Source organism: Gimesia maris (genome assembly GCF_008298035.1).
Lineage (GTDB): Bacteria > Planctomycetota > Planctomycetia > Planctomycetales > Planctomycetaceae > Gimesia > Gimesia maris.
The window spans coordinates 6,048,983-6,106,653 of sequence record NZ_CP042910.1 but is presented as its reverse complement, the minus strand read 5'-3'; the positions used below and the strand labels follow the sequence as shown (position 1 = coordinate 6,106,653).

Below are 57,671 nucleotides of genomic sequence, written 5' to 3'. Positions count from 1 at the left end.
CCGTCAAAGGCAAAAAGAAACAGGCGCTGATCTTAAACAATCCCCATTTGCGCTGGCAGTCTGCCAGCACGAAGCGGAACGGAAAGTCCAACGGCGACAGTTCGCAGATTACGATTCGCGGCGCAGGCCAGCATAACCTGCAGAACGTGGATCTGCAGATCACCCGCGACCAGATGAATGTCTTCTGTGGCCCGAGCGGCAGTGGCAAATCGTCGCTGGCCATGGATACGCTCTACGCCGAAGGACAGCGTCGTTATGTCGAATCTCTGTCTGCATATGCACGGCAGTTCCTGGGACAGATGCCCAAACCCAAATTCGAGCATATTCACGGCCTTTCGCCGGCGATTGCCATCGAACAGAAAACCACAGGCCATTCTCCCCGTTCCACCGTGGGTACGGTCACGGAGATCTATGATTACCTGCGTGTGCTCTATGCGCGACTGGGAACCATGTACTGCCCCGACTGCGATGTTCCCGTGGAAACACAGACCACCGACGAAGTGATCGAACGCATTCTCGCAATGGAAGCAGGCACCAGACTGTTGATTCTGGCACCCGTTGATATCAACGTGGGTCAGGCTTACGAAACGCTCTGGGAAAAATTACGATCGCAGGGCTTCCTGCGCGTTCGCATCGATGGCGTGACCTGTCGCCTGGAAGAGGTTCCCGATATCGACCGCCGTCGTCGACATGAAGTCGAAGTGGTCATCGACCGCATCACCGTCGCTGCTAAAAACCGTTCGCGGATTGCTGATTCCGTAGAATCCGCGCTAGCGCTTGGCGCAGGTCTGATGTATGCCTGCTACTGCGACGATGAAGTTCCTGAACAGGAATGGGATTTCGAAACCTTCAGCCTGTTCTACTTCTGCGATCAGTGTGGCCAGAGCTTTGAAGAACTGACACCTCACAATTACTCCTTTAACAGTCCGCTGGGCTGGTGTGAATATTGTGAAGGGCTGGGAACCGAACTGGGTACGAACCTGTCCGAGCTGATTCCCGATCCCAACCGCAGTCTGCAGGACGCGGCCGTCGCCGCCTGGCCTGATCCCCGGACCAACGCCAAATTCAAAATAACTCTGGACGCGATCGCAAAGCAGTTTCGGATTCCCCTGGATGTCCCCTTCAATCAGTTGAGTGTGAAACAGCAGCGATTTGTGTTGTACGGCGATGAAGATCGCTGGATTCCCCTCGACGAAGCAGGCACAGTTCAGTTTCAGTACAAAGGTCTCTACCCGGCCATTGAAGAAGCCTCGCGCCTTTCGTTTGGCTTTCGCAGTCGACTGCAGGAGATGACAGGCGAAGTTCCCTGCTCGGTCTGTAACGGGAGTCGCCTGCGAACGGATGCCGCCGCGGTCCGCTTTCAGGGGAAGACCGTCGGCCAGTTCTGTGATCTCCCTCTGAAAGCGGCGCTTGCGTTTATCAAGACCGCAAAACTCGACAAACGGCAAAAGCAGATCGCGGGAGACCTGATCAAAGAAGCCACGAGCCGCCTGCAGTTCCTCGTCGATGTGGGACTCGAATATCTGACGCTGAGTCGTCCGCTGCCCACACTCTCCGGCGGAGAGAGCCAGCGAATTCGTCTGGCGGGGCAGGTAGGACGTTCGCTGACAGGCGTGTTGTATGTGCTGGATGAGCCCACGATCGGCCTGCATCCCCGCGATAATACGCGGTTGATCAACACACTGAAAAAACTCCGCGATATCGGCAATACGATTGTAATGGTCGAGCATGATCGCGAAGTCCTGGAAGCCTCGGACTGTCTGTACGATTTTGGACCCGGCGCAGGCCGCTTTGGGGGGACCATTGTCGGCAAAGGTTCACCCAAACAGCTCAAACGCAAAAAGAAATCACTCACCGGCCAGTATCTTGCGGATCAACTGACGATCCCGCTGCCTCAGGAACGGCGTGTGATCTATGAAAAACAGGGCAAGACAGAGACGCCGCTTTCCCCCACCGGTCACTGGCTGGAATTAAAGGGCGCCCGGCAGCACAATCTGAAGTCCGTCGATCTGAAAATTCCCCTGGGGTCATTCACATGCATTACGGGCGTATCGGGATCGGGCAAAAGTTCGCTGGTGGAAGAAACACTGGCCCGGGCAGTGACCAAAAAACTGCATCGTTCCAAAGAAGCACCCGGACCGCATGACGATCTGCTGGGGCTCGACCAGATCAATAAAGCGATTATCGTCGATCAGAAACCGCTGGGAAACACGCCCGCTTCCAATCCGGCGACTTATACCGGCGTCTTCGATCAGATCCGCGAACTATTCTCGCGGCTGCCGGATGCCAAAGTGCGCGGCTATCAACCGGGCCGCTTCAGCTTCAATCGTTCCGGCGGTCGCTGTGAAGACTGTGATGGGAATGGCCAGCGTTGCATCGAAATGCACTTTCTGCCCGATGTCTGGGTGACCTGTGAAACATGTAACGGCAAACGTTATAACCAGGAGACTCTCTCGGTCAAATATAAAGGAAAATCCATCGCGGATGTGCTGGAAATGTCAATCGGCGAAGTGGCCGAGTTATTCAATAACATTCCCGCCATCCGCCGCACGATGGAAACGCTGTGTGCGATCGGTCTGGACTATCTGACATTGGGGCAATCCGCGCCAACGCTGTCCGGCGGAGAATCGCAGCGGGTGAAACTGGCAGCCGAACTGGCGCGACCCAGTACCGGCAAGACGCTCTATCTGCTCGACGAACCGACTACGGGTCTGCATTTCGACGACATTGCCAAACTGCTGAAGGTGTTGAACAGCCTGGTGGAATTGGGTAACACCGTCATTGTCATCGAACATAATCTGGATGTGATCAAAACAGCAGACTGGCTGGTCGACGTCGGGCCGGAAGCCGGCAGTGAGGGCGGACAGATCATTGCTGCGGGAACGCCTGAGAAACTGGTCGAACATGCAGAGCGTTTTCAGAAACAGGGCAAAGCCACCAAATCACGCAAAACGAGTCAGGAACCGTTACTCAGATCTTATACCGGTGAGATCCTGCAGCCGATCATCTCAACGGGGAAACGCGTGGAACGCGAAATCTTTGACGCGCAGAGCCTGGGAGAAAAGCAGGAGGGCGATCTCGATCTCAAACAGATCGGTCGCGACGCCCAGATGCCGTGGCAGAAAGAGGGACGCCGCTGGCATACCCAGGATCATGTTTCCCTGTCAGGAGCCGCCTGTCAGTGGGAAGGTGCGGCTCTGGAAACTGTGATTGACTTTATCGAAAACAAAGAGGGCTTCGGCGAGATTAACTGGAATCATCGCAGCATCGTCGAAGTCAATGGCCCGGTGAAAAAGCAGGGCTGGTTCCTGCATGCCAATACCGGCGATGAATGGCTGTTGCGGCTCAGCTTCCGCGTGAAACGCAATACGTTCAAACAGGATGAACTGCGCGATCAGTTGTCTTTAAAGTCGCTGGACGATCTGGATGAACTGCCGATCTACGGTCGCTCAAATCGGGTCCGCGTCAAAAACCTGAAAGGCCCCTGGCAGGAAGTCAGCCTGACGATCCACTGGCAGGAAGAAATCGCGACGCCCGGCTTCCAGGAGTTTCTGGAGACCTCTTGCGAATCGTACCTCGGTCTGATTCACCGTGAGGAAATTAAGCCCGAGGAGATCATGCCCTGGAAAGTCTTGAAAAAGAAATGGCATCTTTCCCGGAAAGGCTTCCCGAACAATAAACGGGTCCGCTGGGATGCGGAACTGCTGGAGTCCTTATTTGATCTGCTGGAGCAGACTTACCCGCATGCAGCATACCAGTGGGACAGTAAGTCGCTGGTCAATCTGTCGCACGCCGGGAAAAAGAAACCGTTTCTTACCGTGCATACCAAACGTCGTGAAGGCGTCGATCTGACGCTGCAGGGAACGGCGGGCAAGATTACTCTGGGTAAAATTGCTGACTTGGGGGATGAGCGGGAGATAAAAACGGATGCGCGAGGCAAGGAACAGGCCCGCATTCGCTTCACTCAGAAAAAACAGGTCGAGTCAAAATCGTTCAAAGCGTTACTGGCATCAATTACTTAAGTGTCGCACGCTCTCAGAAATGCTTGTGGAATTCCCTTGTTTTATAGAGTGGATCACATTTAATCATAGCGACTCTCAATCTAATATACTCGGTCCGAATAGACCTGGAATCGCTACGGTAAAACTGGAAACAGTGCTGAGGGAAATCACCTCTCTCGGGAAAAGATGTTGACGTTTTTTCAAGGAACAGATAGGATACCTCTTGTGGTAATGGTCTTAATATTACCTCGTCGTATACAAGTCGAATCTTAATCAGGTCAAGCTGCTCTTTTCTCTCACAACTCAAAAGGTGGGGACCTGTTCAATAAACGAGGATCGCCTCGTTATTAAAGTAGGAATTTTGGAATTGTGACGGATGCTATTCGCTTACTCCAATCCTGGCACCCTGACAGTTCACGCTCCTGCTAAGTTAAATTTGTACTTAAGCATCGATGATAAACGATCCGATGGCTTTCACGAAATTACTTCGTTGATGCTCTCGGTAGGAATATACGACACTTTAGTTTTCACGGAGGAACCTTCAGCAGAAGTCGAGTTGCGTGTTACCGAAGCCAATTCACTTCTCACTCCACTCAAGAAAAACCGGCAGCGTATCCCCGCGGGTGAAGAGAATCTGGTTGTGAGAGCAATCCGGTTACTTCAGGAACAGACGGGGCAACATCAGGGAATTCGCATTGAGTTGATCAAGCGGATTCCAGCTGAAGCCGGGCTGGGCGGAGGATCGAGTGATGCAGCTGCAGCCTTATTTGCTGCCAATAAACTCTGGCGTCTGGGATTGTCGATTTCAGAACTGTGTGAAATCGCGGCGAAACTGGGCAGTGATATTCCTTTCTTTCTGACAGCCAGCCACAGTGCCATCTGTCGCGGGAGAGGCGAAATCATTGAACCTGTTTCTGTTCCCCAATGTCTGCATTTTGTGGTTGTGCGACCTCAGTCGGGTTTATCAACGGCGGAAGTTTATCGGCACTGTCGAGTGGGAAGTCACTCGGAAAATCAGGTGGAACAACTTGTCAGCAACCTGGCTTCTGGTCAATTTCATGCATTATCCAGCCTGATGTTGAATGATCTGCAGGCACCCGCCGAAAAACTGAATTCCGATATATTAATATTAAAAGATTACTTCTCAAAACAGTCCGTTTTGGGGCATATGATGAGTGGAAGTGGGACTGCCTACTTTGGAGTCTGCCAAAACAGAGCACAGGCATCTCAAATTGCTGCGCGATTACGATCCACAGTGAAAGGGCATGTATTTGTCGTCCAGAACCGCCTATAGATGAGCATTTTAAAATTTGGCACAAATGGAGTGAGGCCATGGAGATCAGTGAAGTACGCATCAAGTTGATGAATGATCCACACGAAAGATTACTGGCGTTTTGCTCAATTACTTTCGATGTTTCGTTTGTTATCCGAGATCTGAAAATCATCCAGGGGGCAAAAGGTGCCTTCGTGGCAATGCCCAGCCGCAAGCTGATGGACCGGTGTCCCAAATGTCACACCAAAAACCATTTGCGCGCTTCCTTCTGCAATCAGTGTGGTATCAGACTCGATGAAAATCGAGCCGACAAAGATGACGCCGGCCGTGCCAGGCTATACGCGGATATCGCCCATCCCATCAATTCCGAGTGCCGTGAACTGATCCAGGAAGAGGTCCTGAAAGCCTACCGGGAAGAAAAAGTTTCAGCCCAGCAGGATGGCTACATCTGTCGCTACGACGATTTCGGCGAAGAGGACTTTGCCCGCCTGGGACCCTACGAAGAAGACTACGAAGAGGCACCCGTCTCACAGTCTCCCGCTGCGGAATCAACGCATATTCGTAAGGGGAGTCAGGTTTTTCGTATCGATTCTGGCGAGTCAGGTTCGGACCGCAGCCGACCCCATCACACGGCAGATGATCAACCCGCCCCCAAGAAAGTCACATCCAATGATAATGAGGCAGGGGGTAAGGGGGATACGTTCGGATCTGGTATCGTTTGAACTCAGACGGGTTTCCGATTCTGCTATGCAGCAGAGGACTGCAGTCATAGCAGAATCACTTACAGGTCCACGTCCTCAGGTTACCTGGTCGGCATGACTGTTACATCATGAACAGACCGACCACCATGATGGTAATGCCGGTTGCTTTGGATGTCAGCATACTCTGCAGACGATCCAGTACATTTTCGCTCGGATGGAAAGCGACAATTTCTTTCTTTTCGACCTCTTTTCGCAGTTCCGCATTCAGCCATTCCAGCACGGAAATACTCAGAATTTGTCGCTGATCTGCTGCTGCCTCCTCAATTCGCTGAGTGAGAGTCGCAGACTCTGGTTGGATTGTCTTCAATTCTTCTCCTGGCGGAGAAGTCACTAATTGTTGCATGATAGCCCATTTCTATCCCGGTAAGTTACCGAAATCGTGCTTGGAAGACACCGGTCGCCGGGGTCAGTTGGTTTGGTTCTGGTGTGAAACAGTTTCCCTGTCAGGCGATTCAGTCAAAGGAGAGTTTGTATTATGTATCGGTAATTTCTGCGGCTTCTCCCGCATTTCTTCGTTCTTTTCTTCAGTAAATCTACTGAGTTGAAGGAAGCTGTATCGATTATAGCTGTCTTGAGAGGCAGGTGGGGTGACTGGCGTTCGTCTGTTTTCAGATTGGATTCATATCTCCAGAATCAGATATCAAAAGTGTTGAAATCGTCTTCATGATTTCGTACGTCTTCACTTATGTGTTGCCGGTATTGTACGTTAGAATGTGAATACAAGATGAAGTTACGCTTCAGATCAGAATTATTATTTGACTTTTCGGAAAGAGACGTTTTATGAAATCCCTGAATCGACTTTTGCCTCTGCTTTCACTGGCCTGTCTGCTGGCGGCCTGCTCTGATTCCGGCCCGACGGAAGCACAAAAAAAAGAAGCCGCCGACGAAGTTTCTGCCATCGATCTTCCTGAAAAAACGTTAGAAACATTATTCGATGTGGAAGAAGGTTTCACCCTGCTCAGTCTCAAAGACTTTGAAGTTTTCAATGCGAAATCCAAAGAACCCGTCGAGGGGAAAAACTGGAGCGAAACAGACGGTGTACTATCCTGTAAAGGCACGCCCCGCGGTTACCTGTATTCTCACGAGTCGTTCGGCAATTGTACGATCCGCCTGGAATATCGTTTCCCCGAATCCGCCGAAAAAAATGAAAATCCGAATACCGGGTTCCTGTTTTTTATCACCGGCGAAAACCGGATCTGGCCGAAATGCCTGGAAGTGCAAGGCAAATTCGCAGAGATGGCTCATATCAAATCGAACAGTAAAGAGATCCAGCTGGAAGTGACAGACAATGAAGCAGCCCGCGAAAAAGCCCGCCGACCGATTGGGGAATGGAATACCATTGAAGTCGTCTGCAAAGACGGGGCGCTGACGTCTGTCCTGAACGGCACACAGATCGCCACCTCGAAGCCCAGCGAACTGAAGTCCGGCTTTTTCGGTATTCAATCCGAAGGCGACGCCGTCGAATTTCGCAACATCCGCGTGCAGAAACTGACCGATTGAGTCTTTTGCTTTGCAATCATTCAGATGTTCTCCTTAAAATGGTTGTCTGAATTCACATAACTTATACATACTCAACTGTGGAGCGATCACCATGAGTTTTCGATTATTGGCAGCCTGCTGTCTGCTGGTGTGTTCTGTCCTGGCATTCTCTTCTGATGCTGATGCCGCCGAGGGGAAAACCAGGGTGCTGATGCTCACACAGAGCAAAGGTTACACGCACGGTTCCGTCAAACGACAGGAAGAGAAACTGGCTCCCGCGGAAATCGCCATGATTCAGTTAGGCAAGCAGTCCGGACTGTTTACCGTGGATTGTACCCAGGACGCCGCCGCAGATTTCACGAAAGAGAATCTGCAGAACTACGATCTCGTGATGTTCTACACGACAGGTATGTTGCCCATCAAAGAAGAGGATATGCAGTATTTTCTGAACGACTGGCTCAAGCAGAAAGGGCACGGGTTTATCGGCTTTCACTCGGCCACTGACACTTATAAATCTTATGAACCTTACTGGGACATGGTGGGCGGTTCGTTTAATGGGCATCCCTGGACAGCCGGGAATACGGTCACGATTACCGTACACAATCCTGATTTTCCGGCGATGAAACCGTTCGGGAAAGAATTCCAGTTTAAAGATGAAATCTACCAGTACAAAAACTGGCAGCCGGAAAAAGTACATGTCCTGATGAGTCTGAACATGGAAAAGTGTAATCCAAAGAAACCCTATCAGGTGCCAGTCGCCTGGGCCAAGGAATGGGGCGCGGGAAAAGTCTTCGTCAACAACCTGGGCCACAATCCCGAAACCTGGGCCAATCCCATGTTCCAGGAATCCGTGATCGGAGCCATCAAATGGATTCGAGGCGACGCACCGGCCGACGTGCCCCCCAATCCGGAGCTTTCCAAACAAGAAGAAGAAAAAGCGGCAGCCGCTGCGAAAACAGAATCGAAATAAGCTGACGAACAGCAGAATCAGGGAAAGCCAGCATGTCGAAAGCCAGCATGTCGAAAGTGATTGTCATCACCGGCGTGACCCAGGGGTTGGGACGCGCCATGACACAAGCGTTGATTGCAGCAGGGCACACCGTCGCTGGTTGCGGACGCTCTGCCGATAAAATTAGCGAGCTCACAGAGCAGTTCGGTACCACGCATCATTTTTCTGCCGTCGATGTAGCCGATGACCGCGCGGTCGAGAACTGGGCGACGACGATAATCGATCAACTGGGACCGCCCGATCTGTTGTTGAACAACGCCGCCGTGATCAATGAGAACGCGCCGCTCTGGGAAATCTCCGCTGACGAGATCGATCAGATCATTGACGTCAATATCAAAGGGACCATCAATACGATTCGTCACTTTGTACCCGCGATGGTCGCGCGTCAGTCTGGTGTGATTGTCAATTTCAGTTCCGGCTGGGGGCGTTCGGCTTCTGCAGAAGTCGCCTCCTATTGTGCGACCAAGTGGGCCATCGAAGGGTTAACGCAGTCTCTGGCGCAGGAATTACCGCGGGGCATGGCGGCGATTCCCCTGAATCCGGGTATTATTAACACAGCCCTACTGCAAAGCTGTTTCGGTGAGCACGCCGATCATTATGCGACGGCTGAGCAATGGGCCGAGTCAGCAGTTCCCTTTCTGCTGAAGCTCTCCGCCCGCGATAACGGGAAATCGTTAACGGCTCCTGCCTGACGTTTTTCACTCTCTCCGGCAGCAGATCTCGATTCCGGGTGGTGAATGGCATTTCACTTTCGGTTTGAGTAAACTCGTTGCAGTAATAAAATGAACGTCCGTGATCTCAAACTGCATTCAAGAAGTCTTCCAGCATGGCCAAATACTTTAAATATAAAACTCCTGCCGACGTGGTCGCAGACTCCGAACGTCTGGGCTGTCCGATTCAGGTTTCCGATAACTTTGATGTGCTCTATCAACCGATTCAGATTGGTCATCTGCAGGCGAAAAGTCGACTCGGCATTCAGCCAATGGAAGGCTGTGACGGTACAACAGACGGCTTCCCTGATGAATTGACGTATCGACGTTATCAGCGATTCGGAGCCGGGGGGGCTTCACTTATCTGGGGGGAAGCGACTGCGATCGGCCCGGAAGCGCGGATGAATCCCCGCCAGTTGATGATCAATGAAAAAACGGCATCTTCGCTGGAAAAGATGCTGGCCGGCTGCCGCGAAGCACATACGGAAGTCTTCGGTTCAGCTGATGGCCTGGTGATCGGTCTGCAGTTAACGCATTCCGGGCGGTTCAGTTTTGAAAAACCTCTGCTGGCCACCCATGACCAGGTCCTTGATCCTCGCACTGTAGAGAAATCAACCGGGCGCATCGTCGATGACAGTTATCCGCTGCTCTCAGACGATGATCTGAAACGCATTGAAGACCAGTATGTCACGGCTGCGAAACTGGCGGAATCGATTGGAGTCGGCTTTGTTGATATCAAGCAGTGTCACCGCTATCTGCTTTCCGAATTACTGGCTGCGAAAAATCGTCCCGGCGAATATGGTGGTTCGCTAGAGAACCGCACGCGTCTGGTGCGCAACGTCGTCAAACGCATTCGTGAAGAGTGTCCGACCCTGGTGATCGGCACCCGCATGAATGGTTACGACGGGATTCCCTACCAGGGGGCCGGTGATGACTTTATCGGCGAACCCTGCCCACATGAGCTGCCGCTGCAAACCGCGTTCGGTACCAATCCCGACGATCATCTGCAGGAAGATCTGACGGAACCGATCCAGGTGGCTAAACTCCTGAAAGAGTGGGGCGTCAGCATGATCAATATCTCCAACGGAAATCCTTATGCGAACCCGCATATCGTGAGACCCGCCGAGTTTCCGCCCACCGATGGCTACCATGCTCCCGAACATCCGCTGATCGGCGTGGCCCGTCATTTCCGGATTGCCGGTCAGATCCAGGCAGCGGTCCCGGATATTCCCGTGGTCGGCAGTGGCTACAGCTGGCTGCAGGACTTTGCCATGCATGCCGCTGCGGCGAATGTGGAATCAGGAAACATTTCCATCGTAGGTATGGGACGCGCCACACTCTCGCAGCCTGAGTTTGCGAAACAGTTGCAGGAAGAAGGAAAGCTCAATCGTAAAACCGTCTGTCGGACGTTTTCGTATTGCACGAACCTCATGCGCACGAAGGACCATCCCCTGGGACAGTATCCCACCGGATGTCCTCCGTTTGACAAAGAGGTTTACGATCCGCTCTGGAAAGAAGCGAAAGCGAAACTGGAAGCGAAGCAGAAGCCAGCCGAGTGATCAGGCTGCCTGTTGAATCGGTGACTCTTCCACCTGTTCGTCGGCAATGATTTCGGTGACCAGTCCGCCGTAATCTTTGGCACCGGGACAGGAACTGGAATAATCAAAGACAGACTGCCCATAGCTGGGCGCTTCGGCCAGTTTAATGTTCCGCCGAATCCGGCTCTGGAATACTTTCGCAGACGACCACGGTGCTTCCGGATCGCTGTTATTCAGGAACGCACTCAGGTCGTCGGTCACGTCTGCCGCCAGTCGGGTGCCGGTTTCGTACAGACAGAGTACCACTCCCGAAACGCGCAGTTCGCGATTCAAACGTCGACGGACCAGCGCCGTCGTTTCGAGCAGTTTAGAGAGCCCCTGTAACGCAAAGAAGTGTGGCTGCAGGGGAATAATGACTTCGCTGGCCGCTGTCAGCGCGTTGATGGTCAGCACACCCAGGGAAGGGGGGCAGTCCATTATGATGTAGTCGAACGGTTCGGTCTCCGCCATTTTGCGGATCGCCTGACGCAGAACAATTTCGCGGTTGTCCGCGTCGACCAGTTCCAGCTCTGTGGCTGCCAGATCCAGCGTCGCAGGCACGACCCATAAATTTTTGGCAACCAGTTGCCGTGTTTCGGCGAGTGTTTTAAATCCAGAAAAGACATCGTAAGCGGTCGGGACATTTCCGAACGGCTCGATGCCCAGATGTAAAGAGGCATGTCCCTGTGGGTCAAGGTCGATCAGGCAGACTTTCTTGCCCTGCATCGCCAGACCGGCAGCCATGTTCACGCTCGACGTCGTTTTGCCGACGCCCCCTTTTTGATTCATGATTGCTATGATACGCATCGGGAGTCCTTTCCCTCTTTCTCTTTGATAAAATCGGGTCGCTTGCTTGTTTCAAACTCTTGTGTATTCATGTCTTAGGTCGCGGTCGTCTTGTCGCAAACCAGGATGACAGTCCAGCATTTCCATACTGAAGGTGGGGCAGTATATCGGGAGATTCGAATTTTGGAAACAGGAATCGGGCAGCGGAAAAGCGAATTATTTCGACGGAATTTCGAGCTGCGCCAGGATGTGTTGAATGGAACAGCGTCGACCGGCGTTTACCTAGGGATCGGCGCTGAGTGTCCGGTCGAGGTCTGTTCGGAGACTCGAGTTTCCCCCGGTGTTTCCTGCCGCTGCAGAACATACAGTACATGTTGTGCCCGCAGGTTGGCCAGCCAGGCTTTTTCAATCGCCCGGTGATTGATAATCGGAATCTCCTGCAGGATTTCGATCCCCAGCAGCCGCATCAGGTCCTGAAAATCATGCATGGACATCAGATGCAGGTTGGGGGTGTTATACCATTCGTAAGGCAGAACTTCGGTGACCGGCGCGCGGCCCTGTTTGAGTACCTGCAGGCGGATGCGCCAGTTCCCGAAATTGGGGACGACAACCAGTGCTTTTTTGGCGACACGCACCATCTCTTCCAGCAACTGCTTGGGATGCAGCACCTGCTGCAGCGTCTGGCTCAGAACCACATAATCAAAGGCGCCATCCGGAATATCCAGCAGCCCTTCGTCCAGGTCGGCCTGGATCACGGGCACTCCGCGTGCGATGGCGGCATGATGCTGAGTGATATCGATTTCGATTCCCAGGACTGAAGCATCCCGTTCTTCACGCAACCGTGCCAGCAGACGACCATCACCACAACCCAGGTCAAGTACGCGGCTGCCTGGGTGGATCTGTTCCAGCAGTAACCGGTCGGTCATCTCCAGGGAAGGGTCCTGCATACAATATCGATGTTGAGCACGCATGGTTGAGATCCGCTTGACTAAGTCCTGTTGCTTTCCGCGAGGCGTGAGGAGTAAGCCTGTTCCAGAAAAGGGGTAATCATCTTATTCAACTGTTCAATTTCAATCAGAAAGGAATCATGTCCAAACGGGCTTTTGAGCTCAATAAAGGAGACATGTTTTCCACACTCGATCAAAGCCCTGACGATCTCCTTGCTCTGGCTGGTCGTAAAGAGCCAGTCAGAATCATAAGAGGCGATCAGGAACCGGGCATCTGTTTTTCCTAATGCTTTGACCAGTGATCCATGCTGCGAGACCAGATCAAAATAGTCCATCGCGCGGGTCAGGTAGAGATAACTGTTGGCATCAAAGCGTTCTACAAACCGCTTGCCCTGGTAATGCAGGTAACTTTCGACCTGAAACTCCACTTCCGGCAGCATTTCATAGGTGAAGGTATCGTGATCCTGCAGGCGTCTGCCGAATTTCATTTCGATGGATTGATCAGACAGGTAGGTGATGTGGGCGATCATGCGGGCCAGGGCCAGGCCGTAGCGAGGACCGGCTCCCACTTCATATTCCCCGTCCTTGAATTCCGGATCGGTTTTGATGGCGCGTCTGCCTACCGCGTTGAATGCAATTCCCTGGGCCGAGAGTTGAGCCGCAGAAGCCAGGCAGATGGCACCACGCAGCTGATCGGGAAAGCGGGTCGCCCATTCCAGAACCTGCATGCCTCCCAGGCTGCCGCCAATGACAGCGAGCAACTGATCGATACCCAGGTGTTTGATGAGGGCAGAATGCACTTCGACGATATCGCCAACCGTGATGAAAGGAAATCCGAGTCGGTAAGACTGATTGGTTTCCGGGTTAATGCTGCCGGGGCCCGTTGTTCCCTGACAGCCTCCCAGTACATTCGCACAGATAACATAGTATTTATTCGTGTCGAGCGTGCGACCCGGTCCGATCAAGTCATCCCACCAGCCCGGCTTGGCTTTCTCGTCATCGTCTTCATAGTAACCGGCGGCGTGGGCGTCTCCTGTCAGTGCATGACAGATAAAAATCGCGTTATCTTTCGCCGGGGTCAATTCGCCATAAGTTTCATAGGCGACTTGGATCGGCCCCAGTTCACCGCCGCCTGCCAGCTTGAGCCAGTTCGGAGGCGCAAACAGGGTTGCCAGTCTGGTTTGGACAATTCCAACCCCTGAATCCTGCCGGGTTTCTGATAGTTCCTGTTGTGTTGCCATAGAATAAATGCTTTTCAGTATTCCAGCAAAATCATCAGCTGTCTGTCATTCAGTTCATTATTAGTTTCAACAGATCTACCGCGATTCGTTCTCAGCAGACCGATAGCCGGTCTCGCGGGAGCGGTTTTCCGTCGTTCAGACAGTATACCCAAGCTTGTTAAGAATTTCGACACGCTACGGATCGAAAGACCTCAGATCCTGAGGCATTCTCAATCGGATCACCGGATTGATCAGCGGCGGAAACAGGAGGACCCTGTCAAACAGGGCTTTTTTCGAAAAAGACACTGGTTTTAAGCACAATACCCTGCCAGAGATCAGTCTGCCAGTTCCAGGAAGCGATCCACGCGGCGGTCGATAATATCAATACTTTTGTTCCAGAAATCCGCTTCACCCAGATGGTAGCCGAATGTATTGGATACGGCGTCTTCTGTTACCTGACAGCCGGTGGCAATCAGGAGTTCACGGTATTTGTCCGCAAACTCTGACTGATCCGTAAATGTATCCGCCAGGGCATAAACTCCCAGGGAGAGTAAATATCCAAAGGTGTAAGGAAAATTATAGAAGGGTAATTCGCTGATATAGAAATGGAGTTTGGAAATCCAGAAGGAAGGGTTCCAGCCGGAATCGTCCAGGGCTCCCGCGTAGGCTTCTTTTTGAGCCTCCAGCATCAATTCTGAAAAACGTTCGGGAGTTAATTCTCCATTTGCCCGTTCCCGATGCAGGCGGTCTTCGAACAGGAATCGTGCGTGGATATTCATCAGGAATGCTACGGAGTCTCCCAGCATGCCATCCAGAATCTGTAATTCTTCATCACGGGATCGGGCTGCTTTCAGACGTTGCTCACCCAGTACGGCTTCAGCAAAAGTGGAAGCCGTTTCTGCCAGGTTCATCGGGTAATCGCTTAATACAAAAGGAGCATCTTTTAAGACGTACGAATGATAGGCGTGCCCCAGCTCATGAGCGAGGGTCGACATGCTGTCGGCCGAGTCGGTATAGGTCATAAATATCCGGGACTGTTTTTGAACCGGGAATGTAGTGCAAAAGCCGCCCTGACGCTTGCCCGGTCGATTTTCCGCTTCGATCCACTGTTCACGGAGTGCCGTCTCTGCAAACTGACTCAGATCGGGACTGAACTTTTCAAATGAATTCACGACCAGTTCACAGGCGCGATTGTAACTGAGTTCAGGAGATTCACCACCTGAAAGCGGCAGCGGTGCATTCAGGTCGTACCAGCAGAGTTTTTCGAGACCCAGCAGTTCTGCTTTCTTATCGAGAAACTGAACCAGCTTCTGTTTCCGCTGGGAGATCACCGACCACATCGTATTCAGGGTGGTCCGCTGCATGCGGTTGTAAACTAATGGTGCATCGAGATGGTCTGTCACGGACAGGTGGCTGTAGAGCGTAAGCCTGGTTCCTGCCAGGTGATTCAAGGCGTCGGCACACGAATCGGCAATCGTGTCCCACGCTTTGTTGGCTGCATAGAAATTATTCTGACGCACGAAACGCTGGGGGGAATCGAACTGGACCTGTCCGGGCGAACGTTCTACCAGTTCCCCTTTTTCCATCAGTTGGATTTTCAGATCACCTGACAGCCGATCATAAAGTCGTCCCCAGGCATGCAGTCCATCGACGGCCAGTTGCGATGCCAGGATTTCCTGTTCCTTAGGGAGTCTTAATGTCGCGTTCCGTTTCGAGTCTTCCAGGAAAAACTGAATCTGCTTCAGGCGGGAATCCTGTTCCAGAAACTGCTGCAACACTTCCGCAGGGATTTCACGGATGGTCAGCTGCAACTGGGTTTCGATATTCTCCCTCAGTGGTCGAATACTGGCCAGCCGTGCCATCAATGTTTGAAAGCGTTTGTTATGTGCATCATCAGCACAATAACATTCCAGAAACGCAAATAATCCCGCCAGCTCCGCGACAGCAGACTGATAGTCGGTCAGAAAATCTCCCCAGAGAGAAGCATGCTGCTGTGGATCGACCGCCTGTGACAGGCCCGCAACACGTGCCACCAGGTCTTCCAGGGACACTTTTATCTGCTGGAGACAGTCCTCGAACTCCGGTTGTTCGGGATGAGGGTACAGCGAGGCCAGTTCCCAGGTCAGCGGATAAGCGGTAGACTCAGTCATAGCGGTAAATCCAATTCAGAAAAAGAGAGGTGATTCATCTCTACTGACTGTATTGGATCAGTGGTCATTCCGTCAATTATAGAGCCACTGATATAGAGCCACTGATTTGAAATCTGGAAGTGGAGGAAAGAAAACTTCCCACGCTTCGAATCTGTCTGTGGTATAATATTGATAAGAGTATTCCCGGCGCCTGAGATTTTCTTCATGTTGAGACTGAGAAAGACAGTACATTGATCTATGAGACCCCGGCAATTCTGATGTGTCCTCCTGATTTCTATGGGATTGAATACGAAATTAATCCCTGGATGAGCCGCAGTAAGCAGAGTGATCCGGCTTTAGCAAGGCAGCAATGGGAAGCGCTGTATCAACTGTTGCAGAAACAGGAGGCCCGAATCGAACTCATGACGCCGGTCAAAGGGCTTCCCGATCTGGTCTTCACTGCCAATGCGGGTTTGATCTGGAAGGATCGCGTGTTTCTCTCGCTGTTTCGCCACGCAGCGCGTCAGGGAGAAACACCCCTGGATCGCGACTGGTTTCAAGCAGCCGGATTTGAAACCATTGATATGCCCGAAGGTTTTTATTTTGAAGGTGCCGGCGATGCGTTATTCTGTGGCGATACGCTCTTTGCCGGCTATCTGATTCGCAGTGACGTCCGGGCCCTGCAGTGGGTTGCCGGTGAGATGAACTGCCGGGTGATTCCTCTGCAACTGGTCGACGAATTTTATTATCACCTTGATACCTGTTTCTGTCCTCTAAGTGAAACGGAAGCTATTTATTACCCGCCCGCCTTTGACGAATATGGGCAACACGCTTTAAAGGAGCACATCCCGCATCTGATTCCTGTGGTTAAAGCAGAAGCGCAGCGATTTGCCTGCAATGCGGTCGTGCTGGGCGAAACCGTCGTCATGAATACGGGGTGTCCGCAACTGGAAGCCGATCTGCAGCAGCGGGGTTATCAGACTTTAAGTACGCCTCTGGATGAATTCATTAAAGCCGGGGGATCCGCCAAGTGTCTGACCTTACGGCTGGACGGTGAACGGGCGGCTGTCTGGCCTTGAAGGGCCATTATGATTGAGCCGACTTGTTCGCGAGATCCCGGCCGAGGTTGTTTCTCCCGGAAAAAACCGGGTTCCGGTCGTCGCCAGCGAAGCATCTCGATTGAGGGAGATATGCTTCAGGGGAACAGCGGGAGTCGAGGCGGCAAAGGTTCCCTTGCCGGGTGAGAGCAGGCTGACCTGAACTTCTCCCAACGCATAAATATTCAGGTTATGCTCGGGGATTTGAGGAAAGAGTTTGACAATCCAGGTCTGATCCGATGCCTGACCGGTGCCAAACTGATTTCCTGCACGGGGCGCTCTCGCCAGAGGTGTAGTAGCACAATTGCGGGTCCACTGTCCCAGCGTAATCGTATTCTGGGGGACAGCGGCAAAACGCTGATCCCAGACCGGTAACAGCATTTGCCGCTGACCGAATAACTGGATTTTTACATTTCCCGTTAACGCAGCAGGATTCCCCAGTTGGTCAAATCCCTGCAGGCGGACCGACAGCGCGTTCCAGTCTGCTTTTCCCTGTGTGTTGATCGGGGTTGCCTGAACGCTGATTTGAGTTAATTTCCCCAGCAGCGGTTCAGGAGCCGGTATAGGAGGGATCAGGCCGGGAACAGGCCCGTATCCCAGTGCCTGTTGTGCGACAGTTGCACGCATCAGACCCAGTGCATAGCCGCGTTCCAGCGTGGGTACGTCATTCGGGTAGTATTGTTTTAAAAGAGGCTGGTAGGCGCTTAACGGGTCTGCATGGACTCCCAGGATGACTCCCCGGCTGCAATGGGTTTCGCAGGCAGTGGAGAGCGGTTCTACAGGGGCATACGTCGGGCGCTGATAAACGGGAACAGGCATAGGGTAATATTTTTTATGCTTATGAAACGCAAACTGAACGGGCTGGCTCTGATAGTATTGGTCTGCTGCCAGTTGGATGGTTTCCCGGTCATAGTCTGAATTCTCGATCTTCAGACGTTCTATTCTTTCCAGAGAAATGGATCTGGATTGTTGCCCCGCGGTTTCGAGAACCAGGGTGGAGTCGGTTCCCCATTGAATGCAGTCCGCATGAATCGTGTTACCGGAGTCCAGGGTGATTTCCACATCGGCCAGGGAAATTGCAGGGGTACTCAGAAAAAGAGCCAATAAGAGCGTAAAGAAAGTAAGGTCGCGTTGCATGACAATCCCCGATTGAACAGACAGATCCCAATCACGGTTTTGTGACGAGATAAAGTTGGTCATAGAGACTGAAAAGGCAAACATCGCGCCCGAAGTGGTGCGTGTGATGGTGGCATGAGGTGGCGGAGAGGTTTCAACGAACGGGAGCCCTGTTAGCAGGGTTATGACAGTTGCAGATGTAATGGCGGATTCGTTCCGCGCGGATTTGAAAGGCGTCGCGGACAAAAGGAAATCATCGCAGGTGGAGATGGCCCGTCTGGGCCGGTGCCCTGTTTCATTTGATTAACACAATATCCAGGTGGATGTCTGAATGTCTTAACAAAATCCCGTTTGAAGAGGGACGGTCAGGAAAAGTGTTGAACTGCGGTGAATGTCGGTTTTCGCTTCAGAAACGGGGGTTTTGACATTCTGAGCCTGCGAGATTACACAAAGTCTGCTGAATATGGCACTTAGACCCTTAGAATCCCGCAAACAATCTGGTGAATATGCTTGACAGCAAGGATAGAAAGCGTGATGATCATGCAATAGCGGGGACTTGTGGTCCTCATTCAAATTGATGTTAGTCTATCGGGAATATCTGTTTAGATAATTTCTTTTTTAGTCTTAACACGTATAATTTGATACTTGATTCAATTCGTTTTATGATCGATTCCGATCGGGCCAGGCAGTCGTTGTTAGATCTTCGATAATGGATTCACCGGGAATTCATGTGCCTACGTCGGATTTTATCTTTTTAGAAGAGGGTGGGCTGGAATTATGGCAGCTGGTCACCGTCGTGTTGACATCGAGGAAGTTTCAGATGTCACCATTGCAAAATTTATTGACAAGAAGATTCTTGATGAAGGGAATATCCAGATCATCGGGACTCAATTATTTGGTCTTGTTGATGAAGATGGACGCAAGAAGATCATTCTTGACTTTTCCAACGTCGAATACCTTTCCAGTGCTGCACTGGGAAAGTTGATTACGCTGGATAAAAAGGTGAAAAAGGCAAAAGGTAAATTGAAGCTGTGCTCAATTCGTCCTGATATTTATGAGGTTTTTGCCATTACGAGGCTGAATCAGCTGTTTGACATCGCCGAAACACAGGAGGCGGCTCTTGAAGGGTTTTAACTTTGGCTTGATAATTGCAGATTCATTCCCTGCCTGCGACACTATCCCTCAGTAAAAAGTCTTTGAGAACAATGATTGTGAGAGGTTCAAATTGAGAAGTAAGTTGTGAAAGCAGCCTTCTCAGCGTGAGTTTGAATGCTCTTTGAATTAGTTACTGGATAAACACCAGAAATCGTGTGCTGGCCAAATTCATGTCATCGGACGAACACTTTGAAGTAACGATCCCCAGTGATACCTCGGAAGGTCAGGCTGTCCAGGCCAGAATCGTCGAGGCTCTTGAGGTACGTGAATACCCGGAAAAAGATGTCTTCTCGGTGCGCCTGGCGCTCGAAGAAGCATTGGTCAATGCGATTAAACATGGTAATCGCATGTCTCCTGATAAAAGTGTCGAGATCAACTGCTGGATCAGCGATGAGCGGGTTCGCGTTGAAATTCAGGATGAAGGTGAAGGATTTGACCGCAGTCATGTTCCCGATCCGACACTGCTCGAAAACCTGGAGCGGCCCTGTGGCAGGGGAATTATGCTGATGGGAGCTTTCATGAATCTCATCGAGTATAACGAACAGGGTAATAAAGTGATTCTCGAAAAGATCAAAGGAGTCTCCCCCAAACCACCAGACTCCGAAGCTGAGTGACTCAAAACAGTTACGATGCTTACAAGCAGGCAAATTTCTCAAATATTTTGCCAGAACCCAAGCGGTTCCTGTTTAACATCGGTTGACTTCATACATTTCTCACAATATGTTATACGCACAATGTGGTTGGGAGCAGTCCTGAATCGCATCACTAATCCTCGATAGCTCAATCGGTAGAGCGAGCGGCTGTTAACCGCTAGGTTCAAGGTTCGAGTCCTTGTCGAGGAGCTTTTAAAAATTGGATCACAATCCGAACCAACAACCCTCAGTCACAACTTGTTTTGTGGCTGGGGGTTTTGTTTTGTCGATCAATGAATCGGGGATTTGGTTGAGGCTCAACTCAGCTCTGGAAGTGACCGCTCTTCCGAACCGCAACGGATTCATCTGGGGAACCTCACAAACAGCTAAAGAATGTGGGATGCTCGTGCAGCTGACAGTGGGATTCTAGAGTGCGTCACATTTAACTATAGCGTGTTTCGATCTGATATTCTCGGTCCAAGTGGTCCTGGAGGCGCTATAGTATGACTGGACACAGTCTAAGGACAGCGGATCGCCTCTCCGAAGCGTCGTGATTCAGGGCTGACCTGAACTTCAGGTCCGCGGCGAGTTCGACACGCGGACTTTGGAGCCTGGCTGCTATTTTGGCTCTCAAGGGCAATCGACACACCTGCTTTCATCGGAGTCGGAATCCGGGTCATTTCAGAATCGTTGCCAGGTGTTGCAGGATTATTTTCAAGACTTTCGTATTTGGGTGTTCACGGTCTGCCATATAGCTGTAGTATACAGGTAATGTTTCGCTTACATCGCGTGCTTGCCTCTCAGGTGAAAAACCGTGTCAATTCAATTCATACGGACCAATTGAAATGCTACCATTAAAACAACGCAGTGTTCGGTATCCGCGTCTCGCTCTGGTGGTGCGGCTACTCTTCGCATTCTTTCTGTTTGGCACAGGGATCATGACAATGGGGTTTGCCATCAATGGCTATCCGGTCAGTGATTCGCCCGATGACGTCGGTCAGTTCATGCTCGCGCTTCAGAAGACGGGCTATTTGATTTTTTGGGTTGGCTTGTTCAAGACGGTCGCCGGCGGACTGATGTTTTTCCCGCGGACCGCGCCTCTCGCAGTTCTGATGTCGCTGCCCTATGCTTTCAATATCCTGTTGTATGTGACGTTTTTTGCTCACAAATACCTCGTCATCGGGTTTCCCGACTTTGCCGCCTGCGCATTCCTTCTCTACTGCTACTTTGACTGGTATCGCCCGATCTTCGCCAGGCCGACCAGCACCGTGACTACCGAATTGGCCGGAGGTGAATATGCACTTTGACTCCGAATCCTCGCCCGGGTTTGCCATCGGTCGTGTCGCGTACCTGATTCGTTCCGGCATGGCCACCGTCCTGAAAAATGCCGGCTGGCCGTTTTCACCGGAGGAAACGCAGACTCTGATCACTCTGTCCGATGCCGGCGAGCCGTTGAGTATGAACGATCTGGCGTTACTGATGATTCGTGATCCGACCACGGTCAAACGGCAGTTGGATCGACTTGTCGAACAGCAATTTGTCGAGCGGAAGGCATCGACTGACGACGCGCGCATCGTGATGATCGGTTTGACTCGTCGTGGCGAACAGAGACTGCAGAATGTTCTTCCACTACTGGATGACCTGCGGAAAACGGCGTTAACGGGTATCAAAAAATCGGAACTGGAAGCAACGCTCCACGTTCTGCGAACGATGCAGAAGAACTTAATGGAACACCGATAACTTTCCACGTAAACGACGGGCCAGGCTGTCCGTGAACCAAAGGAGCTGACAATGTCAAAACCTGCTAAGTTTCTCACCATCTTTCTGGCAACTTTGATTGTCTGTACGAGTCAAGCGATCGCGCAGGAGAACTCTGCGACGGAGAAGCTGACGAAACAGAGCGAGCAGTTCAAGGAACAGATACTCCAGGTGGCTGACAACGTCTACGTCGCCGTTGGTTACAGCGTTTCCAACGTTTCGATGATTGTCGGTGACGATGGCATCATCATCGTTGATACAGGGATGATGGGTGAGGCAGCAAGTAAGATCGCAAAGAAGTTTCGCGAGATCACCGATAAGCCGGTCAAGGCGATTATCTATACGCACTCGCATGGGGACCATACCGGCGGAGCACCCGTGTTTCTCGGTTCTGAGCGTCCGCAAATCTGGGCACACATCAACTTTGGCAGTGAAGCCCGGCCCTGGAAGGCAGGCGGACTGACGTATCAAAATGTGCGCGGTGCAAGGCAGGCGGGCTTCAAGTTGCCGCCGGAGCAACTAATCAATAACGGCGTCGCGCCAGTTCGCTATCCCAAACGAGGCGGGGAAGTATTCTCTTCCAACGAAGGAACCGCGCCGACTCATTTTCTCGAGGGGGATCGAAAGGTCATCAAAGTCGCCGGCGTGGAACTCGTACTCACATCTTCGCCCGGTGAAACCAACGACGGAATTTCCGTCTGGTATCCAGCTGGTAAAGTCCTGTTCGCCGGCGACAGCTTCTATCGATCGTTCCCAAATCTGTATGCCATTCGCGGTACTCCCAATCGCAGCGTCCGACTGTGGGCGGAAAGTCTTGGCAGAATGGCTGACAACGACGCAGTTGCCTTGGTAGGCGGTCACACGAATCCGATTCTCGGAGCAGAGGAAGTTAAACAGGTTCTGACCGATTACCGCGACGCCGTGCAATTCATTCACGACAAGACGGTCGAGGGTATTAACAAAGGTCTGACACCCGACGAGTTGGTCGAGTACGTTCAGCTTCCCGAACGTCTGGCAAGCAGTGAATACTTGCAGCCATTCTACGGACATCCCGACTGGGGCGTCCGCCAGACCTTCAGTAACTATCTTGGCTGGTTCGACGGCAATGCATCCAATTTGTTCCCCTTACCACCCAAGGCGGAAGCCGAACGAGTTGCGAAACTGGCCGGAGGAAAAGACAGGCTTTTAGAATCGGCCAAAGATGCACTCGCCGAGAATGATAATCAATGGGCCGCACAGCTTGCCGACCATCTGCTGGCAATCAACAAAAACAATACCGAAGCCAGGCAGATTAAAGCCGAAGCTCTGACAAATCTGGCCCACAACATGGTCAATGCCACCGCAAGAAACTACTACCTCACTGTCGCCCGTGAACTTCGTAAACAGGTGTCAGAAGCAGGCGCGGAAGCACGTCCTCGACAGCCTCAAAAGCCACAAAAAACTACAACAATCGCGTCCATCGGTGATGCGGTTATGAAAAAGATCGATCTGGCTTTGCCTGACGAGTTGTATCAAGGTTACCTGTTTTGGCATCAGGCAGATGAACTTGCCACCGATGTCGTTAATTACGCAATGCTTCTCGATGCTGAGGGAACGGTGGCTCATCGCTGGGATACCGACTTAACGGGAGGAGGACATACCTCGTATCTGCTGAAATCCGGTGGCCTGCTGCGTATGGGCATCAGGGATAGAAGATATGTTGCGGGGCAGCCAGTGGCCGCCACCGACACGCTGCAGATCACAGACACAACTGGACAAGCAGTCTGGGAATTGAATGCCAGGGATATTGATATCAACGGGAACAAAATTACCTTTCACCACGATATGTTGCCTATGTCCAACGGCAATATCCTGATTTTAATCTACGAAGAAATCAGTTCGAAACAAGCCGCGGCGGCTGGTTGGTCGGCCGGCAAAGGGAAAACGGTCTGGTCAGATGGAGTGCTGGGGATCAAACCCGACCTGGAAAAGCGTTCCTATGAAATTGTCTGGTATTGGCGATTTATTGACCACATGATTCAGGACCAAAATACCAAAGCGGCCAACTACGGTGTCATCGCCGATCATCCGGAAAAGATCGACGGCCACTTCCCTGAAAGCTATGCGCCAATGAACGCTGTGCGGCAGCATTTGAATTCGCTCGACTATCACCCGGACATGGATCAGATCGTTGTTAGCTCCTTTATCTATAACGAAATCTGGGTGATCGATCACAGCACGACCATCGAACAAGCCGCGGGCTCTGCAGGCGGTCTAAGGGGTAAAGGGGGAGAGCTGCTGTTCCGATACGGTAATCCCGCCGCCTACGCGAGGGGCACGGAGAAGGACCGGCTCTTCCAAAATCAACACGACGCCAACTGGATTGACGAAGGGCTTCCTGGAGCCGGTAATATCCTGGTCTTTAATAACAATACAGGCCTGGGCGGCATAGCGAGGGTAGGAACTGGTGGAGCGGCAGCCGCTGTTACCCAGGAACAGTTAAAGGGGATTAGCAACGTCCATGAGATTCGTCCCACTGTTGATGATGATCGACGTTACGTCCTAAGCAAATCTGGAAACTTTAAAGCCAGGCAAATATGGTTCTGGAAAAACGAGGACTTCTTCGCTCCCTTTCAAGGCGGCGCTCGCCGCTTGCCCAATGGCAATACTCTTCTGACCGATACGGTGGGTAAAAGGGTCTGAGAAGTTGCCCCTGATGGGGATGTCGTCGTTCGCTATAAAGGTCCTGCTCCTGACTTCAAAGCATTCAAGTACTCCGCCGCGCAGGTAGCGGATTTGATTGAGTAGTAAACGAGATATTGAAATGGCCGGGCAGGGGATTGGATGGCGGGACGCGAACGCTTCGCTGTTTTAGCCTCACATAATGCCACGCAACTGGCTCCGATTGTTTTTTTGATCGATTTCCAGCATCTCCGGTGGGGCGGCTCAAGAATTAGCAGCGAATGACCGAAAGAAATAACGCGCCGAGTCTTGACTGGTCGGTCAAGACAATCTATACTTTACTGAAGCAGGAACAAATTTCGGGAGATAAATCAATGCCGTGGGAAAAATCATTTGAAGAGTCAGATGTGATCGAACAGGCGATGAAGGTCTTCTGGGAGAAGGGATACGCTGCAACGTCGATTTCTGACATCACGGACGCGACAGGAATCAAACGAGGCAGCCTCTACAACGCATTTGACGGAAAGCATGACCTTTTCGTGCGTGGGCTGCTGAAGTACGGCGGGGATCGCAGGACGAGTAAATTACGAATGCTGGAAACGGTTGATGATCCGCGTGAAGCGATCACGATGTTTTTCGACTCGCTCGTAAAGGCCACGCTGGACGATCCCGACAAGAAGGGATGTTTGCTGTTCAACACCGCACTCGAATATTCGTCGCATGACGAAGACGTCAAAAAACTTGTATCAGAGGGAATCAAAGAGGTCGTCACTTTTTTTGAAGGACGAATCAACCGCGGGAAAGAACTCGGCGACATTCCCGAAACAGTTGACACTCGCTCCACTGCAAAGGCTCTCGTTGCCTTGGTCGTGGGAATTCGTGTGCTGGGGCGCGGGGCGTTTGGAAAAACGGCGTTGCGACAAGTCGCCCAGCAGGCGATTGCGTTGATTTCACAGGCAGAGGAGTGAGTGGATAAAGCCGGTAGAATTCTCAGTAAAGGGTTCCGTCGAGAGTGCGTTATGTAAACCGGGGCTCGGCTCCTCATTTCTTGGAACTGGTTTTGACCGATCGGTCAATTTAAATTAAAGGAAGAACGATGACCAATTTTAGTGTTCACACGATCGAGACCGCCAGCGATGACAGTCAGCCTCTGCTGGAGGCCAGCAAGCAGGCTTATGGCTTTGTTCCCAACCTGCATGCGGTGATGGCGGAGTCGCCTGCCTTGCTGGAAGCGTATAAGACGGTCGCCGATATCTTCGACAACAAGACCAATCTCTCGACGACGGAGCAGCAGATTATTGCGATGACCAATAACCGGCTGAATGGTTGCACGTACTGCATGGCGGCTCATACGTCGATCATGCAAGCTGGAAAGGTGCCGGAAGACGTCATCACGTCGCTGCGCGACGGAACAGCGATCGCCGATCCGAAACTGGAAGCGCTCCGTCTCTTCGCCGAGAAGGTGAATCTGCAGCGAGGTTGGCTCGAAGACGGCGACATCGAAGAGTTACTGGCTGCTGGTTATACGAAGCAGACGGTCTTCGACGTGATTGTCGGAACCGCCTACAAGGTTTTGTCGAACTACACAAACCATATCGCCAGCACTCCGCTCGATCGAGGCTTCGCAAAGAACGAATGGACGCCGGAAGCGTGATCAGTGAACTGACGCGGAGTCGAAGTAGGAACATTTGGGAAAATCTACAAACAATTCGGTTGAAGCCTTTAAGCCGTCTTGATGACTATGGCTGTGAACGGATATCAGAATTGACACCTCTTTAAAAAAGGAACTCCAATATGAAACCGCTATTGATTGTGCTGAATTCGATTTCAGGTCTCGTGCTCATCCGGTTTACCATTTCAAAGTTTGCAGCATGGCCGGTATCCGTTGCCGCATTTGTTGATATGGCCAAACCACTTGGAATTGATCCAACGTTTTTCAGAATCAGTACAGGCTTCATTATCGGTTATGCCGCCATATCGTTCTTTACGAACTCGCTAATCCTGCTCCCGAACAAAGAGGGAAACGAAAAACTCAAGCTCCTCTTCACTTTCAATAGCCTCTACGCAACAGGCGCGATGACTGGTGCGCTTTTCTCGGAGTTTTTTCTTCGGTCGAACCCTAAATGGCCGCTGGTCTACATCGCGACCGCAATCGTGGTTGTTGCTGTCGTGAACCTTCTGTCCCGCTACAGCAAGATTTCACAAGTTCTACGAAGTAAGGGCAGTCATGTGAAGTTGAAGGCTCAGAACTCTGCTTAACACCAATAGGTCAATGAATGAATTTCAATGACAAAGCCGTCGCTGAATGCAGCATCAATGTGAAACCGAACTCCACACACCAATAGGAAAAAACATGAACACCAGAACAATTCCTCTCACCATTACCATGATTGCCTTCGCATTGAGCGCCGTCAGCGGATGCACCGGAAGTGCGAACTCTCAAGACGAACGTACCGACACAACACAATCAGGAGAAATACCCATGCTTTCCAAACAGCTTGAAGAAAAAGCAGCAGCAAGTGTCACGCGAATTCCGGAAGACGTTCGTCAGACATACGCTCAGGCTATTGAAACAGTCCGAGCGACCGGCATCGAAAAGTCTGCCAGGCAGGTTGGCGATACGGCAATCGATGCCCAACTGTCTGGCTGGGACGGCAAGAGTGTCAAACTCAGTGACCTTTGGCAGGAAGGGCCGATCGTTTTGATGTGGTATCGAGGAGGCTGGTGCCCATATTGCAACATTCAACTTCGCGCCATGCAGCAGAGCATGGACAAAATCGAAAATGCCGGGGCAAAGTTGGTTATTCTGACACCAGAACTGCCAGAGAAGGCCAAAGAAACGGCTGAGGCAAATGAACTGAATATCGTGGCATTGCACGACAAAGGCAGTGCAGTGGCGCAAAAGTATGGGCTCGTATTTGAGCTTCCTGAAGCGATAGTTCCTGCCTATCGCGACAAGCTCAAACTGCCTGAATACAACGGCAACGACGCAATGGAATTGCCACTTGCGGCAACGTATGTTATTGATAAGTCCGGCAAGATCACCTACGCGTTCCTCGATGCGGATTACAAAAAACGAGCCGAGCCGGCCGACGTCATCGAAGCAGTCAAAACGGCTGCTCAACAGTAGTCACGTTGCATGGCGATTCGTGATCTTTTCACTGGTTCGCGAGCTGCTCAAGCGTAGCTGGGTCGACAATACCGGAGCGCAACTTCACTCTGAATTAGGGAGGGACCAGTCATGTCCAGTAACCGAACCGCAATTGTCACTGGTGGATCCGGTGGCATCGGCAGCGAGATTTGTAAACGATTGGCTCGTGACGGATATCGCGTGGTTGTTCACTACGGAAACGACCGTCAGGCCGCAGAAAAAGTTGTCCAGGAGATTACTGATTCTGGAGGTATTGCGATTGTGCGATCGGCAGATATTGCGGACGAAGATGCTGTTAGAAACATGTTTGAATTCACGTCTGCCGAATTTGGAGGCTTGGATGTCGTGGTGGCAAACGCGGGAATCGGCGGTGGTGGCCCGATTGAGCAAGTGGAACTGGCTGATTTTACGAAGCTCGTCGCCGTTAATTTTGTTGGTGCTTTCTTGACTCTTCGCGAAGCTGCAAGACGACTGAGCGATGGTGGAAGGCTGATTTATGTTTCTTCGCAACTGGCTGAGCGACCTCGTACGGGAACCGGCACATATTCAGCGACAAAGGCGGGAATTGACGCGATGCTTGTTTCGATGTCGCACGAACTGGGGACGAGAGGGATCACCGTCAACAGTGTCCGCCCCGGAGCCACCGAGCCACCGAGCCTGGCATGTTTGCCGGAAGTGACGAAGAACGGAAGGAGTTTTTTCGCAACCTTTCTCCGTTCAAGCGACTCGGTCATCCCAATGACATCGCCGCAGTCGTTTCGTTCCTGGCCAGCGACGACGCGGCGTGGGTTACAGGACAACACATTCGTGCCGATGGTGGTGCGTCAAATTGATTTGTTTACATCATGGAGACGCAAAACTGATCGTGAAGTATTTAACCCTCTCCTATACCTTTTGAATTTATTCAAGCCAGTTCCACTCGTGTTTCGACCTCACCAGAATCGAACTGCTGTCGATGTTCAAGAGCGAATCGCATACGATTCCGCTTAGCCTTTGCGGATTTGGGGGCCTTGCGAATTCGATGGGAAATAGAGTTCTCCTTGAAGAATTCATAATTCGGGAAAAGACGTAACCTGTTGTTGATATATGCACTTAGGTCGAATGGGACCTGGCTCGGATTGAGATCGCGTTGGAGAGCTTATTTCTATTTTCAGACAACGATAATTACACCCGGTATCGAATTTCGGTACCGGTTTTTTTGTATCATGAGATACAGGTGAAGCAGAAGTTCAGGTGGGCGAGCCATGTTTGAATCAAGAGAAATAGCGGTGATTGCCTTCGGTTGCCTGGGGACTCTGATCTGCCTGTCGATGATCATCGAAAAAAACACGCAGAAAATTCCGAACTGGTTGAATCTGAGTGGAATCATCTGCGGCATAGTCATCGCCATCGTTGATGGACAGTGGTCGCTGCACCTGACCGGTTTTTTTCTGGCATTTTTGACAGGGATCTTCTTTCTGAAACTGGGAATCTCCGCTGCGGGTCTGGTGAAACTGTTGATGGCTGCGGGCACAATAGCCGGACCTGTGATCCCGATAATGACGCTCGTTCTGTTCCTGCTGTTTTGGGGAGTCGGCGCGCTCTATCGAAAGCTGGCAGGTCCACGCGATGTGGATGCAGCGGAATCTACCAGTTCGAATCGCCTGATGAGCGGTTCCCTGCTGATTGCGCTGGCATCGCTGTTGAGCCTGCTTCTGATTAATCGTCCCTGGGAGCAGGCGGTGTAAACTGCTCTGATTGCGGGATTTGAGGCTGCTATTCCAATTTTATCTCAGCTGTAAACGCATGAAGATTTCCCATAATTCCTGTAGCGCCTGTTTTTATGCTGGAAATCAGCTTGCTTTATTTTCCGATTTTCAATACCAAACGGGTGTCTCACAAAGATTTGCGCTAGTGGAAATTGAGAATCAGGAAACTTATCACGGGCAATATGATTCAGGTAAGATCAATGCCTGTGGGTATTGTAAGCAATCGCTTTGCCTCAGACAAAACAGGGAAAAGATATGTCGAGAAAAGGAATTGTATTAGCAGGAGGTACGGGAACCAGACTGCATCCTGTTACGAAAGTGATTTCGAAACAACTTCTTCCGATTTATGATAAGCCGATGATTTACTATCCGCTGTCATCGCTGATGCTGGCGGGAATCAGAGAGATTCTCATCATTTCCACGCCACATGACCTGCCGATGTTTCAAGATTTACTCGAAAGTGGTGAGCAATGGGGAGTGAAGTTTGAATATGCAGAGCAACCTTCCCCCGATGGACTGGCCCAGGCGTTTCTGATTGGTGAAGACTTTATCGGCGAAGATGATGCCTGCCTGATTTTAGGCGATAATATCTTTTACGGACACGGATTTACCGAGAGCCTGAAATCAGCGGCGGCACGGGAATCCGGGGCCACCGTCTTTGGTTACCAGGTGCACGATCCGGAACGTTTTGGTGTAGTCGAATTTGATAGTGAACAGCGTGCCATCTCTATCGAAGAAAAACCGGTCAAACCCAGGTCCAACTATGCGGTGACCGGACTGTATTTTTACGACAATGATGTGATAGATATTGCGAAAAATGTGAAGCCTTCTGCGCGAGGGGAACTGGAGATCACCTCTGTCAACAACGCTTATCTGGAACGGGGCGGCCTGAACGTAGAGTTACTCGGTCGCGGGCATGCCTGGTTCGATACGGGAACCCACGAAAGCCTGCAGGAAGCCAGCCATTTCTTTCAAACGATCGAAAAAAGGCAGGGGTTGAAGATCGCCTGTCTGGAAGAAATTGCGTACCAGAGAGGCTGGATTACTAAAGATCAATTAAGGAAACAGGCTGATAAGCTCGGGAAGACCAACTATGGTCAATATCTTATGCGAATTGTAGATGATCTTTCACACAATTAGCAATTCTTATATAAATCCCGGCTCTGAGTGATTTACACAAGCTTAGAGGGGTATAAACCAGATGAGGGGGGAACAGGAAGCCACCTCACCCGGTTCTTATGATTCATGATCCTTAATGAATGAAGTTTCCGACAGGATGTTAAAAACGAATTTACTGCAAGTTCCAGCTTCTGAGGGGCACTGAAATGAATCCATACACTTCAGTATCTCTTTCTCCTCGGCAAATGCTGAAAAGCCTGGTCATCAATCGTCGATTGATCTACCAGATGGCAAAACGAGAAGTGATCGGCAGATATCGAGGATCTGTTCTGGGACTGGCATGGTCGTTTTTCAATCCGCTGATCATGCTGGTGGTTTATACCTTTGTTTTCAGTATTGTCTTCAAAGCCCGCTGGCAAACCGGTTCTGACAGCAAAACAGAATTTGCGCTGGCACTGTTCATAGGCATGATCGTACATGGTCTACTTGCAGAATGTGTGAATAGAGCTCCCAGTCTGATTGTGGGAAATGTGAATTATGTCAAGAAAGTCATCTTCCCCTTGGAAGTACTGCCCTGGATTGCAATGGGCGCCACGCTCTTTCATACACTGATCAGTCTGATGGTCTGGGGGATGTTTTTTATCCTTGTGAATCAGACTTTTTATTGGACTGCGTTGCTATTGCCTCTCCTGTTTGTGCCACTGATCCTGTTTACGATGGGGCTTACCTGGTTTCTTGCATCATTCGGCGTCTATTTGCGGGACGTCGGGCAGATTACGGGCGTGTTTACGATGGTCCTGCTCTTCATGTCACCCGTTTTCTATCCCATTTCAAATCTACCGGAACGTATTCAACCGTTGATGTATGCAAACCCACTGACATTTATCATCGAACAATCGCGCGCAGTATTAATGTGGGGACAGTTACCGAACTGGGAAGGAATATTTATTTCATTACTCATAAGCATGGTTGTGGCCTGGATGGGATTTGCCTGGTTTCAGAAAACACGAAGAGGTTTTGCTGATGTACTCTGAAGCTGGCGCGACACAAGCAGTGGCAATCAGTCTGGAATCAGTCAGCAAGTCGTTCCAGATTTATGAAAAACCTCATCATCGGTTAATGCAGGGATTGTTCAGAGGAAAGAAACAGTTTTACCGGGAATTCAAAGCGGTGAGTGATATCACGTTTGAAATTCCTAAAGGCGAGACGGTCGGAATTATCGGTCGTAACGGAGCAGGGAAGTCAACATTGCTGCAAATGATTTGTGGCACCATGACCCCCACGAGTGGAACAGTGCAAATCAATGGTCGGGTTGCAGCATTGCTGGAACTCGGATCCGGTTTCAACCCGGAATTTACCGGCCGGGAAAATGTATATATGAATGGAGCGATTCTGGGTTTGACTCGTGATGAAGTCGAGGATCGTTTTGATGATATTATTGCCTTTGCTGAGATTGGTGACTTTATAGATCAGCCTGTCAAAACTTATTCCAGTGGCATGTATGTCAGACTGGCTTTTGCAGTAATTGCCCATGTAGACGCTGATATTCTGATAATTGATGAGGCTTTATCAGTAGGAGATGCACTCTTTACGCAAAAATGCATGAGATTTATTCGCGCCTTTAAGGAACAGGGGACCTTGCTGTTTGTCAGTCACGATATGGGGTCCGTCTTATCCTTGTGTGAAAAAGCGGTATGGCTTGAAAAAGGAATCGTAAAAAGCAGCGGTGAAGCCAAACAGGTTTCCGAAGAGTATCTGCAATATACCCTCCAGGAAACCTATCAGGATGAGGCTTCGCTTGTTTCTACAAAATTTGAGCGACCTCAGAAACAGGAAACTGTGAAGGCCCAGAAATCGAATCCAGTTAAGAAGAAAATATTGTCAGTTGCTGAGTATGAAAGTGAATGCAAAGTTACCAGTAATATTGCAAATTCATCCGGATGGAAAACTGGTGAAGCAGAGATCATCGACGTGACGTTGGAAGAATTAGATTCCCATTCGGAAGGCATTGTGTTTAAAGGGGGGGAACAGGTAAAACTGTCCATTCATGCTAAAACATATAAGGATCTTGAGAACCCCATTTTAGGTTTTGTCGTCAAAGACCGTTTAGGGCAGGACCTGTTCGGGGAAAATACGCTTCCTGAAACGAATCGGAATCCGGTTTCATTTCGTGCAGGTGAAACACTTCTGGGGGAATTTACATTTACTTTACCGATGCTGCCCAATGGAGAATATGCCGTCATGGCATCGATAGCCGATGGCGATCTCTATGAAAATATCCAGCATCATTACCTGCACGATGCACTTTTGATCAATGTCTCGTCAAGCACAATTCGGTGGGGGCTTGTCGGTATTGCGTTTGAAAATATATCTTTAAGGAAAGATTAATGAGCAAGAAATCACTTCAGCATATCTACAAGAACCATGAAGGTAAAGTTTCTGATAAATGGACCCTCTATATTTCAGAGTATGAGCGGTTGTTTGCTGATTTCCGAACGGTTCCTGTTCGATTACTGGAGATCGGAATTCAGAATGGTGGCTCACTGGATATCTGGTCCAAATATTTTGATACGCTGAAAAAAGCGGTTGGGTGTGAAATCAATCCGGACAGCGGCAAGCTGAAGTATGAGAATCCCAATGTGATGGTCGTAATTGGTGATGCAAATGAGGATCCGACAGAACAGGAAATATTAGAGCAGTGCCAGTCGTTTGAGATTATCATTGATGATGGTTCGCATAAGTCCAGCGATATTATTTCTTCTTTTAACCGATACTTCCCTTACCTGGAAAATAACGGTGTGTATGTCGCGGAAGACTTGCACTGCAGTTACTGGAATGAATTCGGAGGAGGCTTGTTTGATCCGTTCTCTTCCATGGCCTTTTTCAAACACCTGGCCGATATCATCAATCACGAGAGCTGGGGAATTAACAAAAAACGGGTCGATCTCCTGCGAAACTTTGAAGAACATTATCAGCTGTCGTTTAATGAAGACATCCTGAGAACAATTCATTCCATCGAGTTCATGAATTCGATGTGTGTGATTCACAAAGCATCGCCGGAGCAGAATCTCCTTGGTGAGAGAATTATCACGGGACAATCGGATGAAGTACTTTCACTGAGCAATATGCCGCGAGATTTCGAGAAGTTTGTTCCAGATGAATCCGAGAACAAGTGGTCAAGTCATTCGTTCAATCTGGAGCTGTCATATAGCTCGAAGCTAAAAGAAATTGAACAGCTCAAAAAACAGAATTCGACGTTCGAAGAAGAGATTGCAAATTTAAAACAGACGAATACTGACTTGAATCAACTGGTTCAGAATATTTTGAACAGCCATTCGTGGCTGATCACAAGACCGCTCAGAGGTTTTGGTCGTGCAGCGCGTTCACTGAAGAAGCTGATCGACCCACGCCGATATCAGGACATGACTTCTAATTATGATGTCTGGAGCAGAGTGACCGGCATAAAAGAAGCCGAGGAAATCCTGACGCGGCTCCCGGAATTGAAGTCGCCTTTGATCTCAATTATTTTACCGACCTATAATACGAAGGAAAAAATTCTTCGTGCCTGTATCGAGTCTGTCCTGGCCCAGACATATTCCAACTGGGAACTTTGTATTGCCGATGACGCCTCTACAAAAAGTCGCGTGCGTGATGTGATTAATGAGTACTCAAAACAGGATTCGCGAATCAAATCCGTATTCCGAACTGAAAATGGCCATATCTCAGAGGCGATGATCAGTGCCGCGGAACTGATGGAAGGGGACTATATTTCGTTCCTCGACCATGATGATGAGCTCAATAAAAATGCCCTGTTATTCATTGTGGATGCGATAAACCGTTCTCCTGAGTCAGAGTTCTTTTACTCAGACGAAGATCACATCAATGAACATGGAAAACATCAGAGCCCGTTCTTCAAGCCTGACTGGTCTCCTTCGCTGCTGTGTTCACAAAACTATATTGGTCATTTCCTCTGCTTGTCGAAATCGTTATATGAGCGAGTTGGTGGTATTCGAAGAGGCTTTGACGGGGCCCAGGACTATGATCTTGTATTAAGGGCCGGTGATGCAGCTGAAAATGTGTATCACATACCCAAAGTACTCTATCACTGGAGAGAGCACGAAAATTCAACTTCCAGCAATTCCGAATGTAAGCCGTACGCACATGACGCAGGAAAAGCGGCGGTTGCTGATTTCCTCAACCAGAAATACGGTTCAAGATTTATTAAAGTCAACGATGGTGAGGGCCTGTTTACCTATTCACCACAATTTCGGTTTGATAGCGAACATCGGGTTTCGATTATTATACCGACCAAAGACAAAATTGATTTGCTGGATGACTGTATCGAGTCGATCAGGAATCGATCTTCGCATATCAACTGGGAAATTATTATTGTTGACAATCGGTCAGAAGAGACTGCGTCAAAAGAGTATTTTTCAACAGTTGTGCAGGACAGCAGGATTAAAGTCGTAGAGGCTGATGTTGAGTTCAACTGGTCTATGATCAATAACATTGGCGCGAAAGCAGCGACCGGTGATGTCTTTGTGTTTTTAAATAATGACACATTGGTAATTACACCAGACTGGATCGAAAAACTGGCTTCCATGGCCAGTTTACCTGAAGTTGGTTTAGTTGGTCCTCAATTACTTTATGAAGATAATACAATCCAACATGCAGGCGTTGTTGTCGGCATGGGAGGCTGGGCCGACCATGTATTCAAGAATCAGCTGCCCGTTCATCGTTCAGGCCCGTTTGTGTCTCCCATGCTCAATCGCAATGTGCTGGCGATTACAGGTGCCTGCCAGGTGATCGAACGAGCGAAGTTCGAACAACTGGGCGGTTTTGATGAACAGTTCATTATCTGTGGCAGTGATGTTGATATCTGCATTCGCGCTCATCAACAGGGTCTGCAGAATGTTTACTGTGCTGATGCAGCATTGCACCACCTGGAATCGAAAAGCCGATCCTCGTTCATTCCCAAACAGGATTTTCTCATGTCAGAAATCAGATATGCTCCTTATCGTAATGATAAGGGGGATCCCTACTTCAATGAGAATCTCGACTTGATGTCAACCATGCCCAGGATGCTCACGAATGCTTAAGTGGTTTCTTAAAACAGGCCTGAAAAATAGATATCTCTATGATCTTGCCAAGCAGGTTCATCAGGAAACATCTACCCGGGTAAGTTTGAATCAGGATATCCAGATTCCCGAAATTACGCCGTTTGAATTTCAATCGAGTAAGTTACAGGGAAAACGAATCAACTTACTGGTACCCGCGCTCTCTGAAAAGCATATTTTCGGAGGGATCGCGACGGCCCTGCGCCTGTTTCGAGAAATGATTAAAGCGTTTCCTTCTGTCAGAATCATTGTTACTGACGAAGCCTCGGTCATACTGCCCGAAAAGGAATTCTTTTCGGACTGGACCGTGCAAGAAATCGGTACGGAAGATTCAGAAGGAAACTCGATTGTCGTCTCTGGAAATCGTTATGGAAAAACGCTTCCGATTCGCGAAGAGGATTACTTTGTGGCTACTGCCTGGTGGACTGCTTTCAATGCGTTCAGAGCGATGGAGTGGCAACAGGAAGCCTATTCCACACCAAAACGCAAAATGACTTATCTCGTTCAGGACTTCGAACCAGGGTTTTATCCCTGGTCGACAAGATTTGCTCTCGCCGATTCCACTTATCGCCATCCTGAACTGACTATTCCAGTTTTCAATACAGGGTTACTGTTCGACTTTTTTAAACAGCAGAATTATCAATTTGAGCAGGCCTATTACTTTGAGCCCAAGTTTAACCCGGTTCTCAATGACTGGAGAGGGAAAAAAGGGGATACGGCCAAGAAGAAACAGATTCTGGTGTATGGAAGACCCAGTGTGGAACGAAATCTGTTTCCCCTGATCGTGCAGACGATTGCCATCTGGAGTCAAAAATACAGCAACGCAGCCGAGTGGGAAGTGATTTCTGCAGGGGAATGCCACGATGACATTCCTGTGAATGCGACAACAGTACTCAAGTCGGTGGGAAAAGTTTCTTTAGAAGAGTATGCCACAATTTTATCGGAAACTTCCATTGGTGTTTCCCTGATGCTTTCTCCCCACCCGAGTTATCCGCCTCTTGAGATGGCCATGTATGGTGTGAAGGTGGTTACAAATAAATATGCCAATAAAGACCTGTCACAGCTCAGCCCCCTGATCAAATCCGTTGATTCACTGGATCCGAATGTGCTGGCTGATCAACTGATCGAGCTTTGTGAAAGCCGATCGACTGAACTCAAGACAGGTCTTGAGTTAAAAGATGCCTGCGATGAGCGATGTGAATCATTATTTAATCAGGGAACCGGTCCCGAGTTCGAATTTGTTCACGAACTGATTCAGCAAATGTAAAAATCAACGGGCAGTGAATTGAGCCGGCTGGAAATGAAGTGCTCAGTCATTCGCCTGTATAAATTATCGATCGATTACTTATGGCATCGAAATTCGACTCATCTGATTCTGTGGTTTCTATCGTAGTGACCTACTTTCCCGATCCGGGGGGATTGAAAAATCTGTTAGCAGAATTGAGCCATCAGACAGATACCGTGATTACTGTAGATAACAGCAATGACCAGAACACACTGGCCATGATATCTGAGCGTATTCCTGGGAATGGTATATTAATCGATCAGAAAGAAAACTCTGGTATCGCTGCTGCAATTAATTGCGGAATCAGGCAGGCGCAAAAACAGAATGCTGGCTATGTCGTGTTGTTTGATCAGGACAGTCTGCCCGGCCCGGGGATGATTCAGACCCTGCATTCTGAATTACAGAGACATGCTCAGTCGGGTGATAAAATTGCCGCCGTCGGACCGAAATACAGTGACATCAAAGGCGAACTCAAATCACCTTTTGTAAGACTGGATGGCAGAAAACTGTCAAGGATAGAATGTGCAGAAGATGAAGTCGTCCAGGTGGATCATCTCATTTCCTCAGGCTGCTTAATTTCCATGGCGGCATTGCAGGACATCGGTGAGATGGAAGAAGAACTGTTTATCGATTATGTAGACACAGAATGGTGTTTAAGAGCGATTAACAAAGGTTACTCGCTGTATGGTGTCGGGGCGGCTCAGATGCAACACAGTCTGGGCGATCAGTTGACAACATTGTTCGGGCGATCTCATCCGGTACGTGGTTCACTGCGATATTACTATCTGATTCGAAATGGGATCTGGGTGTTACGCCGCCCCTGGATCTCTCGTTCCTGGCGCAACATGGATCGGCGGAGATTGTTTCTCATCTATATCGGCTGTTCATTGTTTATTGGGAGCAGATTTGCCAACTGGAAAATGATGACGATCGGAATCTGGCATTCAATGACTGGAAGAATGGGCAAGTACCAGTAACAGTTCATTGACAGGCGGATGTCTGTCTGACACTTTTAAAATATTCTGTTTTGTATGAAGACGGTCTCAATGCTTTCAAGTCAAAAATCAGCATATCTGAATTTCTATCTTGCGGCAGTCAGTTTGCTGGTGTTTCTGACTACGCTCTGGGGCGTCTATACGCATTTCTCTCCGGTCCCTTTCTGGGATATGTGGGACGGATATTTACGATTCTATTTACAGATCCTGGATCACGATCATTCCGCCTGGTTACAGCAGCATAATGAACACAGAATCTTTATGTCCCGCATTCTGTTCTGGATTGATATCAGGTTTTTCAGAGGCACCGGGGCGTTTCTGCTTTGTGTCAACTTACTGATTCAGCTGGGAACCGCATGTGTCTTTTCTTCAATCATTTCCAAAAGAATGAAATCGGACCCATATAAATACGCGATTCACTTTTTTGTGATTTGTCTGCTTTTCTCGTGGGTTCAGAATAACAATTTAACCTGGGCTTTTCAGAGCCAGTTCTTATTCGTTTATATGTTCTCTCTGTTGGCATTCTGGAACCTGGGGCAGTATTCCACTGAGAAGAAAATATTTTACCTGGCTTGTTCTTTGCTCTCTGCCTGCTGTGCGGCATTTTCGATGGCAAACGGACTTTTAGTCTTCCCGCTCCTGTTCGTTCAGGCTTTATTTCTCCGCATTTCAAAGCGTTCAATACTGGCGATCGTGGTTGTTGCCCTGGGAATATTTGCAGTCTATTTTAACAATTATCAAAAACCCTCAGGGCATGCCTCTTCGGTAGACAGTCTGTTACAGCACCCGTTTCTGGTAATACAGTTCATGTTTACGTTTTTGGGTTCACCCTTTAAGTCAGCGTTAAATAATATCCATTGCGTGACAGCCGCTGGTGTTTTGCTGATGGCGGGAGCCGGCAGCTACTTGTATTTCATTATTAAGAAACGCAACCTTGACAGTGTGAATCTGACATTATTTACTTTCCTCCTGTTCATTTTCGGAACCGCTCTCGCGACAGCCACGGGCAGAATCAATTTCGGTCCCCAGGCCGCAATGGAAAGCCGCTATACCACACCCGCATTAATGGGGTGGATCACCTTAATCATCATTGGATTCGTAAACCAGACCTCGGTTCACAAATACTTCTTTCAGGCGATGAAAGGGGCTTTGATCTGCATTCCCCTGTTATTACTGCCGCCACAACTGAAAGCGTTTGAAGATTTCTCCGGGACTGCCTTCACGAGAAAGCTGGCGGTCTTCGGCCTGGCCCGCAATCATTACGATGAAAGCTATGCCCGGCAGGTATACCCCTTTAAGGATGTCCTGGTGGATACCGTCGATCAATCACTGGATCAACGTCTTTCCATTTTTGGTACCGACTGGTACAAGTACGACCACGAGACGCTTTCGCCTGATTCCATTTCAGAAAAACCCTGCATGGGTCACATGGAAAGTGTGAGGCCTTTTCAATCAGGTTCTACTATTGCGTATCGAGTCAAAGGCTGGGTCTGGGACCCTCAAACAAAATCGGTTCCTGAATATATTGTCCTGACAGACAGCAGTCATCAGGTTGTGGGGTTGGGAATCAGTGGCGAACCAAGGCCCGATGTCACAGCGGCGATAGAAGGCCACCCCACCAATACGGGCTGGCGCGCGTACGTTGACAAATCCAGTATCAAGGGCCCCATTTACGCATTTGCGCTTACCGATTCCGGAATACTACCTGTGCCAGGAAAACCAATCGAACTGGCAGAGAATACACTCATCGCAGGCATCTCAGACTGGGATGGCAAACCACCTTCAAAGTTTAAAATTCTGAATTCGGAATGGACTGAAGGAAAGCTGCCGCCGCATGTGAAGGAGGATGATCCAAACCAGGTTTTAACATCCGGAAGTCAGGGTGATGAGTTCGAAGGAAAGGTTGAGATTGAATTTGAACCTGATCACGAACCCATTAATATCACGTACATGACCGGACCAGATTCTACGGCACAGAAAATTGAAGTATTCGATTCCGATGGGAAGTTATTAACACAGTTTGAAATCCCTGAAAGTACGCATCGCTGGTCTAATATCAGATTTGATCTGAATGCTCAGGAAAAAGTCAAGGCAGTCCTGTCAGACCAGGGGAAATCCTGGGGGCAATGGTCTGTCCTGTTAATCCCATAAAACCAGAAACCATTGATAACTTTTTTAGAACTTGTGGTACCAAATGATGGGAGAAGTAAACAGCGAGGATGTTTTGGTCTCAGTCATTATCGTCAACTATAACTCGGGTGACAAATTGGCCCTGTGCGTTGGTTCGATTTTTGAGACCAACTCACATACAGAGGTCGTGATCGTTGATAACGCTTCGTCCGACAACAGTCTGGCAGAACTGAACTCCCGATTTCCCGATGAACCCCGCATACAATTCGTTCTAAATCAGGAGAACCTTGGTTTTGCAGTAGCCTGTAATCAGGGGGCGCGTCGCGCTGGGGGAGAGTATCTGCTGTATCTGAATCCTGACTGCAAATTGCACGAAAATGCGATCACAATCATGATTGATTGTTTAAACGAAAACCCCAAAGCCGGAATGGTGGGGGGGCAGATATTGAACAGTGATGGTTCAGAGCAGGTCGGCGGGCGACGCACGGTTCCCACTCCCTGGCGAACTCTTGTCCGAGTCTTCCGATTGTCTTTTCTCTCGAAACGTTACCCCGGACTTTTTTCTGACTTCAACCTGCATCAACAGCCTTTACCCGATCAACCGATAGAAGTGGAAGCCATTTCCGGGGCCTGTATGCTGGTCCCTCGAAAAGTCTATGAACAAGTGGGCGGACTGGATGAGAATTACTTTCTGCACTGCGAAGATTTAGACTGGTGCATGAGTTTTCGTCAGCAGGGATGGAACGTGATGTTTGTTCCTGATGCCAAAATATCTCATTTCCAGGGAGCTTGCAGCCGTTCACGGCGCGTGTTTGTGGAATGGTACAAACACAAGGGCATGCTGCGTTTTTACAGAAAGTATTTTCGCCATCAGTATCCGGGAGTCTTGATGTGGCTGGTCGCGTTTGGAGTCTGGCTTCGCTTCGGTTTGCTCGCCTGCTACTTCTCGATACGCCAGTTCCTGAGGTGGCTCAAGTGTGCCTGGACATAAATGGTCCTCTCGCGCTCCCTGCTACGCTGGAACGCATCATTTCTGACCATCGCGACTCTCAATCTGGGATACCCGGTCCTGATAGACCTGGAGATGCTACAGTAAAACGGAATCCCGTCCCGAGAGACGTTTCAATTCCGGGATATCGCAGAATCGATTTTAATCCGATTCTGCGGAGTTCTGTAGCTTGAGTTGTTTCTCGATCAATGCCTGGAAATCCAGAGGCGTTAAGTCAAAAACGGTAACCACGCTCATCGATTGATTCCAGCTGGCGTTTTGATGATCCGGGTTTGCTTGAACGGAATGCAGTATTTCATTCCAGTATTCTTCATGTGAGATGGATTTCTCCGGCCAGACGATGTGAGGTACTTTATGCATGAAAACCGCATTCCCTGCGATACTGAAAACAGCGGCAATGCAGAAGGCTGCTGCAACACTCGTTGTGATCTTGATGTTCGATCTCAAAAACAGACCCAGGCAGTAGACTAAGCCGCAAAACGAACTGAAAATCAGATATCGGTCGGTGTTAATATAACCGATGATGACGTTATGAGATGGTTCTGACTGAATTCGATACGTGATCATCGCCACAATGAGTAACAACGTGATTGTTGGCAGAGTAAGGAAAGAGATCCGCATTAATAATTCGTCTGAAGGTTTTTTCAGATAAGTATTGATGCTCGAAAAAATGGTGATCAAGACGATGATGACCAGTCCCCAGCCATAGATGGAATCCGTTTCCATACCTCGCATTTCCGGCTGATGGCATCCTCCCTGTGCCCAGATGTATCTGAGAGATGTATGCAGGAATTCAATCAGAATTGCCCCGTAACGCGTAATGCTGGTAAAGAAACTGACGTTTTCGGCGTCTGTATGCAGTTCTCCCTTCAGCATCAGGTAAGTGTGCCCCAGTGTCAGAGCGCTTACTACAAAAACGGGGATTAAAGATTTCACGAGCGTCAATTTATCATCACTGGTTTGAGACCACTTTAAAGTAATCAGCAGAGTTGCCGTGAAGAGAACAGACAGGCTGATAGCAAGACCCGTTCCAAAGATATGCATCGTCAGGTACGCGAGTCCCAGTGCCAGGTATAAGTGAAGGCGTCGCCCGCTCTGGGTAAACTCAAACAGATACAGGAATGAAAAGAGTGATACTGATAAGCAGAGAAATTGAATTCCCATGAAGGGCCATCCAATTAAAGTCGAAATAATCGGCTGGAAACCAAACACGATGGCTATTGCTAAACCGGTCAGATTTCTTTGCCAGTTCGGGTGTGTCAGTTCTTTACCCGTCATCGACAGTCTGATTGAAAAGTAGACGATACAGGACATAAAAAGCGAGGCCACAAAAATTTGTCGCCAATACCAGCATGTTTCGCATGTGGCAAATAACTTAGACTGATAATATTCCGCCAAAAAAACTACTGGCGTGAAGTGAGCATGGTAGGCTGAGTAGACGTATTCGTCAAAAAATGCCTTGCTTTCTTCAGGGGACTTAGCGGCATGCATTAAGAACACACCTGATTCTGCTTTCAGATATTCGATGTTCAAGTCGATTATTTGATAGTAAACACCGTTGAGCAGCAGGAAGAATAACAGGGAAAAAGCTGTTACTTTCGCCGGGCTACAGTTCTTAAGATTTGAAAACACAAAGGACTCCAGTTCTTAAAAATGGGGAGATTCAGCTGTCTGATGTTCATTGAAATGAGCTTTGTATGAAACCGGAACTCATTTGTCACGATCCACACAAAGAGTCATCGAAGTCTCACTGTATGTCCAGTCAGCTGTTCCCGTTCTTAACTCGCAGAAGGTTTGAGTGCTGCTGCTGCTTTCATCTATAGAAACAGTATCCAGAGCAGCGTTGTAAAAAATCGCGATCAAAATACTCCGTTTAGATCAGGGGCGCTTTTGACCTCTGTCCTCTAAGTCGTTTTCAATTAATTGCTGAAAAGTCAAAGGGGTAATATCAAAATCAGTAACGGTTTTCATCGATTGATTCCAGTTGGTGCTTTGATAATCTGTGTCGTCTTTCACCGAATTGAGGATGCCGTTCCAGTAGTCGGTATGTGAGATTAATTTTTCCGGCCAGATAATATACGGCACTTTATGCATGAAAACCGCGTTGCCACAGACGCATACTATCGCAGCTGTCAGAAATGCGGCCGCGGAGCTGGCAGAAAGTTTCACTTTCGAAATGAGATACAAACCGGCTATGAAGACCAGACCGCAAAATGAACTGAAAATGAGATAGCGGTCTGTATTGATATAACCAATGAGCACATTGTTGGAAGGCTCTGTTCGAATTCGGTAGGTAATCATTCCTACGATAATGATCAATGTCAGAGTTGGTAACATCGTGATCGTGATGCGCGACAAAGCTTTTTCCGAAGGAGTTTTCAGATAGGAATGCATCAGCGAAAACATGGTAACTGAGAGAATAAATATCAGTCCCCATCCGTAACAGGAATCCGCCCCCATTCCCCGCATCTCAGGATTTAGAATTCCACCTTGCGCCCAAATGGATCTGAGTGACGTATGAAGTAATTCAATAAAGATGGCGCCGTAGCGGGCAATACTGACACCAATGCTGACACTCTCACTGGGAGGCGTTCCCCCAACTGATCTCACCATTAACACAGTATGTATGATGGTGAATGCGAGCAGCACGAATACGGGGGTTAACGATTGCCTCAGAACGGATTTCTCTTCGCCTGCAGCATACCACCGGAGAGCGATTAAAATCGTCGCTGTAAATAAAACAGAGACGCTGATTGCCAGTCCGGTTCCAAAAACATGCATCGTTGAATAAGCGAGCACGAGCGCCAGCCACAAGTGTGTACGCGAGTTGGAATTTGAAAACTTAATGAGGTAGAGAAACGACAGGATTGCCAACGATAAACAAAAAAGCTGAATCGCCATGAACGGCCAGGAGACTAAGGTGGTTACGATCGGCTGAAACCCAAATATCACCGCAATGGAAATGCCTGCCAGGCTGGTTGGAATAGTTGGCTTTTTGAGATCGCTTTCCAGCATTGCCAGGCTGATGGAAAAAAAAGAGATACAGGTCATAAATAGAGAAACGACGACCATCTGACGCCAGAACCAGTACGTTTCATGAGTACCGAATAATTGGGACTGCCAGAACTCCGCCAGAAACGCCAGCGGGGCAAAATGACCATTATATCCATTCTTCATGATCGGGATGATAAACGCAAAGCCTTCTGCAGAAGCTTTGCCTGCATTTGCCAGGTAGATTCCTGATTCTGCTTTTAAAAATTGAATATTAAGACCCAACAGAAGGTAATAAGCACCATTCAAGATGAGAAAGAGTAAAAAGGAACCCATGGTGATTTTTGTAAGCAGGGTGGGCTTGATATTCAATGCCACTAAAATGCTCCTGGTCTGATATAATGAGTATGACTCTGGCTGCTTAAGTAGAAATCTGCAGTGTCTGCTGTAAATCAAATAAAGAACAGGGGATGATAATCCTGTCCTGCTCCTTGCGAAGACTTATCGAGACGGCTTTTTTAATAAAACATTCTGAATTGATAACGAACTTCGTAGAGAATGACAAGATGAAGGGGCAAGATGAGTCATCAGGGTATTCAATGATATCATTCCTCTGATGACTTCCCCGGGCATGATCTCGCTTTCTTTTGAGTCGACGAACTTCCTGGTCCCGGGGCGTATCAAACCGAAAAGGAAATCTGACACTCGTTCGACAACTGTTTCCAATCGCTCATTTATTTTCGAACGGCAATTGCACTCCATTGTCCCCAGTTTTTCCCATTGTCCACCAATCTGATCTGCAACTTCTCGAATCTTCCAACATCCAGTCTTTTCCATCGATGAATCTTTGTGTCGGTCAGTTCAAGGACTCGTTTGCCGTCTCCGTAGACTTCTAATGTCTGACCGTTTGCGTCCGGTCCCGTGATGTAGTAGATCGCATCACCATTGACAGCACTGAGCTTAAAATCAGCAGTGTCCGCATCCGTTGTCAGACGGCTTCCGAAAACGGAAAGATTTTCAATGCTGGTATTATCAAAATCTTTCCCGCCATTATAGTTCGTAATATCAACCATTTTGTAGACATCGTGCGGAACCAGATGTGTATTTTCAAACAAGTACATCCTGTGCCAGTCCATGATGACCAGGTTTGCGATTCCAAATCCAACCAAAGTGAGCATCACAGGCAATTTTCCGGAACGCAGATTGAGAACACCATACACACCTGCCGTGATAATCATGATGGGTAGAAAGTAGGTACCCTCGTGAATAGACCAGACGGGTTTGAATGGCAGGGCAAACCAGACGATGGCATTCACGAATGCGATCAGCATTACGGTCTTAAAACTTTTATCCCGATAGAATAACAGGCAAAGGGCCGTTATAAATAACGGTACGCCGACGGAGAACGGTATTTTATAAAATGAGAGCTCGGCGAACCGATCGATGCTGGGGGTGCTCACTATCTGTGGGAAGCCTTCCAGGATCTGATTATGGAAGGACTGATAGGTCCTGACTGGAATGTCAAAATAATGCATCTCTTTGATTTTTTTGACGAAGAGAGGGCCAACCCCTTCGGGCACGATATCGATTTGCGCAAGAATATGCCATTTGAGCAGTCGGTCACCCGGAGGTTGCACGACCTTCTGGTAGAAAATCCACGGTGTATATCCAGCAAAAAATACAGCGGCTATCAGGAATCCCCGATAAAGTTCTTCTTTTTTTCTGATCCGGACGATGTAGATCAAAGCAACGGCGAGAATTGCGAAGCCGGATCCGCCATGCGCCAGGAACGAAAGCAGCATGGAGATGGAAGTCAGAATAGTAAGCCTGATGGATTTTTCGGGTTGAAAAAAAAGTAGATCTACCGCGATGATCATGAAGATGGCTGCGAACAGTTTGGGCCAGAGAAAGGCCACGTTATGGATAAAGACAGGCGTCGAAATCACGATGAAGGTAAGAAAAAGTTTCTCCGGTATTGTCAGTTTTCGCTTGCTTAAGCCGGCGACAAATTCAGACACAACGGGAATGAGGATTGCCTGTACGGCTATCCCGATCAACAGGTAGACCTGGTCCACGGGCAGCTGCGTCGCATTCAGGAAAAGTATGGTGCCTGAGAACAATGGTGGTCGGTCACTTCCCAGCCAGTCCCCAAATTCCAAAAGCTCGCCACGAAGCAGCGATTCCGCGAACCATAACGAAATCACGTTATCGTATGCGAGATCATGAAGAAAATTATCTGTGGGGATATCATTCGTCAAATACTCATAAGGGTAAAACTGGTAGAGCAGAATGATAAACATGGCAACGCTGAAAATGACGCAATTTTCAACAATGTTCCTGTTGAAAATCGGACTCTTCGAAAAGCAGGCAAGTACAACTGTCAGACAAACGCTCGACAGAAAAAAATAGTGTAGATAGTGAGCAAGTTCATTCTGGTAGAGCGTCACCATGGTCAGCAGATAAACTAAGGAAAATAAACTGATCAACCCCAGGAATAGCGGGGGGACCGAAGCTGGTGTGTTCGAGAATCTGTCTTTAAAGATTGTTCCGATGGCATGAATGTAGAGCAGAAAGCAGCCGCTCAATAGCGAAATTTCAGCAAAAAGTAACGCGCTGTTCAACATGTTCGAGGCTCGAGGTTATGGGGGGAATCTGAATTTGGTTCTGACCAGGCGGGTTGTTATTTGCCTTTCAAAGAAAAACGTGCTCGCAATTCCTCTGAAAGTTACTTCTGGACCGTACACGGTCACTCGAAAAAATGACGGTGACCTGTTTCATTACTTCACTCATCAGGGAGGTCAATTGTGGTCCCGTTTGGGTTAAGACTGGCCCTTCCGAGGATGAGGTAAATGCATCATCAAAAACCACCTTCTCCAGCGTGGCGCGATCAGGGCCTGCTCGATTACGACTCCCTAAATGCTGTGTGCTGGCATATTAAGACTTGATAGCGATGATGGGTATACCAATAGGACACAAGTATAAAAAAAGCGATTCTTTTCGTTCAGGGTGGCGGGGCACTGAGGAACAGACAGACGTCGTCTCATTTGATTGCAAGACGGGGAAACGACAGCGAACTCCAAGAACCGCGATATCCGATCGAACAGAGACAGCAGTTGTTTGTCGATTAGTCTCCTTAATGTAAGGAACTGGTTCCAGATCCGGGCGGGCTCTCTGCAACAGGCTCTTGTCTGCATTACAGATAATCTTAACGTCTCTCAGTCTCTGATACTCGGACCAGATTGAGCCGGAGACGCTACAGTAAAACGGCACACAGTCTGGTTCAGGCTGTGCATGGTTCTAAACAAGACTGATACTGAAAAGGACTTAAGCCTTTTATATCAAGAGTTTAAACAGATTCGTCACATTGACCAGCGCGTAAAGAACTGGTTCACAAATGATGATGGAATTGGTCTTTTATCATTTTATCAATATCAGTAATATTCTGACGCAAATGAAATAAATGAGATCTGTGACGCAGGTTTCAGAGATCCGAATCAGTTTTACTGCCAGCTTAAAACCGTAATGAGAGACGAAGTATGTCTCTGAAATTCAAACGGATCAGGGCTGCTTAATTACACAATTATTATCAAATTATGATCGAACACAAAACTATCGTTGTGACTGGTGGTGCCGGCTTTGTTGGGTCCAGCATCATTCATGCCCTGCATGAACAGACGGATTCACGTATTATCGCATTTGATAATTTGCGTCGTCGTGGCAGTGAGCTGAACCTGGAACGTTTCAAAGATTTAGGAGTGGAATTTGTCCACGGGGATGTGAGACTGCCCAGTGACTGGGAATCTTTACCTGCCTTTGATCTGCTGATTGACTGTTCTGCGGAACCTTCAGTGCATCAGGGAACAACCGGCAGCGGTTGGCCACTCATCGAAAATAATCTGGTTTCGACTGCCCATTGCCTGGAAGCAGCCAGAAAGAATAACGCGGCGCTCATGTTACTGAGCACCAGTCGAATCTATCCGATTGAGACACTGGAACGTCTGGCCTGGGAAGAAGGGGAAACCCGTTACGAATGGTTAGACGATCAGGCGGTTCCAGGCGTCAGTTCTCAGGGAGTGACAGAAGATTTTCCTCTGCCGGGGGCCAGGTCCTTATACGGGGCTACTAAACTGGCCAGCGAGTATTTACTCCAGGAATATCATTACCTGCACAACATGCCGGTCATGGTCAATCGCTGTGGCGTACTTGCCGGGCCGTGGCAAATGGGCAAGGTCGATCAGGGAGTCGTTTCGTTATGGGTGGCACGACATTATTTTGAAAAGCCCCTCTGTTACAAAGGCTTCGGAGGTACAGGGAAGCAGGTTCGTGATGTCCTGCACATTGACGATTTCACCGATCTGCTGTTAAAGCAACTCCAGCACAAAGAGTTGTGGAATGCAAAACCTTACAACGTTGGCGGTGGTCGCGAAGCTTCGACTTCACTACTCGAATTGACAAAACTCTGCCAGGAAATTACGGGACGGTCAGTTCCCCTCTCAAAAGAGGAAGAAACATCTTCTGTCGATCTCCGTATTTATTTAACTGATAACTCGCGCGTCAATCAGGATTTTGGCTGGAAGCCTCAACGCAAAATGAAGGATACGGTTGAATCAATCTATAACTGGATAGATCAAAGTCCTCCAGGCCTGCAGAAAATATTAGGTTAGTCAGGGGCACTCAGATTAAATCTTCTGCTGTATCTCATATCACCAGTAATCTTTACGCATAAGTGAACAGTCCGTTTTTACAAGAGGTTTCATTATGTTGCTGTCGGTTGTAATTCCCGCTTATAACGAAGAAAAAAACATTGGCGCGACAATTCACGCATTAGCCAGTGAGTTGGACAGGAATGAGATTCCATTCGAAATTGTTGTCGCCAATGATAACAGTAAGGACCGAACTGAAGCGGTACTGCAGGAACTGTCTGCAGATGACGCGCGGGTGCGTTATATCAACTGTTCGCCGCCAAATGGCTTCGGACGTGCGATTCGAACCGGATTGAGTGCAGCCCGCGGGGATTACATCGTTGTCTACATGGCGGACCTGTCCGATCATCCCGATGATGTCGTGGCCTACTACAGAAAGCTGGAAGAGGGGTACGACTGCGTCTTCGGGTCCCGATTTATTGAAGGCAGTAAAGTTGAGGATTATCCTCGCGTTAAATATGTCGTCAATCGAATTGTGAACTATTCTCTGAAGTGGCTCTTCTGGTGTAAATTCAATGACCTGACCAATGCTTTCAAAGGCTATCGTCGCGAAGTGATTGAAGCCTGCGGACCGTACTGTGCAAGTCACTTTAATATTACCGTCGAAATGTCTCTGTCTGCACTCATACGAAATTATACGATTACACAGATTCCCATTAAATGGTCGGGTCGAACCTGGGGCGAATCGAATTTACGACTCAGCGCCATGGGCAGACGCTATATGAGTACGTTTATCAAAGTATTTGCCGAACGCATTTTGATTCACGACGATGTCATTGCTGAAAAACTCTCTTCAAAAAGGAAATCTTCCAAGAGTGAAGAAGTCCTCAATTATCGACTGGTGACTCTGGAAGGAGAAATTCAGGAAGTCGGTTCTCGCCTTGCTAAAATTGAACAGGATGAAAATATCAAAAAAGCGGCTTAACAGGATTCAACCGGTTATCTTCTAATCAGTCAGATGGAAGAACTCTGGTCCCTGGGAGCTGTTTTAACGGATTAAAATTAACGGAAACTCGATTTCTTTTTTTCCTGCACAGTGCGGGGAACAGATCAGTCTTGTAAGAATAAAAGAAAGTAGAACATTGACCAAAAAAATGTTAGTAACTGGTTCCAGTGGCCTGATTGGATCAGAGGCCGTTACTTATTTCGACCAGCGAGGATGGGAAGTTGTTGGCGTTGATAACAACATGCGTGCTGAATTTTTTGGGCAGGCGGGTGATACCAGCTGGTCATTAAAACGTCTGCTGGACAGCACGAAAAACTTCCGTCACTTGAATCTGGACATTCGAAATGTTGACAGCATCATGGAGCTGTATCAGACAGAAAAGTTCGATGCCACCGTACATTGTGCAGCCCAGCCTTCTCACGATAAAGCGCGGGATTTTCCTCTAACGGACTTTTCCGTCAATGCGGTCGGGACAATCAACCTGCTGGAGGCGAACCGCCTTCACAGTCTGGAAAGCCCCTTCGTTACCATGAGCACAAACAAAGTTTATGGCGACGCACCTAATGAAATCAAACTGAAAGAATTAGAAACGCGCTGGGAGTATGATGATCCTGCCTACGCAAATGGAATTGATGAATCAATGCGAATCGATGCATCGAAGCATTCCATTTTCGGGGCATCCAAAGTGGCAGCAGACGTGATGGTTCAGGAATACGGTCGTTACTTTGATATGCCAACCTGCTGTCTGCGGGGTGGCTGTCTGACCGGCCCGAATCACTCCGGGGTAGAACTGCATGGCTTCCTCAGCTTTCTCGTAAACTGCAATCTGCAGGAACGTGAATATACCGTGTTTGGATACAAGGGTAAGCAGGTGCGGGATAACATCCATTCACTCGATGTGATCCGCTTTATTGAACAGTTTATCGATAAGCCGAGATCGGCAGCCGTATACAATATTGGTGGTGGAAAGCAGAACAGCCTGTCCATCCTGGACGCATTTGATCGGGTCAGCCAGTTGACCGGAAAAGAAATGCGCTGGAAGTATTCGGACGAAAACCGTTCCGGAGATCATATCTGCTATTATTCCAATCTGGATCACATGAAAAGTGATTACCCGGAATGGGGAATCACAAAATCACTGGATGATATCTTTTCAGAAGTGGTTCAATCCTGGGAACAGCGTGTCTGAAGGTAACCCTTCTCTAGATCACGCCAGACAAAGAAATAGAGGATTCTTTAGCCTGCGGTAACGCGTATCTATAATACTGCTGGCTCGGAAAACTCGTTCAGAAATCAGAATATCGGCTACTCCCGGGTAGCCGATATTTTTTTTAGGGAAAGCAGCCGCAGTAGAGATCAAAGAGGAATCGTTCAAAGTCTGATTACCTGTCTCCGTCTGTTTGATTAGAGCACGCACCAGGGGGGCGAAATCTTGACAGGTACCTCCTGGACAAAAGCAGAATCTGAAAGAAACGGAACTTCTCTACTCCCGCTTCATACTGTCGATCGGCGTCTGCAGAGTCAGAGGACACGATTCGTGCTCTCGAATACATTCGTGTGAGAAGTCCGCTAGCGTGCGATAAACTTCATTAAATCGGCAATTGCTGCTTGACTTTTTTTCAGATAGTGTCGAAAATACACTAACAAGGAGAAGAGTGATGTCGAAAATATCGCAAATTTATCAAACCCCTCTGGCCCTGCTGACGGATCTGTATCAGCTGACGATGGCTCAGGGCTACTGGAAATCAGGTCGTTCTGAACAGGAAGCAGTGTTTCATCTGTTTTTTCGGAAGAATCCCTTTCAGGGAGGATTCACGATTGCGGCCGGGTTGGAGTATGTCGTCGACTACATCAAACAGTTTCGATTCACCGACTGTGATGTCGATTTCCTGGCCGGTCTGCAGGGCAATGATGGCGCGCCACTCTTTTCGAAAGAGTTTTTAGCGCACCTGAGTCGGCTGGAACTTCGCTGCGATCTCGATGCTGTACCCGAAGGGACAGTCGTTTTTCCGCATGAACCACTGGTGCGGGTGAAAGGACCTGTTCTGCAGTGTCAGTTACTGGAAACGGCGCTCCTGAATCTGGTCAATTACCAGTCGCTGATTGCCACCAAGTCCGCCCGCATCTGTGCCGCTGCCGGATCTGACCCGGTCCTGGAGTTCGGCCTGAGACGAGCGCAGGGCATCGATGGCGGACTGGCCGCCAGTCGCGCCGCCTATCTGGGGGGATGTGCCGCCACGTCGAACGTGCTGGCCGGTAAACTGTTTTCGATTCCCGTTAAAGGCACACATGCCCACAGCTGGGTCATGTCGTTCGATGATGAGCTGGCTGCATTTGAAGAGTACGCGGATGCGATGCCCAATAATTGTGTCTTCCTGGTAGACACCTATGACACCCTGGATGGTGTTCGCAATGCGATTCAAGTCGGGCTTCAGCTACGAAAATCCGGTCACGAGATGGTAGGGATTCGACTGGACTCGGGTGACCTGGCCTATCTGAGCATCGAAGCCAGGCAGTTACTGGATGAAGCCGGCTTAACCAATGTTGCCATCGTAGCCAGTAATGATCTGGACGAAGGCATCATTACCAGTCTCAAAGCACAGGGAGCAACCATCGCTGTCTGGGGCGTGGGAACAAAACTGGTGACAGCCTACGATCAGCCGGCACTGGGAGGCGTTTACAAGCTCGGGGCAATTCAGAATGAATCCGGGGAGTGGGAACGCAAACTGAAACTGTCGGAGCAGGCAATCAAGACGTCTACTCCCGGTATTCTACAGGTCCGCCGCTTCTTTAATTCCGAAGGAGCGATTGCAGATATGATCTATGATGAATTAAATCCGCAGCCTGTCAGTGATATTGTGGTGGATCCCCTGGATCCGACACGACGTCGTCTGCTGAGTCGTGATTTGAGAGCAGAAGATCTGCTGATTCCCGTCGTCCGGTCAGGGAAAGTAGTTAGAGACTGCGAATCGCTGCCAGAGATGCGAGAGCGCGTCCAGCAGCAACTGTCGCAGTTCCATACCAGTATCCGCCGACATACGGCCCCACATCAATATCCCGTGGGGCTTGAACAGGAACTGCATGAATTTAAAACCGCGGAAATTCTCAGAGCCCGGCATCCTCATCCCATGTAGTGAATTCCGAACAAAAATGGAAGAAAGGTAGAAAGTGAGATAATCAGCCATGCAACTCGTACAGGTCGCCGCCGTTGCACTTAACCAGACGCCACTGGACTGGGCAGGCAATGTCAAAAATATAAAAACAGCCATTTCGACCGCGCGCGATCAGGGGGCCAGTCTGATCAGTCTACCGGAATTGTGTATTACCGGTTATGGGTGTGAAGATGCGTTCTTTTCGCCGGATGTGCAGCAGAGAGCCCTGCACGCATTGCAGGAACTGCTTCCCCTGACGGAAGGAATCGTTGTTTCCGTCGGGCTTCCCTTATTTTATGGAGGCGCACTCTATAACTGTGCCTGCCTGATATCCAATCAACGGATTCTGGGCTTTGTTGCGAAAAATCATCTGGCGGGGGACGGAATTCACTACGAACCTCGCTGGTTCAAAGCCTGGAATTCACCGCATGTGAGCCAGGTGGAAATCGAAGGTCAATCTTACCCACTCGGAAATCTGGTTTTTGACTGTGGCGGCATCCGGATCGGCTTTGAAATCTGTGAGGATGCCTGGGCTGCCCGGCGTCCCGGACGCGATCTGTCGCAGGCGGCCGTCGATCTGATCCTCAATCCCAGTGCCAGCCACTTCGCCTTTGGCAAGCAGGACATTCGCCGTCGACTTGTACTGGAAAGCTCACGTGCCTATGGAGTCAGCTATATCTATTCCAATTTACTGGGGAACGAAGCGGGGCGAATCATCTATGATGGAGCAACATTGATCGCCAGTAATGGTACGCTGTTGGCAGAAGGGCCCCGGCTCTCATTCAAAGCGGTTGTCCTCACAACTGCAGTCATCGACATTGATCTGACACGCATGAACCGTGCCCGACTGATGAGTTTTCAACCAGATCAGCTGGGAAAGACAGAAAATCGGGTCGTCGCGCCATTTCAATTCCCGAAGATTGAACCTCAACCCACACTAAAGACAACTGCTGCCTGGGAAGCTTCCCAGAACGTGAAATCAGAAGAGTTTGCCCGCGCCGTCGCGCTGGGTCTGTTTGATTACCTGCGCAAAAGTCGTTCACAGGGCTTTGTGGTTTCGCTGAGTGGCGGAGCCGATTCTTCTGCCGTCGCAGCTCTGGTCTGGCTCCTGGTGAAACTGGGGGTGGCTGAACTGGGACTTCACAGCTTCCTGTCGAAACTCTCTCACATTCCGGATCTCGCGCAAGCAGCAGACCTGCCAGCCCGGTTGCTGACGTGTGTCTATCAGGCAACACGCAACAGTTCCGATACGACGGAACAGGCGGCAGCGAAACTGGCAGAAGCGATTGGCGCTGACTATCTTAAACTAGACGTGGATGCGATCGTGCAGAACTATGTCGAACTTGTTTCTGATGCGCTCGGGCGGGAGTTGAACTGGAACACGGACGATATCGCGTTGCAGAACATTCAGGCCCGTGTGCGGGCACCGGGCGTCTGGATGATCGCCAATCTGCGGAACGCTCTTCTGCTGGCCACCAGTAACCGTTCTGAAGCGGCGGTCGGTTATACGACAATGGACGGCGATACCTGTGGCGGTCTTTCGCCCATTTCGGGAATCGATAAAGCTTTCTTAAGACAGTGGCTGCTCTGGATGGAAAAAACCGGACCGGTGGAAACAGGGAATCTCCCGATCCTTAAGCTGGTCAACCAGCAGGTGCCGACAGCAGAACTGCGACCTGAAGCTTCCCATCAGACCGATGAAACCGATCTGATGCCTTATGAACTGCTGGACTGGATCGAACGGGCTGCCATCCGGGATAAACAGGGGCCCGTCGATTTGTATCGGCTGGCACGGGCTCAGTTTCCGGACTATCAACCTGCGCAGCTGTCTGCCTGGGTGATCCGCTTCTTCCAACTCTGGTCGCGCAATCAATGGAAGCGCGAACGTTATGCACCCTCATTTCATCTGGACGATGAAAATCTGGACCCCAAAACCTGGTGTCGTTTTCCGATTCTCTCAGGCAGCTATCAACGGGAACTGGAAGAGCTGCGCGTTTTCATTGACGAAGAAAGTTTAAACTGAAGGACAGGCAATGAAATTTAGTTATGAATATCCCAGGGCCGCTTTAACCGTCGACTGTGTCGTGTTCGGCCTGGACGAAGACGATCTGCAGGTGCTGTTGATTCAACGGGATCTGCCCCCCTTTGAAGGGGACTGGGCCTTGCCGGGAGGCTTTGTCCGTCTGGAAGAATCGCTGGAAGAAGCTGCCCGCCGGGAACTGCAGGAAGAGACCGGCATTGAAAACGTCTTTCTGGAACAGCTCTATACGATTGGAACGGTAGACCGGGATCCGCGTGAACGGGTTGTGACGGTTGCCTATTATGCGTTGGTCAATCTCTCCGATCACCGCGTCCAGGCAGCGACAGACGCCCGCAACGCCGCCTGGTTCGCCGTGGATGATGTGCCCACGCTCGCCTTTGATCATCCGATGATTTTAAAAATGGCGCACGAACGGCTGCGAGGCAAGGTCCGCTACCAACCGATCGGTTTTGAACTACTGCCACCCAAGTTTACGCTGCGTCAGATACAGCATCTGTATGAAGTCATCCTGGACCGACCACTCGACAAACGCAATTTCCGCAAAAAGATTCTCAGCATGGGGATTCTGATCGAACTGGATGAAGTAGAGACAGACGTAGCTCATCGAGCAGCCCGACTCTACAAATTCGATCATCGCAAATACAAACGCCTGACAAAACAGGGCTTTCACTTTGAGATTTAGGAAATAGAGACAATGCGCGCATTAATTCTGGTGGACCTGCAATATGATTTTATGCCCGGCGGCTCGCTGGCCGTTCCCGAGGGGGATCAGGTCGTTCCGATCGCTAATGAGTTGATGTCGGACTTCGATCTGGTCGTCGCGACGCAGGACTGGCATCCCGCCGATCATTTGAGTTTTGCCAGTCAGCATCCCGATCGAGAGATCGGAGAGCAGATTGACCTGGCGGGCCTGGAACAGATTCTCTGGCCCGATCATTGTGTGCAGGGAACCCGGGGCGCGGAATTGCATGCGGATTTGAAACAGAACCAGCTTGACAGGATCTTTCCCAAGGGAACCGACCGGCTGATCGACAGTTACAGTGGCTTCTATGATAACGGCCATCAGAAGTCGACCGGCATGGGTGAATATCTGAAAGAGCAGGGGGTGCAGTCCGTTACGGTACTGGGCCTGGCTGCTGACTACTGTGTGAAATGGACAGCTTTAGATGCTGTGAAACTGGGCTTCCAGACCAGCCTGAGCCTGCGTGGATGTCGAGGCGTTGATCTCAGTCCGGGGGACGTGCATCGCGCTTACCAGGAAATGCAGAACGCAGGCGTAGAAATTATTGAATAAATCAAATGAAAATATCGGATCTGAAATCCGAAGAACAAAAAAGATAAAATGAACGAACAAGAATTAAAAAAGAAAAGCAAATTCCTGAGTCTGATTCTCAGGCACCAGCCGGAGACGGTGGGGATCACACTGGACGAGTCAGGCTGGGTCGATGTCGATATATTACTGGCAGCGATGTCACAACAGGGGAAAGGGATGTCGCGCGCGACACTCAACACCGTCGTGCAGTCGAATGACAAACAGCGGTTTTCCTTCAATGCCGAAGGAACCCGCATTCGCGCCAACCAGGGTCATTCGATTTCCGTCGACCTCGGATATACCACAGCAGTTCCCCCTGAAATCCTGTTTCATGGCACCCCCGAGAAATTTATCGAGCCCATTTCCCGGGAAGGGCTCAAAAAAATGAATCGGCATCATGTGCATCTGCACGTGGACGAGCAGACCAGCATCGCCGTCGGTCGCCGGCGCGGCAGACCGGTGTTACTGCAGGTCCGGGCACGGGAAATGCATCAGGCAGGCTGCGAATTCTTCGTCACGCCGAACCAGGTCTGGCTGACGGAGAGTGTGCCTGTGGAATATATTGATTTTCCCTGACGATTACGTGCTATTGTCGGCTTCCTCGCGAAGTTGTGACCGAACTTCCATCAGGATTCGTCCCAGCATGTTCTTGCCACTACCGTCTCCACCATCACCCCAGTAACTGTCGTTTGTAGTGTGTTCTACTATTTTTCGCTGGCCTGTTGAAATCAGGAGCATGCACAGTTTCTCATATTGTGCAAATTTACTGAGCACAGCGGTCCGCATGACGGCGACTTTAACTGACTCCCAATCCTTTCGAAGCGGCCGTTTACGATCACGGCCCATCCGCGCGGCTTGCATGGGAGAAGGCGCTTTACGAATTGCTTCCCGATGCTGCACCTCGGTGAATTTCTGCGCCTGAAAATAATGCTCCGAGGTCGGCCACCGTTTGCCATCTACCTGGATCGGGTATTCTGCAAAGTTCGAGAATTCCCCATATGCTTCACTGACGCTGTAGAACAGAACGGGTTGATTGGTATCAGACATGGGAATGTTTTCCAGTTGGAAGAGAGTGGGAAAAGTATAGCTCTGTGTTTTTATATTCTGGACAGTCAACGAAAGTTCAGGTTCGGCGTTTCGCGATCTGTTTCAGTGAATCCGGCTAAAATGAAAACAGTAAAGAGTTTAACGAATCAGATCATACTAGAAAGGTGATAGATTCCTGTTTCAACAGTAAGCAGACAGGAATAATATGATCCTGTAGAGGGCTAAGACCGTTTGAGAGATAGAAAAATCCGTTTCTGTAGGGAAGAAATCAGACGTGAAAAACTCAGCCGCTGAACTGCAGGAATTCAGAGCCAACTTCGAAGTGGTTTCACACGACCATGAATTGAAGTCGAAGGGGGCAATTTGTCTGCTCTTCGGTTCATGGCTTTTCGAATTAGCGTTGTTCTGGATCTGGATCAAGTACAGTGGGACCCCTACTGATGAATGCATGAGTCCTATCCAGATCGCAATCTTTATGGGGCTTTATCTGTTACCGGTGATTCTTTTTGTCTGGTATCTCATCAGGTTGAGCAGGAATCCCTGGTTGAAGTGTCCGCTCTGTTTCAAACCATTGGACGTACAGCGGAAGAAGCATCTGTTAACGACGGGGATGT

At 49.4% G+C, this 57,671-nt stretch carries 46 protein-coding genes and 1 tRNA gene (2 of these 47 running past the window's edge); 37 read left to right on the top strand and 10 right to left on the bottom strand.

Translation table 11 applies throughout. The features are described from left to right. The 3 genes from uvrA to GmarT_RS22585 all read left to right on the top strand — a co-directional run. A protein-coding gene (uvrA, locus tag GmarT_RS22595) for an excinuclease ABC subunit UvrA (RefSeq protein WP_002647005.1) crosses the window boundary here: on the top strand, positions 1-4,022 show its 3' portion. The gene continues 2,938 nt to the left of window position 1, outside the view; only the last 4,022 of its 6,960 coding nucleotides appear in the window; its start codon lies beyond the left edge, outside the window; it ends in the stop codon at positions 4,020-4,022. A 355-nt stretch (positions 4,023-4,377) separates the two neighbouring features. Continuing rightward, positions 4,378-5,295 carry a 4-(cytidine 5'-diphospho)-2-C-methyl-D-erythritol kinase gene (gene ispE, locus GmarT_RS22590; protein WP_002647006.1) on the top strand — a complete coding sequence of 306 codons (918 nt, stop codon included), beginning with the start codon at positions 4,378-4,380 and terminating at the stop codon, positions 5,293-5,295. Positions 5,296-5,333: 38 nt separating this feature from the next. Further along, a complete protein-coding gene (locus GmarT_RS22585) occupies positions 5,334-5,996 on the top strand; it encodes a SpoVG family protein (protein ID WP_002647007.1) in 663 nt (220 codons plus the stop codon). A 100-nt stretch (positions 5,997-6,096) separates the two neighbouring features. Here GmarT_RS22585 and GmarT_RS22580 read toward each other — a convergent pair whose 3' ends face one another. After that, positions 6,097-6,378 carry a hypothetical protein gene (locus GmarT_RS22580; RefSeq protein WP_002647008.1) on the bottom strand — a complete coding sequence of 94 codons (282 nt, stop codon included), beginning with the start codon at positions 6,376-6,378 and terminating at the stop codon, positions 6,097-6,099. A gap of 437 nt (positions 6,379-6,815) precedes the next feature. Between GmarT_RS22580 and GmarT_RS22575 the strand changes: the two genes are divergently transcribed. From GmarT_RS22575 to GmarT_RS22560, 4 genes are all read left to right on the top strand, one after another. Continuing rightward, a complete protein-coding gene (locus GmarT_RS22575) occupies positions 6,816-7,535 on the top strand; it encodes a 3-keto-disaccharide hydrolase (RefSeq protein WP_002647009.1) in 720 nt (239 codons plus the stop codon). A gap of 91 nt (positions 7,536-7,626) precedes the next feature. Next, positions 7,627-8,484: a ThuA domain-containing protein gene (locus GmarT_RS22570; protein ID WP_002647010.1), complete on the top strand. Its 858-nt coding sequence runs from the start codon at positions 7,627-7,629 to the stop codon at positions 8,482-8,484. Between the two features lie 32 nt (positions 8,485-8,516). After that, the gene (locus tag GmarT_RS22565) at positions 8,517-9,215 is read left to right on the top strand and encodes an SDR family oxidoreductase (protein ID WP_002647011.1); all 699 of its coding nucleotides are present in this window, start codon (positions 8,517-8,519) and stop codon (positions 9,213-9,215) included. A gap of 134 nt (positions 9,216-9,349) precedes the next feature. After that, the gene (locus GmarT_RS22560; protein ID WP_002647012.1) at positions 9,350-10,792 is read left to right on the top strand and encodes an oxidoreductase; all 1,443 of its coding nucleotides are present in this window, start codon (positions 9,350-9,352) and stop codon (positions 10,790-10,792) included. Here the strand turns inward: GmarT_RS22560 and GmarT_RS22555 are convergent, their stop codons facing one another. The 4 genes from GmarT_RS22555 to GmarT_RS22540 all read right to left on the bottom strand — a co-directional run bounded on the left by GmarT_RS22555 (position 10,793) and on the right by GmarT_RS22540 (position 15,913). Next, positions 10,793-11,617, bottom strand: a complete 825-nt coding sequence (locus GmarT_RS22555) for a ParA family protein (RefSeq protein ID WP_044238348.1) — start codon at positions 11,615-11,617, stop codon at positions 10,793-10,795. 257 nt (positions 11,618-11,874) lie between these two features. Further along, a complete protein-coding gene (gene metW, locus GmarT_RS22550; RefSeq protein ID WP_230682436.1) occupies positions 11,875-12,567 on the bottom strand; it encodes a methionine biosynthesis protein MetW in 693 nt (230 codons plus the stop codon). A gap of 17 nt (positions 12,568-12,584) precedes the next feature. Then, positions 12,585-13,784, bottom strand: coding sequence for a homoserine O-acetyltransferase MetX (gene metX / locus GmarT_RS22545; RefSeq protein WP_002647015.1), 1,200 nt, complete (start codon positions 13,782-13,784; stop codon positions 12,585-12,587). A 314-nt stretch (positions 13,785-14,098) separates the two neighbouring features. Continuing rightward, entirely contained in the window at positions 14,099-15,913 is a 1,815-nt protein-coding gene (locus GmarT_RS22540) for a M3 family oligoendopeptidase (protein WP_002647017.1), read from the bottom strand. A gap of 230 nt (positions 15,914-16,143) precedes the next feature. On the opposite strand from GmarT_RS22540, the gene GmarT_RS22535 reads away from it, so the two are divergent. After that, a complete protein-coding gene (locus GmarT_RS22535; RefSeq protein WP_002647019.1) occupies positions 16,144-16,971 on the top strand; it encodes a dimethylarginine dimethylaminohydrolase family protein in 828 nt (275 codons plus the stop codon). Here GmarT_RS22535 and GmarT_RS22530 read toward each other — a convergent pair. Then, positions 16,933-18,126 (bottom strand): hypothetical protein, encoded by a 1,194-nt coding sequence (locus GmarT_RS22530; protein ID WP_149303261.1) that lies wholly within the window; start codon positions 18,124-18,126, stop codon positions 16,933-16,935. The genes GmarT_RS22535 and GmarT_RS22530 overlap by 39 nt on opposite strands. Before the next feature lie 756 nt (positions 18,127-18,882). On the opposite strand from GmarT_RS22530, the gene GmarT_RS22525 reads away from it, so the two are divergent. The 20 genes from GmarT_RS22525 to GmarT_RS22430 all read left to right on the top strand — a co-directional run bounded on the left by GmarT_RS22525 (position 18,883) and on the right by GmarT_RS22430 (position 40,847). Beyond that, entirely contained in the window at positions 18,883-19,239 is a 357-nt protein-coding gene (locus GmarT_RS22525; protein ID WP_002647021.1) for an STAS domain-containing protein, read from the top strand. Between the two features lie 191 nt (positions 19,240-19,430). Continuing rightward, a complete protein-coding gene (locus GmarT_RS22520) occupies positions 19,431-19,874 on the top strand; it encodes an ATP-binding protein (protein ID WP_044238415.1) in 444 nt (147 codons plus the stop codon). A gap of 155 nt (positions 19,875-20,029) precedes the next feature. Further along, positions 20,030-20,102, top strand: a tRNA-Asn gene (locus tag GmarT_RS22515). A 635-nt stretch (positions 20,103-20,737) separates the two neighbouring features. After that, positions 20,738-21,199, top strand: coding sequence for a hypothetical protein (locus GmarT_RS22510; RefSeq protein ID WP_002647023.1), 462 nt, complete (start codon positions 20,738-20,740; stop codon positions 21,197-21,199). After that, positions 21,189-21,632 (top strand): MarR family winged helix-turn-helix transcriptional regulator, encoded by a 444-nt coding sequence (locus GmarT_RS22505; RefSeq protein ID WP_002647024.1) that lies wholly within the window; start codon positions 21,189-21,191, stop codon positions 21,630-21,632. The genes GmarT_RS22510 and GmarT_RS22505 overlap by 11 nt, the downstream gene beginning before the upstream one ends. A 51-nt stretch (positions 21,633-21,683) precedes the next feature. Next, a complete protein-coding gene (locus tag GmarT_RS22500; protein WP_002647025.1) occupies positions 21,684-24,332 on the top strand; it encodes an alkyl sulfatase dimerization domain-containing protein in 2,649 nt (882 codons plus the stop codon). A 353-nt stretch (positions 24,333-24,685) separates the two neighbouring features. Then, positions 24,686-25,279 carry a TetR/AcrR family transcriptional regulator gene (locus GmarT_RS22495; RefSeq protein ID WP_044238419.1) on the top strand — a complete coding sequence of 198 codons (594 nt, stop codon included), beginning with the start codon at positions 24,686-24,688 and terminating at the stop codon, positions 25,277-25,279. A gap of 128 nt (positions 25,280-25,407) precedes the next feature. Beyond that, positions 25,408-25,965, top strand: coding sequence for a carboxymuconolactone decarboxylase family protein (locus GmarT_RS22490; protein ID WP_002647027.1), 558 nt, complete (start codon positions 25,408-25,410; stop codon positions 25,963-25,965). 140 nt (positions 25,966-26,105) lie between these two features. Further along, positions 26,106-26,570, top strand: a complete 465-nt coding sequence (locus GmarT_RS22485; protein WP_002647028.1) for a hypothetical protein — start codon at positions 26,106-26,108, stop codon at positions 26,568-26,570. A 94-nt stretch (positions 26,571-26,664) separates the two neighbouring features. Next, positions 26,665-27,441 (top strand): peroxiredoxin-like family protein, encoded by a 777-nt coding sequence (locus GmarT_RS22480; RefSeq protein ID WP_002647029.1) that lies wholly within the window; start codon positions 26,665-26,667, stop codon positions 27,439-27,441. Between the two features lie 111 nt (positions 27,442-27,552). Further along, complete coding sequence (locus GmarT_RS30500) at positions 27,553-28,452, top strand: SDR family NAD(P)-dependent oxidoreductase (RefSeq protein WP_002647030.1); 900 nt, start codon at positions 27,553-27,555, stop codon at positions 28,450-28,452. Between the two features lie 254 nt (positions 28,453-28,706). Then, positions 28,707-29,189 carry an A24 family peptidase gene (locus GmarT_RS22470; RefSeq protein ID WP_002647032.1) on the top strand — a complete coding sequence of 161 codons (483 nt, stop codon included), beginning with the start codon at positions 28,707-28,709 and terminating at the stop codon, positions 29,187-29,189. A 276-nt stretch (positions 29,190-29,465) separates the two neighbouring features. Further along, positions 29,466-30,350: a glucose-1-phosphate thymidylyltransferase RfbA gene (gene rfbA, locus GmarT_RS22465; RefSeq protein ID WP_002647033.1), complete on the top strand. Its 885-nt coding sequence runs from the start codon at positions 29,466-29,468 to the stop codon at positions 30,348-30,350. Between the two features lie 185 nt (positions 30,351-30,535). Beyond that, on the top strand, positions 30,536-31,363 hold the full coding sequence (locus GmarT_RS22460) for an ABC transporter permease (RefSeq protein ID WP_044238353.1): 828 nt from the start codon (positions 30,536-30,538) through the stop codon (positions 31,361-31,363). After that, positions 31,353-32,717 carry an ABC transporter ATP-binding protein gene (locus GmarT_RS22455; protein ID WP_002647035.1) on the top strand — a complete coding sequence of 455 codons (1,365 nt, stop codon included), beginning with the start codon at positions 31,353-31,355 and terminating at the stop codon, positions 32,715-32,717. The genes GmarT_RS22460 and GmarT_RS22455 overlap by 11 nt, the downstream gene beginning before the upstream one ends. Continuing rightward, positions 32,717-35,428, top strand: a complete 2,712-nt coding sequence (locus tag GmarT_RS22450) for a glycosyltransferase family 2 protein (RefSeq protein WP_002647036.1) — start codon at positions 32,717-32,719, stop codon at positions 35,426-35,428. Before GmarT_RS22455 ends, GmarT_RS22450 begins: the two co-directional genes overlap by 1 nt. After that, entirely contained in the window at positions 35,421-36,713 is a 1,293-nt protein-coding gene (locus GmarT_RS22445; RefSeq protein WP_002647037.1) for a rhamnosyltransferase WsaF family glycosyltransferase, read from the top strand. The genes GmarT_RS22450 and GmarT_RS22445 overlap by 8 nt, the downstream gene beginning before the upstream one ends. A gap of 80 nt (positions 36,714-36,793) precedes the next feature. Continuing rightward, positions 36,794-37,708, top strand: coding sequence for a glycosyltransferase family 2 protein (locus tag GmarT_RS22440; RefSeq protein WP_002647038.1), 915 nt, complete (start codon positions 36,794-36,796; stop codon positions 37,706-37,708). A 69-nt stretch (positions 37,709-37,777) separates the two neighbouring features. Next, positions 37,778-39,877 carry a hypothetical protein gene (locus GmarT_RS22435; protein WP_002647039.1) on the top strand — a complete coding sequence of 700 codons (2,100 nt, stop codon included), beginning with the start codon at positions 37,778-37,780 and terminating at the stop codon, positions 39,875-39,877. Between the two features lie 43 nt (positions 39,878-39,920). Then, a complete protein-coding gene (locus GmarT_RS22430; protein ID WP_002647040.1) occupies positions 39,921-40,847 on the top strand; it encodes a glycosyltransferase family 2 protein in 927 nt (308 codons plus the stop codon). Positions 40,848-41,006: 159 nt separating this feature from the next. Here GmarT_RS22430 and GmarT_RS22425 read toward each other — a convergent pair whose 3' ends face one another. The 3 genes from GmarT_RS22425 to GmarT_RS22415 all read right to left on the bottom strand — a co-directional run bounded on the left by GmarT_RS22425 (position 41,007) and on the right by GmarT_RS22415 (position 46,156). Then, a complete protein-coding gene (locus tag GmarT_RS22425; RefSeq protein ID WP_230682437.1) occupies positions 41,007-42,143 on the bottom strand; it encodes a hypothetical protein in 1,137 nt (378 codons plus the stop codon). 600 nt (positions 42,144-42,743) lie between these two features. Then, entirely contained in the window at positions 42,744-44,234 is a 1,491-nt protein-coding gene (locus GmarT_RS22420; RefSeq protein ID WP_002647042.1) for a hypothetical protein, read from the bottom strand. A 356-nt stretch (positions 44,235-44,590) separates the two neighbouring features. Beyond that, entirely contained in the window at positions 44,591-46,156 is a 1,566-nt protein-coding gene (locus tag GmarT_RS22415) for a hypothetical protein (protein ID WP_149303259.1), read from the bottom strand. 1,293 nt (positions 46,157-47,449) lie between these two features. Here GmarT_RS22415 and GmarT_RS22410 point away from each other — a divergent pair. The 8 genes from GmarT_RS22410 to GmarT_RS22375 all read left to right on the top strand — a co-directional run bounded on the left by GmarT_RS22410 (position 47,450) and on the right by GmarT_RS22375 (position 56,586). Beyond that, a complete protein-coding gene (locus GmarT_RS22410; RefSeq protein ID WP_002647045.1) occupies positions 47,450-48,520 on the top strand; it encodes an NAD-dependent epimerase/dehydratase family protein in 1,071 nt (356 codons plus the stop codon). Positions 48,521-48,614: 94 nt separating this feature from the next. Continuing rightward, entirely contained in the window at positions 48,615-49,484 is an 870-nt protein-coding gene (locus GmarT_RS22405; RefSeq protein ID WP_002647046.1) for a glycosyltransferase family 2 protein, read from the top strand. 169 nt (positions 49,485-49,653) lie between these two features. After that, positions 49,654-50,694: an NAD-dependent epimerase/dehydratase family protein gene (locus tag GmarT_RS22400; RefSeq protein ID WP_044238428.1), complete on the top strand. Its 1,041-nt coding sequence runs from the start codon at positions 49,654-49,656 to the stop codon at positions 50,692-50,694. A gap of 469 nt (positions 50,695-51,163) precedes the next feature. Further along, positions 51,164-52,639, top strand: a complete 1,476-nt coding sequence (locus GmarT_RS22395; protein WP_149303257.1) for a nicotinate phosphoribosyltransferase — start codon at positions 51,164-51,166, stop codon at positions 52,637-52,639. Between the two features lie 49 nt (positions 52,640-52,688). Continuing rightward, on the top strand, positions 52,689-54,680 hold the full coding sequence (gene nadE, locus GmarT_RS22390) for an NAD(+) synthase (RefSeq protein ID WP_002645645.1): 1,992 nt from the start codon (positions 52,689-52,691) through the stop codon (positions 54,678-54,680). A gap of 10 nt (positions 54,681-54,690) precedes the next feature. Next, positions 54,691-55,380 carry an NUDIX hydrolase gene (locus tag GmarT_RS22385; protein ID WP_002645646.1) on the top strand — a complete coding sequence of 230 codons (690 nt, stop codon included), beginning with the start codon at positions 54,691-54,693 and terminating at the stop codon, positions 55,378-55,380. Positions 55,381-55,392: 12 nt separating this feature from the next. Then, positions 55,393-55,992 carry a bifunctional nicotinamidase/pyrazinamidase gene (gene pncA, locus GmarT_RS22380; RefSeq protein WP_002645647.1) on the top strand — a complete coding sequence of 200 codons (600 nt, stop codon included), beginning with the start codon at positions 55,393-55,395 and terminating at the stop codon, positions 55,990-55,992. A gap of 48 nt (positions 55,993-56,040) precedes the next feature. Then, complete coding sequence (locus GmarT_RS22375) at positions 56,041-56,586, top strand: RNA 2'-phosphotransferase (RefSeq protein WP_002645648.1); 546 nt, start codon at positions 56,041-56,043, stop codon at positions 56,584-56,586. 3 nt (positions 56,587-56,589) lie between these two features. On the opposite strand, the gene ybiA is transcribed toward GmarT_RS22375, so the two are convergent. After that, positions 56,590-57,057 carry a riboflavin biosynthesis intermediates N-glycosidase gene (gene ybiA / locus GmarT_RS22370; RefSeq protein ID WP_002645649.1) on the bottom strand — a complete coding sequence of 156 codons (468 nt, stop codon included), beginning with the start codon at positions 57,055-57,057 and terminating at the stop codon, positions 56,590-56,592. A gap of 274 nt (positions 57,058-57,331) precedes the next feature. Here ybiA and GmarT_RS22365 point away from each other — a divergent pair, with 274 nt between their 5' ends. Then, positions 57,332-57,671 carry the start of a hypothetical protein gene (locus GmarT_RS22365; protein WP_002645650.1) on the top strand. 359 nt of this gene lie beyond the right edge of the window, so the window shows 340 of its 699 coding nt (coding positions 1-340); the start codon lies at positions 57,332-57,334; its stop codon lies beyond the right edge, outside the window.

Coding starts and splice junctions, on each gene's coding strand:
- ispE (WP_002647006.1), top strand. CDS start 4,378: ATGCTATTCGCTTACTCCAATCCTGGCACCCTGACAGTTCACGCTCCT.
- GmarT_RS22585 (WP_002647007.1), top strand. CDS start 5,334: ATGGAGATCAGTGAAGTACGCATCAAGTTGATGAATGATCCACACGAA.
- GmarT_RS22580 (WP_002647008.1), bottom strand. CDS start 6,378: ATGCAACAATTAGTGACTTCTCCGCCAGGAGAAGAATTGAAGACAATC.
- GmarT_RS22575 (WP_002647009.1), top strand. CDS start 6,816: ATGAAATCCCTGAATCGACTTTTGCCTCTGCTTTCACTGGCCTGTCTG.
- GmarT_RS22570 (WP_002647010.1), top strand. CDS start 7,627: ATGAGTTTTCGATTATTGGCAGCCTGCTGTCTGCTGGTGTGTTCTGTC.
- GmarT_RS22565 (WP_002647011.1), top strand. CDS start 8,517: ATGTCGAAAGCCAGCATGTCGAAAGTGATTGTCATCACCGGCGTGACC.
- GmarT_RS22560 (WP_002647012.1), top strand. CDS start 9,350: ATGGCCAAATACTTTAAATATAAAACTCCTGCCGACGTGGTCGCAGAC.
- GmarT_RS22555 (WP_044238348.1), bottom strand. CDS start 11,617: ATGCGTATCATAGCAATCATGAATCAAAAAGGGGGCGTCGGCAAAACG.
- metW (WP_230682436.1), bottom strand. CDS start 12,567: ATGCGTGCTCAACATCGATATTGTATGCAGGACCCTTCCCTGGAGATG.
- metX (WP_002647015.1), bottom strand. CDS start 13,784: ATGGCAACACAACAGGAACTATCAGAAACCCGGCAGGATTCAGGGGTT.
- GmarT_RS22540 (WP_002647017.1), bottom strand. CDS start 15,913: ATGACTGAGTCTACCGCTTATCCGCTGACCTGGGAACTGGCCTCGCTG.
- GmarT_RS22530 (WP_149303261.1), bottom strand. CDS start 18,126: ATGCAACGCGACCTTACTTTCTTTACGCTCTTATTGGCTCTTTTTCTG.
- GmarT_RS22525 (WP_002647021.1), top strand. CDS start 18,883: ATGGCAGCTGGTCACCGTCGTGTTGACATCGAGGAAGTTTCAGATGTC.
- GmarT_RS22520 (WP_044238415.1), top strand. CDS start 19,431: ATGTCATCGGACGAACACTTTGAAGTAACGATCCCCAGTGATACCTCG.
- GmarT_RS22510 (WP_002647023.1), top strand. CDS start 20,738: ATGCTACCATTAAAACAACGCAGTGTTCGGTATCCGCGTCTCGCTCTG.
- GmarT_RS22505 (WP_002647024.1), top strand. CDS start 21,189: ATGCACTTTGACTCCGAATCCTCGCCCGGGTTTGCCATCGGTCGTGTC.
- GmarT_RS22500 (WP_002647025.1), top strand. CDS start 21,684: ATGTCAAAACCTGCTAAGTTTCTCACCATCTTTCTGGCAACTTTGATT.
- GmarT_RS22495 (WP_044238419.1), top strand. CDS start 24,686: ATGCCGTGGGAAAAATCATTTGAAGAGTCAGATGTGATCGAACAGGCG.
- GmarT_RS22490 (WP_002647027.1), top strand. CDS start 25,408: ATGACCAATTTTAGTGTTCACACGATCGAGACCGCCAGCGATGACAGT.
- GmarT_RS22485 (WP_002647028.1), top strand. CDS start 26,106: ATGAAACCGCTATTGATTGTGCTGAATTCGATTTCAGGTCTCGTGCTC.
- GmarT_RS22480 (WP_002647029.1), top strand. CDS start 26,665: ATGAACACCAGAACAATTCCTCTCACCATTACCATGATTGCCTTCGCA.
- GmarT_RS30500 (WP_002647030.1), top strand. CDS start 27,553: ATGTCCAGTAACCGAACCGCAATTGTCACTGGTGGATCCGGTGGCATC.
- GmarT_RS22470 (WP_002647032.1), top strand. CDS start 28,707: ATGTTTGAATCAAGAGAAATAGCGGTGATTGCCTTCGGTTGCCTGGGG.
- rfbA (WP_002647033.1), top strand. CDS start 29,466: ATGTCGAGAAAAGGAATTGTATTAGCAGGAGGTACGGGAACCAGACTG.
- GmarT_RS22460 (WP_044238353.1), top strand. CDS start 30,536: ATGAATCCATACACTTCAGTATCTCTTTCTCCTCGGCAAATGCTGAAA.
- GmarT_RS22455 (WP_002647035.1), top strand. CDS start 31,353: ATGTACTCTGAAGCTGGCGCGACACAAGCAGTGGCAATCAGTCTGGAA.
- GmarT_RS22450 (WP_002647036.1), top strand. CDS start 32,717: ATGAGCAAGAAATCACTTCAGCATATCTACAAGAACCATGAAGGTAAA.
- GmarT_RS22445 (WP_002647037.1), top strand. CDS start 35,421: ATGCTTAAGTGGTTTCTTAAAACAGGCCTGAAAAATAGATATCTCTAT.
- GmarT_RS22440 (WP_002647038.1), top strand. CDS start 36,794: ATGGCATCGAAATTCGACTCATCTGATTCTGTGGTTTCTATCGTAGTG.
- GmarT_RS22435 (WP_002647039.1), top strand. CDS start 37,778: ATGCTTTCAAGTCAAAAATCAGCATATCTGAATTTCTATCTTGCGGCA.
- GmarT_RS22430 (WP_002647040.1), top strand. CDS start 39,921: ATGATGGGAGAAGTAAACAGCGAGGATGTTTTGGTCTCAGTCATTATC.
- GmarT_RS22425 (WP_230682437.1), bottom strand. CDS start 42,143: ATGACGGGTAAAGAACTGACACACCCGAACTGGCAAAGAAATCTGACC.
- GmarT_RS22415 (WP_149303259.1), bottom strand. CDS start 46,156: ATGTTTATCATTCTGCTCTACCAGTTTTACCCTTATGAGTATTTGACG.
- GmarT_RS22410 (WP_002647045.1), top strand. CDS start 47,450: ATGATCGAACACAAAACTATCGTTGTGACTGGTGGTGCCGGCTTTGTT.
- GmarT_RS22405 (WP_002647046.1), top strand. CDS start 48,615: ATGTTGCTGTCGGTTGTAATTCCCGCTTATAACGAAGAAAAAAACATT.
- GmarT_RS22400 (WP_044238428.1), top strand. CDS start 49,654: ATGTTAGTAACTGGTTCCAGTGGCCTGATTGGATCAGAGGCCGTTACT.
- GmarT_RS22395 (WP_149303257.1), top strand. CDS start 51,164: ATGTCGAAAATATCGCAAATTTATCAAACCCCTCTGGCCCTGCTGACG.
- nadE (WP_002645645.1), top strand. CDS start 52,689: ATGCAACTCGTACAGGTCGCCGCCGTTGCACTTAACCAGACGCCACTG.
- GmarT_RS22385 (WP_002645646.1), top strand. CDS start 54,691: ATGAAATTTAGTTATGAATATCCCAGGGCCGCTTTAACCGTCGACTGT.
- pncA (WP_002645647.1), top strand. CDS start 55,393: ATGCGCGCATTAATTCTGGTGGACCTGCAATATGATTTTATGCCCGGC.
- GmarT_RS22375 (WP_002645648.1), top strand. CDS start 56,041: ATGAACGAACAAGAATTAAAAAAGAAAAGCAAATTCCTGAGTCTGATT.
- ybiA (WP_002645649.1), bottom strand. CDS start 57,057: ATGTCTGATACCAATCAACCCGTTCTGTTCTACAGCGTCAGTGAAGCA.